The organism is Lentzea sp. NPDC060358 (assembly GCF_042725365.1).
Taxonomy (GTDB): domain Bacteria; phylum Actinomycetota; class Actinomycetes; order Mycobacteriales; family Pseudonocardiaceae; genus Lentzea.
In genome coordinates, this window is sequence record NZ_JBHXCW010000001.1 from 1 (window position 1) to 57671 (window position 57671).

A 57671-nucleotide genomic window follows, 5' to 3' on the forward strand; every position below is an offset into this window, starting at 1 on the left:
TTGCCGCGGTGACCGAACGCGGTTGTCCTGTCAGGGTTTGAGGACGACCTTTTCGCAGTCGTCCTCCTTGTTCTTGAACATCTCGAAGCCGCGTTCCGCGTCGTCGAGCCTGAGGGTGTGGGTGATGATCCGGGTCGGGTCGAGCTCCCCGCGTTCGATGCGCTCCAGGAGCGGCTTCATGTAGCGGTGGACGTGGCACTGGCCGGTGCGCAGGGTCAGCGAGCGGTTCATCCACGCGCCGGCCGGGAACTTGTCGACCAGTCCGCCGTAGACGCCGATGACCGAGACGACACCGCCGCTGCGGCACGACATGATCGCCTGGCGCAGCGCGTGCGGACGATCGGTCTCGGACTTGACGGCCTGCTTGACCCGGTCGTAGGCGGCGATGTGCGCGCTGCCGTGCGTGGCCTCCAGGCCGACCGCGTCGATGCACTTGTCGGGTCCACGTCCGCCGGTCAGCTCCAGGAGCCGGGACCGCACGTCGACCTCCTCGAAGTTCACGGGCGTGTGGCCGGCCTGCTCGGCCATCCGCAGCCGGTAGGGCTCCTTGTCGATGGCGATGACCTTCGCGGCACCGAGCACCCTGGCGCTGTCCATGGCGAACTGGCCGACCGGCCCGGCACCCCAGACCGCCACCACGTCGCTGGGCTGGATGTCGCACATGTCGGCGCCCATGAACCCGGTGGGCAGGATGTCGGACAGGAACAGCACCTGCTCGTCGGTCAGGTCCGACTCGATCTTCAAAGGCCCGACGTCCGCGAACGGCACGCGCGCGTACTGCGCCTGCCCGCCCGCGTACCCGCCGGTCAGGTGCGAGTAGCCGAAGATCCCCGCGGTGGGGTGGCCGAACATCTTCTCCGAGATCCCGGCGTTGGGGTTGGAGTTCTCGCAGCAGGAGTACAGCCCGGCCGCGCAGGCGGCACACGCGCCGCAGGCGATCGGGAACGGCACCACCACCCGGTCCCCGACGCGCAGCCGGTCCGCGGCGACGCCCGAGCCGACCTCGACGACCTCGCCCATGAACTCGTGCCCCAGGACGTCACCGTCCTGCATGGTCGGCACGTAGCCGTCGACCAGGTGCAGGTCCGAGCCGCAGATCGCGGTGGAGGTGATCCGGACGATGGCGTCGCGGTTGTTGAGGATCTTCGGGTCCGGTACGTCGCGGACCTCGACCTTGTTGCGGCCCGCCCAGGTGTTCGCCCTCATGCGTCCGGTCCCTTCTCGAACTCGGCGTCCGGCAGCGGTTGTGCCGGGCGCTGCGGGAACTCCTTGCGCGCCCGCTTGCCCCACGGGGCGCCGTCGGACCGGATGACCTCACCGGTCTCCAGCACCTGCTTGAGCCGGCGCAGGTCGTCGTCGAGCTGCTGGTGCGGCTCTTCACCGAAGTAGCGGGCAACGGCCTTGCCGATCGCGCCACCCGGGATCTCGTACACGAGTCCGACGTGGACCTCGGTGCTCTCCCCGTCCGGGGCCGGTACGAACCGGACCGTGCCGGCGTTGGGCACGTCGGCGTCCCCGGTCGACCGCCAGGCGATCTTCTCGGCGAGCACCTCGTCGGTGATCTCCGCGTCCCACTCGACGTTCTGGCCGAACGGGGCGTCGGCGACCCAGTGGCTCGTCCGATCACCGGTGGTGCGGATCTCCTCGAGATGTCCCATGAACGTCGGGAGGTTCTGCAGGTCGCGCCAGAACGCGAACACCTCCGCCACGGGTTTGCGCACTGTGGTCGTAGCAGTCAGTTCCATGGATTCTCCTTCCCGTGCCCCTGACCAACGGAGCCGGTAGTCCTGGTTCGGTCAAGCCGGGTCCGACCCCAACTACCCCTCGCAGTCGCGCCTAACCTCGCTGCTCGACCCGAAACGGTTTGCCAGCAAAGCGATTTCGCCGTGTAGACGTCCAGGCGGCGGGAACACCGCGTACATGGACATGTCGAAGTTGCAGGACGTAGCCACGGCTCCCGGCCCGTTCGCATCGGTCTACCTCGACGCCTCGCACGACACCGAGGACGCGGCCAAGGTCACCGAACTGCGCTGGCGGGGCCTCCGCGACCAGCTCGCGAACCAGGGCGCTCCCGAGGAGACGCTCGCCGCGCTGGACGAGGCCGTGTCCGCGGCCGATCCGCCCGCGGGCAAGGCCGGGCGCGTGCTGATCGCCTCAGGCGCACAAGTGCTGGTGGACCAGACACTGCCGGTGCCGCCACCCGCGGACGTCACGCGGTTCTCCTCCCTGCCGGACCTGCTGCCGCTCGCCTCCTACCTGCCACCACCGGTGCCGCACGTCGTCGTGGTCGCCGACTCGTCCGGTGCCGACCTGCACTCGTTCGACGGACGGGCGGACCTGGTGGAGACAGTGCGCGGCAAGCAGCACCCGCTGCACAAGATCCGCGGCGGGGGATGGGCGCACAGGCGGCTGCAGCAGCGCGTCGAAGACACCGTCAAGCACAACGTGAAGCAAGTGGCCGAAGAGGTCGAACGGCTCGTGCGCGAGGTACGCGCTGAACTGGTCGTGCTCGGTGGCGAAGTGCAAGCACGCAGCGCGGTGCACAGCGAGCTCGACCTCGACGACGATCTGGTCGTGGAAGTCGAAGGAGCGGGCTTGGCGGCGGGCACCGATGACGAACAGTTCGACAACGCCGTGCGTGCTCTCATCGCGCAGCACCAACAGCAACGCGACGCGGACGCGGTCGACCGGTTCCGCGCCGAGCGCGGCAGGGACGGCCTTGCGGTCGAGGGCCTCGCCGAGGTCACCGACGCGCTGCGACAGGCCAATGTGGACACGTTGGTGGTGAACACCGGCGTTCTCGCGGACCAGCTGGTGTGGACGAGTGATCGACCCGACCAGGTCGCTGTCGACGAGGCCGGTGTCCGTGAGGGTGCGGGCAGTCCGGCCGGGGTGGCGCGCAACCGCGCGGAGGACGCTTTGGCTCGGGCGGCGGCGGTGACCGGTGCGCAGGTGGTCGTCGGCGACGACATCGAGGTGTTGCAAGGTGTCGGCGCGATCCTGCGCCACCGCCCTTGACCGTGCTCGCTCCGGTTTCCGAACGAGTTCACGTCGCTGAAACCAACGCGACGCATCCGCTGACCTAGTGTCGGGTCATCCTCGACGAGATCGATCCATTCATCGGAACGGCTGCCACCTCACTGCCTGCGGCGCAGGGGCTGGCGGCGACCTGGTGGTGGCCGAAAGCGCAGGTCGGCAACACCCACCCCGGCGCGACGTCGCCGCTGGGCATGGTGTCCGCCTGCGCCTACTCCGGCGCCTACCCGACCGGGTACGGCCGCTACGCGAAGAACACCGAGGGACAGCCGGAGGAGCTGTTCGACCGGTTGCAGGCGTCCGGTTTCACGCACTTCCAGCAGTCCGGCACCGGCGCGATCCGCAAGTACTACAACTACGTGCGGGTGACGCCGATGGTGCAGCCGCTGGACGTCCTCGGCGAGTCCTGGCCGCTGCACGACGAGGCCGCTGAGGCCGGGTACTACGCGGCCACTCTCGACACGGGCATCCGATGTGAGGTCACCGTCGGTGCCAAGGTCGCCGTGCACCGGTACGTCTTCCCCGAGCACCGCAGCGCACGGGTCGTCGTCGACCTGTCCTGCGGCGGCCTGGCCATCGACCTCGGCCGCACGGTGCCGCTGCGGGCACACGTGGAAAGCCTGGGCAACGGCCGCGCCCAGGGGACGGTGGTCGTCGAGGGCGTGCCGTTGTCGGTGTACATCAGGGTCGACAGCCCGGGCTGGCGGCAGATGCTGTGGCACGACCGCCGGCTGATCGAGGGCGGTACGCGGCTCGACTTCGACCGCATCAGGCAGACCACGTTGCGCCCGTTCGGGTTGCTCTACATGGGTCCCACCACAGCGGGGCAGAGCGTCGAGATCCAGATCGGGTTCTCCCTGCGCGGCTGTGAGCAGGCCCGGGAGAACCTGTACCGCGAGTGCGGTGACCGGACGGCGTCGTTCGACGTCGTCCGCGCGCAGACCCGGGAACGCTGGCGCGACCACGTGGGACGGGTGGAGGTCGAGGGCGGGTCGCCGGCCCGGCGGCAGGTGTTCGCGACCGCGCTGTACCACTCGCTGATCAAGCCGTGCTTCGCCGACGACGAGAGCCCGTTCTGGCCGTCGTCGGGCCCGTTCGCGTTCGACATCTGCACGATGTGGGACATCTACAAGACCCAGCTGCCGCTGCTCGCCGCCCTCTGCCCGGACCGGGCCGTCGACCTGCTGGAGTCGTTGATCCGGGTCTGCGAGGAGGAGGGCAACTTCCCGATCGGGTACCGGATGGCGCGCGGCGCGGACAGGTTCTTCCGGCAGGCGAGCGCGCTGGTCCACACCGCGCTCGCCGACGCGCACGCCATCGGCCTCGGCGACCTCGACTGGACCTGGGCGCTCGTGCACATGTACGACGACCTGCGCCGGATGTACGGCGAGGAGTTCTACGAGCACGGCGTCGTGCACCCGATCTCGCACACGCTCGACCTCGCCTACGCCTGCCACTGCACCGCCGGCGTCGCCCGGTCCCTGAACGACGTCCAGCTCGCCGACGACCTCGACGCGCGCAGCCACCTGTGGGCCAACGCGTTCGACCCGGACACCGGCCTGCTGCTCGACTCGTCGTTCTACGAGGGCGGCAAGTGGAACTACTCGTTCCGGCTGCTGCACGACATGGCCGCGCGGATCGCGCTGGCCGGGGGGAACGAGGCGTTCGTCGGCATGCTCGACGCGTTCTTCGGCTGCGGCGCCGCACGGGTGACGCAGCCCGGCAGGCGGCCCGGCCCGGCGGAGATGGCGGCCGGGTACCTGCTGAACCGGTTCGAGGGGCTGAACAACGAGCCGGACATGGAAGCGCCGTGGTCCTACCACTACGCGGGCCGGCCCGACCGCACGGCCGAGATCGTGCACGCGGCGCTGACGTGGCAGTTCGGCACCGGTCGCGGCGGACTGCCGGGCAACGACGACTCGGGCGGGCTGAGCTCCTGGTACGTGTGGGCCTCGCTCGGCCTGTTCCCGGTCGCCGGGCAGAACCTGTTCCTCGTCAACGCGCCCGCGTTCAGCCGCGCCACCCTGCACCTCGGGGACCGCGACTTCGTCGTCGAGACGCGCGGGCACCGCGAGACGTCCATCAGTTCCGACGGGCTGGAGGAGAACCCGCCGCCGCAGTACGTGCAGTCCGCGCACCTGAACGGCAAGCCGCTGGACGCGGCGCACCTGCGGGCCTCCGACGTGCACGCCGGTGGCCGGCTGCTGCTCGAACTCGGCCCGCAGCCCTCGGACTGGGGACGCAAGATCCTGCCGCCATCAGTGTCCGACCCACTCGGAAAGGGGGCTCGCCCATGACCAGGCCACGCCGCCGTCTCGTCATCGTGGTCCGCGCCGACCCGGTCATCTGCGGCCACTCCGGAGAGGCCCGCAACCTGGCCGAGGTCGCGCTGACCCGCGGCTTCGACGACGTCCGCCTGCTGACCTGGCCCGTCCCGGTGCTGCAGGCGGCCGGCCTGCCGCTCAAGCCGCTGGACGGGATCCTTCCCTACAGCGAGGGCATCACCGTGGAGCGGCCCGAGCCGGTCGGCGACTACCGGGTGCCCGACGGCCGCTACCTGGCGGGGCTGACGGGACGCCTGGTCGAACTGCTCGCCGAGCCGGTCCCGACGACGTGCGTGTCGATGTACCTCGCTCCTCACGACGCCGTGGTCCGCGACGCCGTCGACGCGGCACGGGCGGCCGGCTACGCGCCCGATGTCCACACCATCGCGAAGGCGGTCGGCTCGGACGTCACCAACGTGATCCGCTCGTGCCTGCGCGAGGGCCGGTTCGGGGCCGCCGTGGTCCTGTTCACCCGGTTCCTCGCCAACGACGAGGTGATCGCGGTGTCGGAGTACACCAGGCAGGAGATCATCGCCTGTGCGGAGACCGTCGACGCGCACTGCGGCACCCGGTTCGCCCGCCAGTGCGTGCGCCGGATCTCGGTCAGCTACCCACCGGTCGACACCTCGGCGTACCTCGACCTCGATCCGGCGGTCGTGGAGGCCGCCCTGAGACGGCGCGGTCTGGAACGAGACGGTTATGTGCTGTTCCTGTCCCGGGTGACACGGGCCAAAGGCGTCTACGACCTGGTGGAGGCGTTCGGCCGGAGCCGGGCGCGGTCACGGCTGAAGCTCGTGATCGCCGGCAACGGCCCCGAACTGCCGCACCTGCGGGAGATCACCCAGGACGACGACCGCGTCCTCTTCCTCACCGACGTGGAGGACGAGGAGAAGCCGCTGCTGATGAACGGCTGCGCCGCGTACGCGCTGCCGACGAAGCCCGAACCGGACTTCGTCGAGACCTTCGGCATCGCGCTGACCGAGAAGATGCTCGCCGGTGGCGGGCCGGTGATCACGACCACCACCGGCGGAGTCGGCGAAGCAGTCGGCGGGACGGCCGTCCTCGTCGAGGCCGGCAACCCGATCCTCATCGCCGCCGCGATCGACCGGGTGGCGCTCGACATGTCGGCCGAGGAACGGGAGCTCATGGCGGACCGGGCACGTGAGCACGCCCTGTCCTTCGACCGCGTCCGGGTGTTCGACAGCCTCTTCGCCCCGTCCGGCTCAGCTGTCGCCCTCACGGGCTGAACCGCGCATCCCCTCCGCATGGTGCAGACGTGCGGAAGTGCGCGTGCAACCGGAGACCGGCCGCCGCAGCCTCTTCGTGAACCCCGGTTTCACCACTCACGTCAAGAACGTCTCCGAGGCCGAGAGCTGCGCCCTGCTCGACCTGTTCTTCGCCGCCATCGGACGCCAGGAGTACAGCGTCCGCCACCGCTGGGCGCCGGGTGACGTGGTGGTGTGGGACAACCGGAGCACCGCCCACCTCGCGGTCGACGACGACGGCGACCGGCACCGCGTCATGCACCGCATCACCCTCCGCGGTGATCAACCCGTGGGCTCGGCGGTCAGAACCCCTTCCGGGGTTGAGGATTCCGCGAGGGTCCAAAGCGGACTTGAGGCGGGCGTGGACGTCGAGCACGTCCGCGCCCGCCTCCCGCGCGAGCCAGTCGCGTTTGAGCAGGCCGACACCGTGTTCGCCGGTGACCGTGCCACCGAGTTCCAGCGCGAGGGCGAACAGGTCGTTCCCCGCCGCGCGAACGGCGTCCGGCAACCGCTCGGCCGCCTTGTCGTAGGCGATGATCGGGTGGAGGTTGCCGTCGCCGGCGTGGGCGAACGAGTAGATCTCCACCCCTCGCTCGCGTGCGATGCGGCCGACGCCCTCGAAGGCCTCGGCCAGCCGGGAGCGGGGAACGCAGATGTCCTCGATCAGGGCGCGTCCGAACCGCTCGATCGACGGTAGCGCCATGCGGCGGGCGAACAACAACTGCTCGGGATCGCCCTCCGTGGAGGCCCAGGTGGCTTCCTTGCCCAGGACGTCGACGATCGCGGTGATCTCGGCCTCGGCGGCCGGTCCGTCGGCCTGCGCGATCACGAGCGCCTGCCCGCGTGCGGCGTAGCCGGTGCCCTGGGCGCGGTCGATGACGTCCAGAGTGGCACCGTCGAGGAGTTCCAGCAGGCTCGGTTCGCGACGGGCCCGCGCGAGTTCGCTGCACGCGGCCGCTGCCGTCGCGACGCTGTCGTACGAGGCCACGGCGGTGAACGTCTGCGCGGGGAGCGGCCGCAGGCGCAGGGTCGCGCCCACCACGACGCCCAGGGTGCCCTCCGAGCCGACGAAGAGGGCGGTGAGGTCGAGACCGGCCACGCCCTTGACGGTCCGCCGTCCCGTGGAGATCAGCCTGCCGTCCGCAAGCACCACGTCGAGGCCCAGCACGGCCTCCCTGGTGACGCCGTACTTCACGCAGCGCATGCCGCCGGCGTTGGTCGCGATGTTGCCACCGATGGTGGAGATCGCGGCGCTGGCGGGGTCCGGGGCGTAGCGCAGTCCCACCTCCCCGGCGGCGCGGTCCAGGTCCGCGGTGATGACACCGGGTTCGACGACGGCGATCTCGTCGACCAGGTCGATCTCCACGATCCGGTCGAGCCCGCTGACGTCCAGCACGACGGTGCCCGCGCCGGCCACGGCCCCACCGGCCAGACCGGTTCCCGCGTCGCGGGGCACGACCGGGACGCGGTGCTCGTGCGCCAGCCGCAACGCCTGCCGCACTTCGTCCACAGTGGACGCACGTACGACCGCGACGGGAAGTCCCTCGGGTGCGGCGCCCGAACGGTCCACGGCCGCTTCCGCCAGGTGCTCGGGAACGGTCGAGACGCCGGCGACCGATGCGGTCAGCTCGTCGAGGAACGCCATCACACCACGATGTCCGGCAGGCCGGCGCCGAGCTTCAGGCTCTCCAGGAACAGCACGACGGTCGCGGCGACCGAGCGGTGCGACACGTCGTTGAACACGTCGTGGTGCGCGCCGACGACCGTCCGCAGACGTGCGGCGGGGAACGGCGCGAACGCGGCGGCCAGGGGAGTGACGGTGTCGTGGTCGCCGTGCAGGACCAGTGCCGGGACCGGCGGTTGCTCGGCGACCAGGTCCGCGGGCACTGGCTCGGCCAGCGCGCCGCGGGTGAAGCCCTCGTCCTCGGTCAGCACGCGCTGGTGGGTGGGACAGGCGGACCGGGCGTCCAGTTCGTCCTGCCACTCCGTGACCGGCGCGCTGTCCGGCAGCGCGAGCCCGGCCAGCACGACTCCGTCCGCGAGCGCGCCCAGCCGTGCTGCGACCGCGGCGCCGGTGTCGGAGCCCGCGAGCACCCTGGGCGCGGGCAGGTCCGCGTCGCCGAGCAGCGCCTCGACCTGCTTGCGGGTGGCCACGAGGTCGTCGAGGTCGGTCTCCACGACGCGCACCCGGTAGGCGTCGGAGGCGAGCCGGCGGCCGAAGCGCTGGTAGGTGCGCGCGGTCTCGCCGCGGCCGGTGAGCAGGATGACGGTGCCGCGCGCCGCGAGACCCGAGGGCTCGTCCCAAGCGCCGGTGCTGGTGGTGGTCACGCGATCACCTTGGCGGGACGCCCGGTCGCGGGTCCAAGAGCGTTTCTCGATGACTACCCATGCGGACTCGTGATGAATTTGCAAGACCCGCGCCGGCAACTTCTCACATGCCGGTCGGGGATCTCGGTTCGCGCCCGAGTCGGCTCTAATCGAGCCATGACGAATTCGCTCGACCTCGAACACCTGCGGACGCTGATCGCGATCGCCGAGTGCGGCGGGTTCAGCAAGGCCGCCGCGGTCCGGCACATCAGCCAGCCCGCGCTGAGCCAGCACGTCAGGCAGCTCGAACGCGGCCTCAAGCGCAAGCTGTTCGAGCGCGACGGCCGCAACATGCGCTTCACCCACGAGGGAGAACGCGTGCTGGCCGAGGCCCGCGCGATCATCGAGGTCCACGACGCGTCGTTGCGCAGGCTGGAGGCCGAACGCGACAGGACGATCGTGGTCGGCTCGACCGAGCACAGCGCGGAGCAGATCCTGCCGGAGATGATCCGGGCCCTGCAGGCCGCGTTCCCGGGCTGCGCCACGCGGTTCGAGATCGGCAGGTCCACGCAGCTCACCGACGCGGTGAACAAGGGCACGGTGGACTTCGCGTTCGTGCTCGACCCCAGCGGCCAGGGCGCCGGTCACCTCGTCGGCACGCTGCCCCTGGTCTGGTACGCCCCACGCGGCTGGTCACCGGAACCGACCTGTGACCTCGTCGCGTTCGAAGAGCCCTGCGGTCTGCGGGAACGCGCGCTGTCGGTGCTCGCGGCCGAGGGGCATCGGGTCGAGGTCGTCGGCCAGTCCACGACTCTCGAAGGCGTGCTCGCGGGAGTGCGGGCAGGTCTGGGTGTCGCGCTGCTGCCGAGCGCCGGTGGCCGTCCCTCCGGGCTGACCGTCCACACCGAACTGCCTGACGCCGGGACCACCCACCTGAGGATGGTCGCCCGGCGCGGCCTGTCCGCCGAGGTGGAGCGGACCGCGTTGGCGGCGGGCACGGACTTCTTCGCCCAGCGCCCGCACCTGCAACTGGTCCCGAAGGGCGCGTGAGCCGATAAGGCACGGCTATCGGTTCCGTTCGCGGACTTGTCTTGGACACCCGGTCCGACCCGGCCATACGGTCGGAACCGTGACCAGCGCACCCGTCTTCGACGCGAAGATCCCCCCGACGGCCTCGCCGAAGGTCGAGTTCATCAGCCTGTCGCACCTCAACCCGTCGACCGAGCTGAACCCGATCCCGACGCGCGGCATCGACCTGAAGTACTTCCGCCAGTACGTCCGCTCGCTCGAAGAGGGCGGCTACGACTACACGTTGCTGCCGTACGGCGCCGCGAGCGCCGACTCGTTCGTGGTGGCCTCGGCCGTCGGTCAGCTCACCGAGCGGATCAGGCCCATCGTCGCGTTGCGGCCCAACACGACCTTTCCGCTGGTGGGCGCTCAGAAGCTCGCCACCCTGGACCAGCTGACCGAGGGCCGGGCGGTGGTCCACCTGATCTCCGGCGGCAGTGACGCCGAACAGGCCCGGCAGGGTGACTACCTGCCCAAGGACCGCCGGTACGCGCGCACCTCGGAGTACATCGACCTGCTGCGCCGCGCGTGGACCGAGCCCGCACCGTTCAGCCACGACGGCGAGTTCTACAAGTTCGACGACTTCGGCCCCGGGTTCGCGCCGTACGGGTCGCCGATCCCGATCTCCCTCGGCGGCCAGTCCGACGAGGCCTTCCAGGTCGGTGGCGAGAAGGCCGACATCTTCAGCTTCTGGGGCGAACCCCTCGACGACCTGCGCGCCGAGATCGAGCGGGTGCACGCGATCGCCCGCGCCGCCGGCCGCACCACGCTGCCGCGCATCTGGGTGACGTTCCGGCCGATCATCGCGAAGACCGACGAGCTGGCGTGGCAGAAGGCCCACGAGTACGTGGCGAAGATCGCGGACACGTTCGGCCAGGCCGCGTATGGCAAGCAGCGCTTCGCCACGGCGGGAACACCGCAGAACGTCGGCTCGCAGCGGGCGTTGTCGTTCGCGGAGAAGAGCGAGCTCTACGACCGTGCACTGTGGACGCGCACGGCGGCCGTCACGAACGCGGCCGGCGCCTCGACGGCGTTGGTCGGCTCGCCGGAGACCGTCGCCGCCGCGATCCTCGACTACGTCGACCGGGGTGCGGACCTGGTGAGCATCCGCGGTTACGACACGCTCGCGGACGCCGTCGACTACGGCAAGCACGTGCTACCCCTGGTGCGTCAGGAGCTCGCGCACCGCGAGGCCACCGGCACCCGCGGCACCCTGCAGGCCGAACACCTCGGCGGGTACGGCGAGGACTACCGGCGGCACGCGGTCGCGGGGCAGGCATGACGAGCACCGCCTACGACCTCCCCGCGCCCACGGCGGACCTGGCCGCCGTCACCGCCGAGCTCGCCGAGACCGCGGCGGAGTACGACCGGAGCGGTGCGATCCCGGTGCGGGGCCTGGAGGTCGCGCACCGGGCCGGGTTGCTCACGGCCACGGTCGGCACGCGCTTCGGCGGGCCGGGAGCGGGTCCCCGCGAGACCGCGCGCATCCTCACGGCGCTCGGCGAGGGCGACCCGTCGGTGGCGTTGATCGCGGCGAACACGCTCATGGCGCACGCGGCCCAGGCGGCGAACTCCCACTGGCCGCAGGCGTTCTACGAGGACGTCCTGCGCCGTTCGGTGACGGGACCGGCACCGGTCAACGCCATCAGGGCCGAGCCAGACCTCGGCGCTCCGGCCCGCGGCGGCCTGCCCAAGACCACGATCACGCGGTCCGGGGCCGGCTGGGTCCTCAACGGCCACAAGGCGTACGCCACCGGCGCCTCCGCGCTGGCCTACCACCTGGTGTGGGTCGTCACCGACGATCCCCGACCGCGGGTGGGGCACGTGGTCGTCCCCGGCGACCTGCCCGGCATCACGTGGGTCGACACCTGGGACCACCTGGGGCTGCGCGCCTCCAACACCCACGACGTCATCTACGACGGCGTCGTGCTGCCGCTGGACGCGTTCGTCGAGATCCCGCGCGGTGCCGACGGCGTCTACCGCGACCCGGCGGCCGTCGCCGGACCAGGCAGCTTCGGCCATCCCGCGCTGTACATCGGCGTGGCGAGGGCGGCGCGGACCGCCTTCGCCGAGTTCACCCGGTCCCGCGTCCCGGCGGCGCTGGGCAGGCCGATCGCCACCACCGAACGGATCCAGGCCGTGGCCGGTGAGATCGATCTGCAGATCGCGCAGGCGGAGACGTTGCTGCAGGGCGCGTTGCTGCGGATCGAGCAGGGCGACGTGTCCGTGCACCCGCAGCTGTCGGTGATCAAAGTCGCCATCGCCCGGTCCGTGGTCGCGGCCGTGCAGACGGCGGTGGCGGCACTGGGCAACCCCGCGCTGTCGAGGCGGAACTCCCTGGAGCGGCACCTGCGCGACGTGCTGTGCGTGCGGGTCCACCCGCCCCAGGAGGACGCCGCGCTCATCGCCGCCGGTCAGCGCGTGCTCGGCGGGTCGTAGGCCCTCACCGGCGGCACCGGGCCGTCGTAACTCGTGACGGCGACCAGCACGTGCGCGCCGCTGGTCGCCTGGGTCAGCGGCGAGGTGGCGACGTCCCTGGTGAGGACGTTGACGTTGCCGTTGACGCAGTCGGCCACCTCCGGGGCGCTGGGGTCGAACCACGCCCCGGTGTGCATCTGCGCCACCCCGGGCAGCAGGACGTCGGTGACGAGCACGCCCGCCAGCAGAGAACCCTGGGCGCTGCGGACGAGCGCGACGTCCCCTGTGGACAGTCCGCGTGCCGCCGCGTCGGCGGGGTGCAGCCGCACCGGCTCCCGTCCCGCGATCTTGGTCGACTGGCTCGCGTCGCCCATGTCCAGCTGGCTGTGCAGCCGGTGCGTCGGCTGGTTGCACAGCAGGCGCAGGTCGAACTCCTCGGTCGGCTGCGAGGGTTCGAGCCATCGCGCGTGGCCTGCCACGGCGGAGACCAGCTCGATCCTGCCGCTCGGCGTGCCGAGGGGCGCTCCCGTCCGGAACGCGGCGAAGACGGGGTCGCGGTAGGGCTCCTGCGGCAGGTCGACCCCGCCGTCGCGCCAGAACCGGTCGAACGGCGGCGCGAAGGCGGGGCGCCACTGCTCGTAGATCCGCTCCAGCCACTGCCCCGAGTCCAAGCCCTCCGAGAAGTCCGCGCCGAGCCGGGACGCCAGCTCGGTGTAGATCCAGAACTCCTCCCGCGCCTCCCCGAGCGGCGCGGCCACTCGGGGCATCGACCGCAGCCTGCTGTCACCCGCCCCGGCCGCGATGTCGTCGCGCTCCAGCGTGGTGGCCACCGGCAGGACCACATCGGCGTGCCGCGCCGTCGGCGTCCAGTGCGTCTCGTGCACCACGAAAGTGTCCAAACGCGACAGAGCTTTCCGCAGCCGCCGCAGGTCCTGGTGGTGGTGGAACGGGTTCCCGCCGGCCCAGTAGGCCAGCTCGACCTCGGGCAGAACGACCTGCCCGCCGTTGTACGGGATCTCCGAACCGGGATGCAGCAGCATGTCGCTGATCCGGGCACACGGGATGAAGTCCGGCACCGGGTTGACCCCCTGGGGAAACGTCGGCAACGGCGGTCCGGCCACACCCACGCCGTAGTCGCCCATCGACCCGAACCCGTGCGCGAAACCACCGCCCGGCAACCCGAGCTGGCCCAGGAAGGCCGCCAGCGTGAGGGCGGCGAACACCGGCTGCTCACCGTTCCCCCCGCGCTGCAACGCGTAGACGACGTTGATCAACGTTCGTCCCGACGCCATCCGGTGGGCGAGCGCGCGGATCCGGTGCGCGGGCGCCCTGCTGATCGACGACGCCCACTCGGGCGTCTTGGGCACACCATCGGTGGAACCGAGGACGTACCGCCGGACCTCGTCGGCGCCGGTGGTGTGCCGGGCGAGGAACTCCTCGTCCGCGAGCCCGTCGGCCACCAGGACGTGGATCAGCGCGAGCAGCACGGCGGTGTCGGTTCCCGGCATCACCCTGATCCACTCGGCGTCGAGGTCGGCGAACGCGTCGTCGCGTTGCGCGGACAGCGACACGACCGACGTGGTGCGCCCGACCTCCCGGGCGCGCTCGGACGCGGTGTGCCGCGCGTGCCCGCCCGGCACGACCCACGTGTTGGACCGGCGCACCCCGCCGAAGGTGACCAGCAGGTCCGTGTGCTCGGCGATGTCGGCCCACGACAACGGCCGGTACCGCAGGTCCAGAGCAGCCTGCGCGCCGACGAGGTGGGGGAGCAGCACCGCGCTCGCGCCCCGGCTGTAGTCGTTGACCGACCGCGTGTAGCCGCCGATCGAGTTGAGGAACCGGTGCAGCTGGCTCTGCGCGTGGTGCAGCCTTCCCGCGCTGCCCCAGCCGTACGAGCCTCCGAAGATCGCCTGGTTGCCGGTCCGCGACCGCACCCCGGTCGAGCTCGGCGGACACCAGGTCCAGGGCGTGGTCCCAGCCGACCTCGACGAAGTCGCCGTCCCGCGGGCCCGGGCCTGGCCCGTGCTCGAGCCAGCCCTGTCGCACGCTCGGCCGCAGCACCCGCGAAGGGTGCCGGTTCCCGCTCACGACGTTGCCGATCGCCGGTGCGGCCTCGGCCTCGGCGGACGTCGCGGACACGACCTCCCCGCCCGACACCTCGACGCGGTACGTTCCCTAGTGCGCGCTGGTCTCCACGCCACGACGGTAATCGCGATCGGGCGGTGTCAGAGATAAGACTCCGTGATGGGAAACGATCCCCTTTTCGTCTTGGACCCCTTGACTCGCGCGCTTTTACCGTCGTCGCATGAAACCCACCCGCGCGTTCCGGACCATCGTCGGCCTCGTCACCGTGCTGGCCCTCACCGCGTGCGGGGCCGGTGCCACCGCCGGAGGTGGTGCCGCGAAACAGGGCGGCGGCATCACGTTCCTGATCGACTCGCTCGGCGACACCTGGATTCCCAACAACAGCGCCATCTCCAGCTTCCAGGGTCACATCTGGGGCCACGTCACCGACAAGCTCGTCTACGTCGACGAGAACGGCAAGGTCAGCCCGTGGATCGCGGAGAAGTGGGAGCAGAACCCCACCGCGACCGAGTTCACGTTGCACCTCAAGACCGGCGTGACGTTCTCCGACAAGACGCCGCTCGACGCCGCCGCGGTGGTGGCGAACCTCGACATCTGGTCCAAGGGCGACCCGGCGCGCGGCATCAACCCGATCGGCCTGTTCCCCAAGACCTACGAACGTTCCGAGGCGCTCGACCCGCAGACCGTGAAGGTGTTCTTCAAGGCGCCGACGCTCGGGTTCGTCCCGACCCTGGGCTATCACGGCTCGATCCTGATCTCGCCGAAGACCATCGCGCTGCCCGCGGCACAGCAGGCCGACCTGTCCAACGACATCGGCAGCGGCCCGTTCGTCGTCCAGTCCTGGAAGGAAGGCGACAGCGTCGTGCTGAAGAAGCGCGACGACTACGACTGGGCACCGCCCGCGCTCGGCAAGCAGGGACCGGCGACGCTCGACACGATCACCTACAAGCTCGTCGCGGAGCCGTCGGTGCGCACCTCGGCCGTCCAGTCCGGGCAGGCCGACGTCGCCTACAACCCGTCGCCGCAGGAGCTGAAGTCCTTCAAGGACCAGGGTTTCACCACCGCCACCCCGCGCTACCTCGGGTTCGTCAACGGTTACGCGGTCAACACCAAGGTCGCCCCGTTCGACGATCTGAAGGTCCGCCAGGCGTTCCAGCACGGCATCGACCGCGCCGAGATCATCTCGACCGTCTACACCGAGGACTGGCTGCCCGCGAAGTCGTTGTTCCAGAGCAACGTCCCCGGCGCGACCGACCGCAGCGCGGACTTCGCGTTCGACGCGGCCAAGTCGAACAGGCTCCTCGACGAGGCGGGCTGGGTCAAGGGCACCGACGGCGTGCGCGCCAAGGACGGCAAGCAGCTCGCGCTGACGCTCTACTCCAACCCCTACCTGGCGGCGTCGAAGTCGATCGACGAACTGGTGGCCCAGCAGCTCGGCGAGCTCGGCTTCAAAGTCGGCATCCAGTCCTTCGACGTCGTCACCTACGGCGAGCGCATCAAGCTCAACAGCCCGACCGTGCCCGCCTACGAGATCACCCGCAGCTTCATCGACGCGGGCACCGTGGCCGGCGTGCTGACCGACGCCAACAAGGGTGAGAACTGGTTCGGCCTCGGCCAGAGCGACCAGAAGCTCGTCGAGCTCGCGACCGGCGTCGCGCGGGCGGAGAGCGTCGAGGCGTGGGCGAAGGTGCTCGACGAACTGCAGGGCTACGTGTTGCAGCAGGGTTACTACGTGCCGCTGACGCAGATCGTGCAGCGGATCTACCTGCAGTCGCCGAAGCTCACCGGCGTGATGTACAACGGCATCGCGTACGCCAACTACTACACCGCCTCGCTCACGTCATGACCCGCGGCTACGGCATCTACGCCCTGCGCCGCGTCGTCCAAGCCGCCGTCGTGATCCTGCTGGCCTACGTGTTCACCTTCGTCGTGATCAGCGTGCTGCCCGGCGACCCGGTGACGAACACGCTGCGCAACCCGCAGAACGGGTTCACCGAGGAGGAGATCACCCGGATCGTCTCCTATTACGGCCTCGACCGCCCGGTGTACGTGCAGCTGTGGGAGTCGTTGTCACGCTTCGTGACCGGCGACCTCGGCATCTCGCTGCGGTCGGGTCTGCCGGTCTCGCGGCTGGTCGGCGAGGTGCTCCCGTCGACGGTCGTGCTGGCGTTGTCGGCGCTCGCCGTCGCGGTGCTGCTGGCGTTCGCGGTGGCGTTCGGCACGCGGTACCTGCCGGCGCGCTACGGCCAGGGCCTGCTGCGGGCGTTCCCGTCGCTGTTCCTGTCCGTTCCCAACTACGTGATCGGCCTGCTGCTGATCAACGTCTTCGCGTTCCAGCTCGGGCTGTTCCGCGTGATCGACGCCGAGGCCGCGTTGCCGACGTTCTTCGCGGCGGTCGCGCTCGGCATCCCGGTCTCCGCGCGGGTCGCGGAGGTGCTCATCGCGAACCTCGACCACGAGGCCGGGCAGGAGTACGCGGCGGTCGCCCGGTCGCGCGGACTCGGCCAGACCCGGCTGTTCTTCCGCCACCTGCTCAAACCGTCGTCGTTGCCCGTGGTCACGGTGATCGCGCTGACCGTCGGTGAACTGCTCGGCGGCGCGGTGATCACCGAGAAGATCTTCGGACGCACCGGCATCGGCAGCCTCGTCGAGCGGTCCGTGACCACGCAGGACCTCCCGGTGCTGCAGGCGGTCGTGGCGCTGGCCGCCGTCGTGTTCGTCGTCGTGAACCTGCTGGCGGACCTCGTCTACCCGTTGCTCGACCCCCGCGTGCGGACGCGGGACAAGGAGGCGGCGACGTCATGACGTTCACCCTCGCCAAACCCACGACCAGGGTTCCGCTGACCGCCGCGCTGTCGTTCGGCGTCGTCGGGGTCGTGCTGCTGTGGTCGCTGGTACCGGGCCTGTTCACCAGCCAGAACCCCGCGGTGGGCGTGCCGGCCGACAAGTTCCAGGCGCCGGGCTTCGCGCACTGGTTCGGCACCGACCACCTCGGCCGCGACCTGTTCGCCCGCGTCGTGCACGGCACCGCGTCGTCGGTGAGCAGCGCGTTGATCGCGGTCGGCATCGCCGTCGTCGTCGGCGGGCTCGTGGGACTGGTCGCGGGCTTCGCCGGCGGCTGGACCGACACCGTGCTGGCCCGGCTCGTCGACGTGCTGCTCGCGATCCCGGAGTTCCTGCTGGCGGTGATCGTGGTGAGCGCCCTCGGGTTCGAGACGACCAACGCCGCCATCGCCACCGGCGTCTCCGCGGTCGGCGTCTTCGCCAGGGTCATGCGCGCGGAGGTGATCAAGACCCGGCGCGCGGTGTTCGTGGAGGCCGCGTACCTCCAGGGCGGCGCGTGGTGGCACGTCCTGGTGCGGCACGTGCTGCCGAACGCCTCGCGCTCGTTGCTGTCGCTCGCGGTGCTGCAGTTCGGCTACTCGATCCTGATCATCGCCGGGCTCGCGTTCCTCGGCTACGGCGACCCGCCGCCCGCCTCCGACTGGGGCCTGCTGATCTCGGTCGGCAAGGACTACCCGCTGTCCCCGTGGCTGGTCTACGCGCCGGCCCTCGTCATGATCACCACAGTCCTCTCCGTGAACAGGATCAGCCGATGGCTACGCAGGACCGACTGACCCTGCGCGTGGACGACCTCACCGTCGCATATGGACACAACGAGGTCGTCTCGCACGTGAGCTTCGACGTGCGGCGCGGAGAAAGCCTCGCCCTGATCGGGGAGTCCGGGTCCGGCAAGTCGACGATCGCACGATCGGTGCTGCGGCTGCTGCCCCGGAACGGCCGGGCGAGCGGTGTCGTCGAGTTCGACGGCCGGGACGTGCTGTCGATGCCGGAGCGGCGGTTCCGGGCGCTGCGCGGGCGTTCCATCGGGTTCGTACCGCAGGACCCGGGCCATGCGCTCAACCCGGTGCGCACCATCGGTTCGCAGGCGCAGGAGGCGGCCGCGCTGCTCGGGCCGGCGTCGAAGGCCGAGCGGACGGCGCTGGTCCTCGACACGTTCGCCCAGGTCGGACTGGACGATCCGCGCCGCGTCCACGACTCCTACCCGCACCAGCTGTCCGGCGGCATGCTCCAGCGCGTGCTGATCGGGCTCACCGTGCTCCCGCGTCCTGCCCTGATCGTCGCCGACGAGCCGACGTCGGCCCTGGACGTCACCATCCAGAAGCGCATCCTCGACCTGCTGTCCGCGCTGCGGCAGGACCTCGACATCAGCCTGTTGCTCATCACCCACGACCTCGCCGTCGCCGCCGAACGGGCGGACTCGCTCGTGGTGCTCAAGGACGGCGTGGTCCAGGAGTCCGGCGACACCGCGACGGTGTTCGCCGCGCCCTCGTCGGCGTACGCCCGCCGGTTGCACGCGGATGTCCCGGCTCTCAACCCCGACCGCTACGAGCACCTGCGCACCATCCCGGACACCCGTGAACCCAAGATCCAGGTCAGCGGCGTCACGAAGTCCTTCGCGGTCGAGGGTGCCCGGCTGACCGCGGTGGACGACGTGTCGTTCACCGTCGGCGCGGGGGAGACCCACGCCTTGGTCGGGGAGTCCGGCTCCGGCAAGACGACCACCATCCGCCTGCTGCTGGGCCTCGAGTCCCCGGACAGCGGGAGCATCACGGTGGCCGGCGAGCAGGTGACCGGCCGGTCGCTCGGCGAGCTCCGCGCGGTCCGGCGCGACCTGCAGCTGGTGTACCAGAACCCGTTCACGTCGCTCGATCCCACGTGGACGGTCGGCAGGCTGGTCGGTGAGTCGCTCGACCGCTACCGGCTGGGGACGCGGCAGGAGCGCGCCGACCGGGTGCGCGAGGCGCTCGACGCCGTCGGGCTGAGCCCGGACCTGGTGTCGCGCAGGCCGTCCGCGTTGTCGGGCGGGCAACGGCAGCGGGTCGCGATCGCGCGCTCGCTCGTGCTGCGGCCCGGTGTGATCGTGCTGGACGAGCCGACCTCGGCGCTGGACGTCACGGTGCAGGCCGGGATCGTCGAGGTGCTGCTGTCGCTGCAGGCCGAGCTGGGGCTGACGTACGTGTTCGTCTCGCACGACCTGGCGCTCGTCCGGCAGCTCGCGCACTCGGTCTCGGTGATGCACCGCGGCCGGATCGTGGAGAGCGGCCCCGTGAAGACCGTCTTCGACTCGCCGCGCGAGGACTACACCCGTGCGTTGGTCGAGTCTGTTCCCGTCGGTGCTGGAGGACTTCGATGACGCTGACCCGCCTGGGCTTCAACACCCGCGTGTCGTTCGACGACGACCACGGTCCCGGACGCGGGCTGCGCGACGGGATCGCGCTGTTCCGGGCCGCCGAGGCGCTGGGCTACCAGTCCGGCTGGGTCTACCAGCGGCACTTCGACCACTACCTGTCGTCGCCGCTGCCGTTCCTCGCCGCCGTGGGCCAGCACACCCACCGCATCCGGCTCGGCACCGCTGTGCTGCCGATGCGCTACCAGGACCCGATCCTGCTGGCGGAGGCCGCCGGGACCGCCGACCTGCTCGTGGACGGCCGCCTGGAGCTCGCCGTCGCCACCGGTGCCAACGCGGCGTTCGACGCGGTTTTCGGGGCCGTGGGAACGGATGCGCGCACGGAGGCCCAACGCAGACAGGAGCGGTTCCTCGCCGCGGTCGGCGGCGAGACGCTGCACGTCGTGGACGGGCCGGCACAGGGAGCCCCGCCCGGTACCGAGCTGAGGGTGACGCCGCACAGCCCTGGGCTGCTGTCGCGTGTCCGGCAGGGCGCGGCGAGCCTGTCTTCGGCGGTGCGGGCCGCGGAGCTCGGCATCGGCCTGATCACCGGGACCGTGCTGCACGACCTGGCCGAGGGGGAGACGTTCGGCGAGTACCAGGCGCGCATCATCGGCGCGTACCGCTCGGCGTGGTGGGAGAAGCACGGCACGACACCGCCGCCCGTGGCCGTCGCCGCGTCGATCCTGCCCGGCCCGACCGCGGAGCTGCGCGAGAAGTACGCCGCCTACGACCTGCAACGCCGCACCGAGGGCATGGCCGCGTCCCGGCCGAAGGGGGCACTCACCCCGGTGATCACCGCCGACCTCGCGGCCGGACTGCGGATCAGCCCCGTCTTCCACGGCACACCCGACGACGTCGTGGCGGCGGTGCTCGCCGACCCGGGACTGGCCGCGGCGGACGAGGTCGTGCTCTTCCTGCCGCCCGCGTTCGGGCTCGCGGAGAACGTCCGCCTGCTCACCGACCTCGCCACCACCGCGGCGCCCGCACTGGGCTGGGCGCCGGCGGCCTGACGGTCACCCTCCGGTCTCGACCGGCCGTGCCGGGTCGGACGACCACGCCGACCACGAACCGGGATACAGCGCCGCGTCCACCCCGGCGACCGCGAGCGCGGCGATCTCGTGCGCCGCGGTGACACCGGAACCGCAGTACACACCGACGTCGGAGCCTGCCAGGTCCGCGAACCGGGCCCGCAGCTCGTCGGTCGGCAGGAAGGCGCCGTCGCGCAGGTTGCCCGCCGTGGGAGCGGACCTGGCGCCGGGGATGTGCCCGGCACGCGGGTCGACGGGCTCCACCTCTCCCCGGTACCGCTCCGCCGCGCGGGCGTCGAGCAGCACACCCTTGTCCGTCAGCGCGGCGGCCTCGTCGGCGGTGAGCGTCGGCAGGTGGCCGCCGGTCAGCTCGACGTCACCGGGTCGCACCTCCTCGTCCCCTGTGGACACTGGGAAGCCGCTGTCGCGCCAAGACCTGAGTGCACCGTCCAGGATCCGCACGTCCTTCAGGCCGGCCCAGCGCAGCAGCCACCAGGCCCGAGCGGCGGACGTGCCGCCGTTGTCGTCGTACACGACCACCGGTCGGTCCGCGGTGACGCCCCAGCGGCGTGCGGCGGCCTGGAGGTCCGCGACGTCGGGCAGGGGATGCCGCCCCGCGGTGCCGCCGAGAGGCGCGGCGAGCTCGACCTCCAAGTCGACGTAGACCGCGCCGGGAACGTGCCCGGCCCGGTAGTGGTCGTGCCCCGCGGGATCGCCCAGCGCCCAGCGGACGTCGAGCACCAGCGGCGGCCCGCTCCCGTCCAGCAGCTCGTGCAGCTCGGCCGGCGTGACCAGCACGGCACGGCGCCGCAGGTCCGGCACCGTCGCGAGCAGGTCCGCGTCGTCGAGACCGCCAGAGCCGACCCCGTCCGCGACCGCGCGCTGCACGCGTTGCGCGAAAGCGGCGTTGTACGGGGCGGACCGCCCGGACAGCCTGGCCTGCAACACGATCTCGCCGTTGAGGTAGTCGGTCTCGGGCGCGCCACCGCGGTGCAGGCTCTGCCAGGTCGACCCGCCCTGCCGTTCGTGGCCCGGAATCGGGTGGACGACCACGGTCTCGGTGACCCGGCCCGGCGTGAGGCCGCGGACGCCGAGCACCAGTTCGGCCTCCTGCCGGGTGATCCGCGCGGCGGCGTCGCGCAACGCGCTCGGCGGGTAGAGCGCGCCCAGCGCGTTGGCGGTGTTGGAGATGAGCTTCGCGGCCTTCCACGGCCGGACGTCCTCGACCACCTCGACGTGGAACCGCGCCGCGGTCAGGTCCTCGGCGATCACCGTCAGCCTCGGGTGGTTCCCGCTCGGGTAGGCGCCGAGCCAGAACGCGCCCACGACCGGGTCCGCCGGGGACACGACCTCGCCGGGGACCAGGTGGCTCGCCGGAACCCAGACCACCGCGCCGAACACGGTGGCGAACCGCCGCAGCGCGACCCGTTCGTTCTCCAACCCGTTCTGCAGCACGACCACCGGCAGCTCCGACGCCGCCGTGCCCGTGCCGACCGGCCGCCACGCCCAGGCCCGGACGACCTCCTCGGTGTCCTGCGACTTGGTGGCGAGCACCAGCACGTCGTCTTCGTGCAGCTCGACCTCGTCCGGCCCGCTCACCACCGGCACCCGCACCACGTCGGTGCCGCGCGGCGTCACGTAACGCAAACCTTGCTCGCGCAACGCTTGTAGGTTCGCCCCACGCGCGACCAGGAGCACCCGACGCCCGGTGGTGTGCAGTTCGGCGGCGAGGGTGGCGCCGACCGCGCCACCTCCGATGATCACGTACCTGGTCATGGCACTCCCATGTGGACAGACGGAGGCGTCGTGCGGGAAAAGCCTTGTCCTGTCACGGTGAGCAGGCAAGACCGACCAGATGCTGAGACCCGCGCGCCGTCAGCTCAAGACGATCGTGCCGAACGCCTCGCCGGTACACGGCGCGTGTCCTCGGAGGCCATTGTCGCGACGCTGAAAGTCGCAAACGACGAAGACTTCTGCAACGTCGCCATGAACGGTGCCGTGATTCCGTGTCACGAGGCTGGTTGTGCGTCGTGCGCGGCTTCCTGCCCGTTCATCGGTTGTCGTAGTCGGCGCGAGCAGCGGTTATGTCCGGCAGGTTCGTGATGCTCCACTCGAGCAGGGGCGCGGTCGCCTCCCGCAGGGTCCGGCCCATGGTGGTCAGTTCGTAGCTGACGTGCGGTGGCATGACTTCGAGGACCGTGCGCGTCAGGATTCCGTCGCGTTCGAGGTCGCGCAACGTCACGGTGAGCATGCGCTGGCTGATGCCGTCGACGGCTCGCTTCAGTTCGGTGAACCGACGCGGCCCGTCCTTGAGCATGCGCACGATCAGCAGCGCCCACTTGTCCCCGACGATCCCGAGGACTTCGCGGGCCTGGCACGGGTCCTGCATGGTTACCTCCTGAGAACCGGGGCACCGAAAAGTGCCGTATTGCCCGGTGCGCGTCGTGCGGATCACGATGTTCTCGGTTACCAAAGGGTACCGAGGCACGAGGAGGAACCGCACGACCATGGCTACATTTCTGCTGGTACACGGCGCCTGGCACAGCGGGCAGGCCTGGGACCGCGTGGTTCCGCTGCTGGAGTCGGCCGGACACCGGGTGCTCGCGCCGTCGCTGACCGGCTACGGCGACAAGGCACACCTGCTGAGCCCGGAGGTCGGGCTCGTCACCCACGTCGACGACATCGCCGGCCTGATCGACGACGAGCGTCTCGACGACGTCGTGCTCGTCGGCCACAGCTATGCCGGGATGGTCATCTCGGGGGTCGCCCAGAGAGTCCCGAAGCGGATCGCGCATCTGGTGTTCCTCGACGCGATGGTCCCCGAGGACGGCGAGTCCGCGGTCGACGTACTCCCAGTCACCAAGCGGCTCCTCGATGTCGCCGTGGACGGCTGGCGGGTTCCGCCGATGCCGGAGCAGCCGCCGCCACTCGGCTTGTTCGGCGTCACCGATCCCCAGGACGTCGCCTGGTTGCGCTCGATGCTGTCGGACCACCCGGCGCGATGCCTTCAGGAGCCGGTCCGCCTGGACGACCCTGCCGCCCGCGCGATCCCGCGCACGCACCTCCACTGCGTCGAAGGTCAGCCGGCAGGCATCACCCGGCGACCTGTCCCGGAAGGCGAGCGGGTACGGGAACTGCCGACCGGCCACGACTGCATGATCACCATGCCCGTCGAGCTCACCGGGCTGCTGATCGAGACGGCCCAGAGGCCGTGATGATCGCCACGTGCTCGGCCTTGGAGAGGGCCGAGCCGTCCGGTTGTCGCCGGATTTGCCCAGGAGACGGCGCAGTGCGCGTCCAAATCGGTGGCCGGCGGCTCCTGCTGGTCCATCGACGGCCCTGGGTATGATGTCCGCAGCGGTCCGGCAGGCGTCTACACACCATCTTGGCGGTCAGCCGACGACGTGCGTCGTGAACAGCACCAGCCCCACCGCGAGGAATCCGATCGCCGCAAGGATGCTGCGGATACTCAGGTACGAGCTGTCCAGGGCGGCGCTGTAGAGCAACGGCGGTGGCACCAGCACCAGCCGTGCCGGCCAGTTCAGCCGGCGGGCGACGGACGTGACGACGAGCGCCCGAGGGGCGCTACCGCCTCATCATCGACGTTTCGCAGGTGACCTACTGCGACTCCAGCGGCCTCAGCGCACTGGTGCGCAGCCGGGCAAGAGCTGGCGGGATGACGGGCTCGCTGCGCCTGACGTCTCCTAGTCCGTCCGTTCGGCGACTCTGGGACATCACCGGTCTCACGCGCATGTTCGAGCGCTGAACGGCGCCGCCGTCCTGCCCGCCGGGTCAGTCTCGATTCGGAAACGCGAAGCTGTCCCCGCGCTCCACCACTTGGACGTCGAGCCCGGTCCTGCGCCGCGACACCTCCGCGGTGAAGTCGGACAGCGGTGACTTCATTACGCCGTACTCCTCGTAGTGCACCGGCACGGTGACGCGCGGGTCCAGCAACTCCATCAGGTCCGCCCCCTGCTCGCCGTCCATGGTGAGCAGGACGCCGAGCACCTTGGTGCCGCCGAGGTGCATGACCGCGAGGTCGATGCCGTCGAAACGTTCGCGGATGGCCCGCAGTTCCGGGTGCACGAGTGTGTCGCCGCTGAGGTAGATCCGGAACGGGAGGACGCCCGCCGCCTCTCGGTATTCGAGCATCGTGCCCATGACGGGAGGCAGCAGGCGTCCCAGCGGTCCCAGAGCATGCCTGCCGGGCAACGAGGTGATCGTCAGCTTGGCCGCGCCGCTGGACATCGTGGTCGTCTGCCAGGTGCGCAACGGCGTCGCTTCGCGGAACCCGCGGCGCGACAGGCGTTTCGCCGCGTGCGGGGTGGTGAGCACGGGCAGGTCGTGCGGGAGCTGCCGGCTCGCCACGCGGTCGAAGTGGTCGCCGTGGAAGTGGGAGAGCAGCACGGCGTCCAGCTCGGGCAGGTCGGCGATCTCGACGGCCGGATCGGTGAGCCGGCGCGACACGATGCCCTGACCGATGTGCGTCCACTGACCTTTGTGGAGGAAGTTGGGATCGGTCAGGAGCGTGAACGGCCCGAGCCTGAGCACAGTGGTGGCGTTGCCCACGAAGTGCAGCGAGCCGCGCATGCCGGTTCAGCCCCTGTCCGGGTCGTCTGCGGCCGAGTAGTCGGAGATGCCGACGTTGCCGGTCGGGTTCGGTTCGGGATGCGCGGAGCCGGATCCGCTCCGCCCCGGAACGGTGTCGGCGTCGTCCGCGTCGGCCTCCGCCAAGGACGTGCGGCTCGCGTCGTCGTAGTCCTGCTCCTGTTGCTGCTTTTCGTTGTTCATGCCGGTCGACTACCCCAGTTCCACGCAGATGAACGTGTCCACGCGGGCATCAGGGATGGAAACGGAACGGACGCAGTCGTCCTCTTTCTTCTTGAACGACTAGTAGCCGCGTGCGCCCGTCCCGGTCGTGAACCACTTCGCCCAGGCCGGCACCGCGACGTGCTCACCTACGAGCGGCGGGTCAGCTTCCGCACCAGCGTGACCGCGATCGCGACGGCCAGCACCCACGGTCCGGCCACGATGACCGGGTCCAGGACCTGGTGCTTGACGTCGGACCGCTTCTGGCCGATGCGGGAGGAGAAGCCGTGTCGGGAGAACTCGCTCAGCACCCCCGTCTCGGTGACGGGATTGTCCGGCCGGGCGGTCAGGAACGAGCGCAGGTGGCTCTCCCACGCGTCCACCCGGTCTGCGGCCAGCAGCAGGAGCCAGTGCGCCGCCCGCCCCTCGCTGAACTTCCGGTAGGCGAGCCGGCGGATCACTCCGGACACCCCTTTGGGCGGGCACGAGGTGCCGAAAACGGGAGGGAGGAACTTGTGCTCGATCGAACGTTCCCGCGGCCACTTCTCCGGTTGGCGGTCCGGGAAGTCCCAGTGCGCGCCGGTCCGGTCCTCCTGCCACCGCAGCTTCGGCACCGACGGGCGGTCCTTCGAATCCAGGTCCGCGCCCCAGCCCGGGATCCTGGCTCGCAGCTGGTCGGTGGACTCGGCCAGTGGCGGCTTGTCCGACGTGTAGGTCATGGCGGTCGTCTCCTTCAGGCGGCGTTGGGCACGATCAGCGGCTTGATGCAGCCGTCCAGCTTGGCCGAGAACATGTGGTAGCCCTCGGCGATGTGTTCCAGCGGAATGTGGTGGGTGACCACGTCGCTGGGCTTGAGGTAGCCGTTGCGGATGTGCTCGAACAGCCGCGGCCACTGCCGCTTCACATGGCACTGGTTCATCCGCAGCGTCAGGCCCTTGTTCATGGCGTCGCCGAACTTCACCGCGCTGAACATCGGGCCGTAGGCGCCCACCACCGAAATCGTGCCGCCCTTGCGGACCGAGTCGATGGCCCAGTTGAGCGCCACCGGGGAACCGCCCTGGAGCTTCAGCTTGGCCGCGGTGACGTGTTGCGTGAAGTTGCCGTCCGCCTCCGCGCCCACGGCGTCGATCGCGACGTCCGCGCCGAGGAAATCAGTGGTCTTCTTCATGTGCACCACGACGTCGTCGCACTCGGTGAAGTTCACAGTCTCGGCGTGGGCGAACGCGCGAGCCTTGGCCAGGCGGTACTCGAGGTGGTCCACGACGATGACGCGACCGGCGCCCATCAGCCAGGCCGCCTTCGCCGCGAACAGGCCGACGGGCCCGGCGCCGAAGACCACCACCACGTCACCCTCGACGATGTCGCCGAGCTGCGCCCCGAAATAACCGGTGGACAGCGCGTCCGTGAGCAGGACGGCATCCTCGTCGTCCATCCACTCCGGAATGACGGTCGGCCCCACGTCGGCGAACGGCACCCGGACGTATTCCGCCTGGGCGCCGTCGTAACCGCCGCACGTGTGGGAGTAGCCGTAGATACCGCCAACGGCCGTGGCATTGGGATTGACGTTATGACAGTTGGCGTACAGGCCACGTGCGCAGAACCAGCACGTACCGCAGAAGATGTTGAACGGCACCATGACGCGGTCGCCGGGCGCGAGATTGCGCACCGAAGACCCGACCTCCTCGACCACGCCGATGAACTCGTGCCCGAACGTCATGCCCACACGCGTGTCGGGCATCATGCCGTGGTAGAGATGCAGGTCGGAGCCGCAGATCGCCGCCATCGTGACCCGCACGATCGCGTCGTTCGGGTGCTCGACGACAGGCTGGGCTTTCTCCTCCACGCGGACTTTGTAGGGACCTCGATAGACCATCGCACGCATGGCGTCTCCTTCAGACCGTCACTTCGGTGGTCACCGACCGACGCAACGGGGGGCCACCGCGAAACCGGCAGGTACCCGCTGTTCCGGTGAATAACCTGCCGCGCGCAGGCGAACACCGGTCGCGGTCGGTGGTGGAGACCCTCCGGCGTGACCCACTCCCGCACCGGAGTCGTCGGAAACGATGAGGACGAGGTGCCGGTCCTCATCGCCTCGATCAGTGGCCACCAAGCGGTGCGAAATGATCCGCAAGCAGGTCGAGAGGTGACCGCGGACGTCACGGTCACCTCTAGTCGCGGGCCTCGTCAACGAGTACGAACCTGCCGCAGCCTGAACCGTCCCCGGTCTCGTGCCGTCCGCTGTCGCTCGGGATGCGATGGGCTCAGCCGGCGCGTGGAACGTCACGGGCATCGTGGTGCCGTCCTGCTCGACGATCCGCACCGCAGGTTCGGGGAAATCGGTGGACACGGTGATCTCCACTGGCCGCCACACCATGTGCCGCAGCACCAAGGGATACCGCGCGTCGTCGTCGTCGACGACGACGATCGCCACGTCGTCCTTCGTGTCGTACGCGGCGTAGTTGAACGGCAGCCGCTCGACCTCGGGCTGATCGCCGATCGCCCGGTCGAGCACCTCGATCGTCACCATCTTGCCCTTGACCTGCGCGGTGACCTCGTCCAACGCGCCTTTCCAGTCATCTGCCGCCAGGATCACCCACCCCGCTTCGTGTCGGCTGATTCCACAGCCTCATACCTCCCGGCACCTGTTGTCTTCGACCTCGGAGGTCAGGCCGGCGGCCAGGAGTTCACCCCACCACGGCGGGTCCGACTCGACACGAGGTCGCCCTGACGCCTGTTCACCCGTCCACCTCGTGTTCCGCGAGATGGGTGCGGTGCTTGCGCGCCGCACGCGCCTGAACCGCGCGTGCGGATTCGGGCCAGCCCTCAGCGGGCTCGATCCGCACCGACCGGATGACCTCGTTCTCGTTCTCGTAGTCAGCCAGCGGCAGACCGCGCAACGCACGCAGCACGTCCTCGTCGGTTGCCTTGTTCTCGGCGTGCTCGACCAGCTGCTCATTCGCGAATATTGCCATCCGCCTTGAATTGCGTGGACGTATTTTTCGGCACGTACAGGGCCTTGCTGGCGTCTGCAGGCGGCTCGACCCTGTAGGTCTTCTGTATGCATATTGGCAGTGAGGCTGATGTTTCCATCAAACACGCGGCCGATTTGGCTAATTTTATGTCCGAGGTCGGAGTTGGCCCCTGCGCCCATGTGCTCTACCAGCAATTTTCGCTGAATCCTTATGACTTACAGACCCGCAGTCTATGTGTCAGGCAGTGTGGCGGGCGTGCCGCAGTTCGCGGTTCAAGGGGGGACTTGAACCCCCACGTGTGGCAAGCGTGCGCAGTTCGTGTGTTCATGCGCTATTGGATAGCTTGAACCCAGTATAGAGGGCCAGTCTACACTAATCAATCTTTCGGGCTGGTCTGTATCGGCTGGAGCAAGAACTTTCGCGGTGACCTGTTAGACAGCGTGCTGATCTGGAACCAGGCCCATCTGTGCCAGGCGCTGCACGAGAACGAGTGGCACTACAGCGAGCGCCGAGCCCGCCGATAGCTCGCTGGCGCACCACTCCCTGCGGGGCTGGCCCCATCCTGGCGAACCCGCTCAAGATCCAACGCCACGTCATAGACCGACATGATCTTCTCGGCTGAGTCATCCACAAGTGTCGCCATGCACCTACCTGCATGGACGTAGTTTTCGGCACGCACAAGCTCACGGAAACGCAAATCGCGTCGACGGCTGACACCGTCAAGCCTCAGCAGAGGCACCGAACCTGAAGTGGGTCCCAGGCGCCGTGTCAGCATGTCACCACGGATCTGTAACGGTCGTCTCCGCGAGGTCGACTAACTGCAGGGAGGGTTGGATATGGTGCATTGGGTCGCCGCGCAGAGTGTGTCGTTTACAGATGCTGCATCGCTGCTTGCTCCGCCTATAGGATCAAAGTACGGACTCAACATACGCGAAGTCAATTTGAATCTTCTCCTGCATTTTCCGCGAGCAGCCTCGGACTCTGGGATCATCGAAATGAGTTGGGCGAAAAAAGATGCAGAGCGCATAGCTGAAAAGATGCAACTAAAAAGATTGACAGCGCAACACCTGCTCTCTCTGTGTCCCAAGCCTCAGTCTGGTCTGAAGAACCTTGACGTCTGCCAGACTGGCGGGTCTACGGCCAAGCTAATATCGGAAAACCTGCACTACATCGGTGTCCATCGGTCAAACTCTGAACACTGGGTCCTGCGTGATCCGTTATCAGGAGCTATCTACACGTATTGCTGCGTCTCTCCGGTTGGATTTGACGGAAAGCGTCAGTCGATAGAAAGCAAGCTTGGGTGTCAAGCTGGTGAGATAGCGATGATTTCGCGAGTCTACTCATTTTTGCCTGGCATAACAAATTCGATCTCCTATCTGCTATCGCGGGTTGCAAGGAAGTCGTCATTGATTGCCAAGTCCAGATGGATGATTACGACAGTGGATCCAAATCTGGGATTCACGGGCGCTTCCTACGCTTCCTGTAACTGGAAATTCCTGCACTGCCTTCCTTCGCAGCCGTATGCTTATGTCGCTGGAGATTTTGTTACGCACGCCCAGTTGGCGTTAAAGTTTGGTACGTCCGACTATGATGCCCTTAAGGCGCTCCTAGGAACACGGTTCGAGCTGAGTCAATGCCCTCTTCAGGGCCAGCTCCTATTCGGGCGCACTGTGCGACGCGGGAAGGGGAGAGAGTAATGCTTCTAATGTTCATAACTGACGCGCGCCCACGGTATGCCCAGAATCTACATAGCACGTCAGCGCTTCCGCGTGGAGCATGCAATAGATATAGGTACGACAAGGATTATATCGCGCCGAAAACTTGGCTTCAATGGCGCGGCAATGGACTTGTTGGCAGGTCGATACTAATTTCTTATCATCAGGGTAATGACGGTGTGCTGAATTCCGCAGTTGCCGTGCCGGTCCGATTTGGAAAGGTGATCTCGTCTCAGGCGGTAGGTCGCTATGGTGTTATAGACGTTTCGGTCGAAGGATTTGGGGGCGGGCAAGTACCTCCTCAACTTGCGGAGTCTGCGGCGAATCCAGTTTTGGCGCTGGATGGACCGAGATCAGGGCATTTCGTGCTAGAGGTGCCTGACGTTCAAGCGCCTGACCGCGGCGATGATATGAACGATTGGCAAGAAACTGTAACATCACTTGCGTCCTTGGATGCATTCAGAGATGCATCTTTTATCTACTTAGAGCAAATCTGCTACCTGAATGACAATGCTCCAATTTCGCCAACCCTTGCGGGTCAGTATATAGTGCGATCGAATAGTTCGATTGAGGTTGTGCTGCATGCGATCGCCGCGCCAAGGTCCATACCTGCCCATAAGTATCGCTTACAGGTAGACGAGTCTTTACTTCGAGTGGCGCAGCCAGCTGATCTCCAGTTCGGCCACAAATTTAGCACCGAGCGCATTATTATTGAATGCAAGGGGCGTAGACGTAATGAGCTGTCGTACATACAGCTAGTGCCAGATGGAGATACTATCGGCCCACAATTGAGACTTTCTATCGGATTTCGGCAAACCGTCACGCATCGTGCGCTCGACTTTGGTTTTCCTGGCATGGCGGCGGCTCTGGCCGCATCAGCCGGCCTTGTTCCTCCAGGTGCTCCACTATGGATCCGAATACTAATGGTTACGGTTGGTAGTGCTGGTATTGCGATCTCGACGGCGAGGCGTCGCCCGTAGCTGCATAGCGTTGGGCGCTCGGGCTACTCAGACACCATGTGGTGCTGGGAAACGGAGCTGGCCGTGCGGATCTGCTGGAACGCCGGATGTTCTGATAGCTGGGATTGCCGGTATCCATCATGGCGCAGATCCATGGCGAGTTGGTTCGGGTTGGTCATCGTCTGGTGCCTCGACGGTCTGGGAGATCTCGAACCGCGCTGGCATCGATCCGGCGCCGCGGCGATATGGTCCGACCTGGCGCGAGTTTCTGACCGCGTAGGCCGAGGGGATCATCGCGGCGGACTTCTTCCACGTCGACACCGTGCTCGGCGCACGTCTGTACGTGCTGGCGTTTCTTGAACACGGCACCAGGCGCTTGCGCATCACCGGTGTCACCGCGCATCCGACGCGGGAGTGGACGGTGCAGCAGGCGAGGAACCTGGCCGGAGAGCTCGGAGTGCGCATGGCGTCTCTCCGCTTCCTGCTGCGTGACCGCGACGGTAAGTATGGCGACGCGTTCGACGCCGTATTTGAGGCAGAGGAACTGCGAGTGATTGCGATTGCGCCGCAAGCTCCGCGGATGAACGCGCATTGCGAACGGATCATCGGCAGCATTCGCCGTGAGATTCTCGACCACGTTCTCATTCTGGGAGAGTGCCATGCGCGTCAGGTACTTGCGGCATACCAGAAGCACTACAACAGGCACAGGCCTCGCCAGGCCCGTGACCAGCTACCGCCAGACGTTCACGAGTATCCGGCAGCGGCGCATGATCTTGACGGCGCTGGCCGTCGACCTATCCGCACGCGGATCCTTGGTGGGGTGATCAACGAGTACCGATACCGCTTGAGCTGCAGCGATGACTTTCCGAGCGGTACACGATCGAGAAAAGGACGTCGTCGGTTCTGGTGGGGGAGCGGAAGGAGGCCGCGGCGTGGGTGACGTTGTTTCGGCCGTCCTCCGGGCCGAGTTTCGTCTCGGGCTGACCTGATCTACGTGGTGGCCGTGGGCCCGACCGCGACCGCTCACCCTGCGCGGGCGGTGTCGGTGATCCCGGCCTGGAGCGTCGACGGCCGCTCACCAGGCCTCAGCTACCCCGACAAACATCGAGCTTGATCGCGCGTTGCGGCTCGAGGAGGCGTCGTGCTTGGTTCGCTGACTACCTTGTCGAGCGGAACAGTGTCAGTGCTGAGGGAATCTGGTGATGAGGCGCTCGACCATCTCCTGCGCGACGGCAGTAGCGGAGCGGGTCAGGTCCCCGATCGTCAGCGACTCCTCGGCCTCGATGCGGATGTTCTTCGTGTTCGACATCGACATCGAGGCCGAATTGCTGGTCAGGTCACTCCGGTGTCCGATGCGAACCGAGTTCGTCGGTTCGATGCCGATGGCGGGTGCGAACTGGTCCGGCAGTGCGTCGTCAAGCTCGAGCAGCAGGTGAAGCATGGTGGCGATGTCCGCTGCGGCGTCGTCTCGGATGAGCACGTTGCCGATGGTCGCTTTTGGCAGTGTCCGCCAAGCCGAGCGTTGTCCGTTGCGCACGACGGCGAGGCTGGCGCCGCTTCCGGTGCGCGGGTCGTAGTGGCTGACCTGTGCGATGTCCTCGGTCAGGCGATTCTGCACTCCCTCGGTGTCCGGGGCCAAGCCGTGCTGTCGTATCGCGGAGGGAAGGCGGTCGCCGAGCGTGCGCAGGCGGCTTGAGGGGATGCGGGCAGCGTCGGTGACGGGAGCCAGGTGAAGCTCCACCGTTGCCGACCAATCGGGTAGCCATTGGTTGCCCACGGCCATGATTTCCGTACGCCACATGACCGGAACGGGCGTCGGCAGCACTCGCCACTCTGGTTCGGTAGATGCGGTCTCGTGAACGGCGGGGGCGGGGTGTGGTGGCAACTTCGGCAGCTCGCCGAGCGGTGGACGCGATACGCGGGGTTGGCTTGTGATGAGGCGGAGCAGGGTGTCGATGCCGTCCAGGGTTAGGTCTTCGACGCGGTAGTGGCTCAGTGCGTAGGGGCCGACGAAGTCCGGGAGCTCGTCGATGGTGCCGCCGGGGAGGACGACCGGCAGGATCTTCTTGGTCCACTTCGGCCGGTCGCGCTGGAGGAGGTCTCGGATGACGGTCATCTCCGCCTGGACACCGCGGTTCTGGTCGGCAGGCGCGGTCCCGTCGCCGACAGCCTTCATTCGCGGCGAGGCAACGATGATGACGAAGTCGGACTCCGTGACAAGGCGGTGCGCCCACTCGTTCCAGTCCTGCCGGGTTTCCTCCGCGTACTGGTCGATCTCCGCATCGACGCCGTAGGACCGGAGCAGGTCGGCGAGGCTGCGGACGGCATTCTTGTGTGCCGGCGAGTCCTGGGCGTACGCGATGAAGACCTTGGGGTGGTGTCCGGGAACGGCGCTCACGCCCGAAGGTTACGTGGCGTCGACGGTTCTCTTGCGCAACGACGCAGGGAAACTCGACGGGTCGGTCCGGGACGCGGCATTGCGGCGGTTGATCTGGACAACCGACCTGGTCGACCTCGCCGACCGACACCTGGTGATCGAGGCGGTGGCGGAGGACGAGTCGGCCAAGCTCGAAGTCTTCCGCCGGGTGAACGAGGTCGTCATCTCCGACGAGGCCATCTTGGCCACCAACACCTCGTCGATCCCGGTGATGAAGCTGGCGATGACCACGTGGCGCCCGGCGAACTTGGTGGGAGTGCACTTCTTCAACCCTGTAACGGTCCTGGATCTCGTTGAACTGGTGCCGTCACTGGTCACCAGCGCCGAGCCCGCGCAGCGCACCAAGGAGTTCACGGAGAAGCGCCTGGCGAAGCGGGTGGTCCGAGTACAGGACCGCGCGGGTTTCGTGGTCAACGCCCTGCTGGTCCCCTACGTGCTCGACGCGATCCGCATGGTCGAGTCCGGCTTCGCCTGTGGGGTGCCAGAACTCTGCAGCCACACGCTGACCTGCGGTGATCAGTTCTGTCATCCTGCGGGCATGATCGTGGGCGTGGCGCTGCGCTGCGACTGCTGTATCTCGTCTTTGTTCGGCTCGGTTCTCGCGGAAGCCGGCATTGATGTTGTGAAGATCCGGCCGAGGTGTTCGCGGGCCAACTGCCACGCGGAACGGTTTGTCGGCACTGTAAGGCGAGAGCTCACCGACCGGCTGCTGTTCGTCAACCAGCGGCACCTGACGTCAGTGCAGTACCCGCTACGTATCCCACTACAACCCGATCACCCGACCGGAGACCCAGGCTGTAGATCCGGATGTCGTCGTCGGCGAGTGCTTGGCGGCCTGATTAACAAGTACGAACCTGCAGCGGCTTGATCCGCAGGTCAGGCCCGTTGAGCCATGTTGTGGCACCCCACAGGGACGAGGTAACGCAGTTATTCGCGCAGGCGCCGGACCGCCCGACCTGGTCGTGAACAGTCAGCGCCGCCGGCCTGCTCCGGCGCTGAGCCGGTGTGCCGCGGAGGCCTTGACGATTCCGAGTGCCATCGTCGCGAACACGATGTCGTGCAACGGCTTCTGCGTCATCCAGTACAGCTGGCCCAGCAGCCCGTCCACGGTGAACGTGACCTTCTGCCGGTACCGCGTCTGCTCGTCCTCACGGTCGACGCGCATGTCCAGCTCGGTGTGGCCGGGCATCTTCATGTCCGCCCTCAGCACGAGGTGCCGGGCCTCGTAGTCGCGGTGCACGACGGTCCAGAAGTCGATCACGTCGCCTGCGCCGACCTCGGGTGCCCGGTAGAGACCGATTCCGCCAAGCAGGTGGTCGAGCGCGCCGCAGACCGTCCACACGAGAGGAACGGTGTGCCAGCCGTCCTTGCCGCCCAACGAGTTCACCGTGCGCCACACGTCCTGCGGTGACGCGTCGGTCAGCACCGTTCGTTCTTCGCTGTACACCTCGCCGTCGGTGTCCTCGGAGTGCGAGGTGGTCGCGGCGCGGATGGCGTTCTCGATGCTCGTCACGCCACCGGACGGAGAGGGCAGCACCTTGGTGGCGGGCCTGCCGGTGGCCGTGAGGTCGTGGTCCAGCGAATCGAACAGCGGTTCCGCGACCGCCGCCGACACGGGCGTCACCAGGCCGGCGACCTGCGCGGCGAGCTTGTGCGACCACAACGGTGCCGGCACCGGCAGGCGGACCGGCAGCCGCAGCACGTGCGCGCATCGCTGCACCAGTTCGAGGTAGGTGATCAGCTCCGGGCCGACCAGGTCGAACACGCCGTCGACCGGTTCCGCGAGGTTCGCCGCGGCCACCAGGAAGTGCACGACGTCGCCGACCGCGATCGGCCGGCTGGCGTTGTGCATCCACGACGGCATCGGCACCCACGGTGTGAGCCGCGCGGTCGACCGCAGCAGCTCGAAGCTCGTCGAACCGGCACCGATGATCATCGAGGCCTGCAGCACGAGCGCGGGCACCGTTCCCGCCGCCAGCACGTCGCCGACCTCGGCGCGCGAGGCGAAGTGGGAGGAGGGGGAGTCGGGACGAGGCCCGCCGACGTAGACGACCTGCCGCACTCCCGCGTCCGCGGACGCAGACTCCAGCACGGCGGCTGCCCTCGCGGTCGACGGCGGCGAAATCGGGGCGGTCCAGCGAGTGTACGAGGAAGTACGCGACGTAGACGCCTGCCAATGCCTTGCGCACGGCCTGGGGATCGGTGGCGTTACCGACGTGTGCCAGTGCGCTGGTGGGGAACCTGGCCGTGTCGGTGTGGTCGCGCACCAGCACGATGACCTCGTGGCCGTGGGCGAGGAGTTCGGGCACCAGCCGCGATCCGAGATGCCCGGTCGCGCCCATCACCAGGCACGTCATTCGACGTCCGGTCCGGGCAGCAGGTCTTCGTCGCGGTGGGTCACAGGTGTGACTGCCCACTTTCGGGCGAGCGCAATCGTCCGTTCACGAACGAGGGACGGCGCGATTGCCGGAACCAGCCCAGCCCTGCTTGACCGTCCACGTCGCGCCCGGCATGCTAGCGCCGAGCTGGGCCGTCACCGACTGGGCGGAGATCGTCAGCCTCTACGACGTGATGCTCCGGTTGTGGCCGTCCCCGGTGGTCGCGCTCAACCGCGCCGTCGCGGTCGGCCTGCGCGACGGCCCCCAGGCCGGACTCGACGCGCTGACGCCGTTGCCGACCGATCCGGCCCTGGCCACCTACGGCTACCTCAGCGCCGCCCGTGCCGACTTCCTGCGCCGGCTGGAGAACTGGCCGCAGGCCGCGACGGCGTACGAGGAAGCGCTGACCCTGACCGGCAACGAGGCCGAACGCGCCTTTCTCGCCGGACGGCTGGCCGAGGTCGCGCGCCACCTGTGACCGCGGTGACTTGAGACCAAGTGTCGTGGTCCTCGTCCCACAGGCCGCGTGTCTGGTGTGGTGCGCCGGTTCTCCTGATCGGGCCGGACTGACCTCGCTGAGAGGCACGCAGCGGGTGCTGGAGCTGACTGCAGTCGGTGGTAACGCTGTAGTGGATTTCGGCTCCGACCACCTGCGGCGGCTTAGCCATGCTCACGAGTCCAGAACTGCCGCCGGGCCCGGACGTTGTTCGACGGGAACGTGGACCGGTCGCTGCTCGACTCGGTCATGCCCCCGGTGCTCGACGCGCGGATCATGGACGACGGGCAGGCCAACGTAGGGGACAGGTTCACGAGTTCGCTGGTTGGTAGACGCGCTACGACGGCCTGTGCCACGTCGGCGCGACCAAACCATTGTGGCGCCGGCGATGCTGGACTTGCAGGTTGAACTGACAGTCGACCCGCGCACCCCTCCTGACAGCACTGTCGTGGACGGTGACGCCGTGAACCTGACGTACGCCAACCCGTAAGGAATGAGCCGGCGTCACCGTTAGCTCCGGTCCATCATGGACACCCGATGGCCGCTCGACCATCCGGGTGAGGTTATGTTCTTATCTTGGCTAACGATCTGTTTTGGTCCCACACTTCTTGTTGAGGTACCGAGCACACGGCAAATCGCAGTGGGTATGCACGGCCGCCGGGTATCTCCGCCATCCTCCTCAACGCCGCGCGGGTTGGGGAGGCCGACACCCACCCGTCATGAATGCGTCGGCGGAGGCAGCTGATGAAGGACGAAGAACACGTGCTGGACGATGAGCCCGAACCTAAGCGTGGAGAGGAGCGAAACCAGCCTGTAAGGAGTTCCCCGTTGAGGCATGTCGCCGTCTTGTTCGCACTCCTTGTCCAGGTCGCCACACTGGTCGGTGAGATCAGCGATCTGTACAGGTGACGGAGAGGTGGCATGCGTACCCCGATCGTGTCAGCTGTTGAGCTCCGGTGGATTCCGGGGGAGAGAGAATACCTGCGTGAAATGAACCCGCGGGTAGCAAGCTAACGCGGATTGTTTGTTCAAGTGGGCATGGATAACTTGCCGCCAAATTGGAGGCCAATCACGCAACTGTGGTGATACGCGGCCGCAGCCGTTGACGACGCGGCAAGTGTTCAGCGGGGCCTGGGTTGCGACGAGCATTCGGGCGATGATGGTGCCGCCCCACACTGCGGTTGCCCGCGCGCGGGCAGTGGACGGTGTTCCCTACCGCGATTGCCGGAAGGTGTTGTCGGCTGAAGGTCCGCCCGGTGGGCAGTCGGATCACGACGCCCTTCCGGGCGGTTCGGCGGACCGAAGCCTGGCAGCTAGTGCGGCGCCTGGACCTGGTTGTACCTAGGTAGATCGCGTGGCGAATGGGAATTCCACTCTGCATGGCCTTCACAGGTCTGCGGTACAACGAACATGTGGAGGAGCATGTGCAGAACGAGGTGAGCGGCGATGTTCACGGCACGGTGGTGCAGGTACGTGACATCTACCTGTATCCGCCTGTCCCGACCGCGCTTGCCGGGCTGCCACTGGTCGCCACTGAGTTCACCGGTCGGTCCGCTGATCTCAGCGTTGTCGCTGAGGCGCTGAGCAGTCCTCAGCCCGTTGTGGTGTCGACCGGTCTCGCGGGGGTCGGCAAGACGACGCTCGTCGTCAAGGCCGCTCACAACGCGGTTGCCGAAGGTCGGTTTCCCGGTGGTGTGTTGTTCATAGACCTTCAGGGCTACTCGACTGGTACCCGCGTCGAACCGCTTACGGCACTCTCCGTCTTTCTTGGCGCGCTCGGTGTGCTGCAGGTGCCTGCGTCGCAACAGGAACGGGAGATGGCCTACCGCTCGCGGCTGGCCGGTCACAGGCCGATGTTGATCGTGCTGGACAACGCGTCAACGGCGGACCAGGTCCGGCCGTTGCTCCCGCCGGGAGGACAGCATCGCGTGCTGGTGACGAGCCGTCACACCTTGGGCGACCTGCACGGCGCCCGCAGGATCACGATTGACGTGTTGTCGGCCGCCGACTCGGTCGCGATGCTGGAGAACCTGCTGCGGGCCGCTGACCCGATGGACACGCGGCTGGCGTCAGCGTCGGAGACCGCGTGCGAGATCGCGGACTTGTGCGGACGGCTGCCGCTGGCGCTCGGCATCGTTGCGGCGTTGCTCTCGGACGATCCAGGCTTGCAGCCGGGAGAAGTCGTCGCGTTGCTTCGAGAAACCCGACTCAACGAGTTGCGTTACGACGAGAACCTCGCAGTGCGATCCGCGTTCGATCTCTCGCACAACCGGCTTCCGCCTGCCGAACAGCGGCTGTTCCGGTTGCTGTCTCTCAACCCGGGCAGGCAGATCAGCACCGACGCCGCCGCGGCTCTTGCTGGACAACCGCTTCCGGCCACCAGAAGGCTGCTGGCCGGTCTACGTCGCGCGCACATGATCGAGAACGGGGATCCGCACGGCTGGTTCCGGTTCCACGACCTGTTGCGGCTGTACGCGGCGGAACGCGTCGACAGCGAATCGGACGAGGAGCGTGGGGGCGCACTCGCCCGCCTGGTCTGCCACTACGTCACCGCGGCTGAGCTGTCCGCGCAGCAGCGACCGGTCAAGGAGACCCGCGGGCAGGCCCAACGGTGGTTGCAGACTGAACGCCCCAACCTGGTCGGCGCCGTCGGACTCGCTCACCGGTTGGGCCGCTGCAACGACGTACTTCGGCTCGCGTTCGCGATGGGTACGTTTCTCTTCTATCGCCGCCGCAACGGTGAGGAGGGGCTCGCGGCGTTCGACCTGGCCCTCGACGCGGCGGTCCAGTTGGGTGACCGTGACAGCGAGGCCAAGGCGTTGCGCGGGCTCGGCCGGATCTACCGGGAGATGAACCACTACACCGCGGCGCGCGTGCGGTTTGACGCGGCTGTGGTGCTGAGCCGGGAGTTGGGTGACTCCAGCGGAGAAGGCAGGGCGTTGCACAACCTTGCCGCGCTTGCGAAACAACAGAACAACTTCCGGTCGGCATGGAAGCAGTACCGCCGGGCGCTCGCTGTCTACCGCGACGCTGGCGAGCGTGTCGGCGAGGCGCAGGTCTACTTCAACATGGGCGCGCTGGCCAAGGCGCAGGAGGAATCGGTTCTCGCGTCCGCTCACTTCCTGACCTGCGCCGAGATCTCCGCGGAGATCGGGAGGCACGAGCTGGAGGGCAGGGCGCACAAGCGGATCGCGTTGATCGCCCTGGACGCGGACGACCGCGAGACCGCGTTGAAGCACCTCGATCTCGCCCGTGCTACCTATCTCAATGGCGGGGAGGAACGCCGCGCTCAGCTGCTTCGTCCGCTGTTCCGGAAGGCTCAGCGACGTAGAAGTCCACGCGAACCAAGGTGATCTCTGGCCGGGCCCTCGCGGTTGTGTGCCTCAGTGAGACTCCGGTCGTGTGCAAGCAGTTGCTCGAGCACTCGACCGAACGCTCACCAGTGCGGTGCCGGCACGTACAGGCACGACACGAGGCTTTGGCATTGACTGCAGCTGTTCCAGCGGCCTCCGTTCATGTCGTGGCATCTAGCACAGCGTTGGTGCGTACTGGCCTCTCCAGTAACCGATACAGCCTCGTCCGGCGGACCGAGCAGGCACGCGTCGTCTGGGGGATGAACTCGTGACACCAGTGTTGGCAGAGCGTCGAATCATCGTTGTGGTAGACGTCGCGGAGTTCACCCGTCCGGATCGAACCGTGTCCGACCAGCTCACTGTGCAAAACGGCCTCTACGACGTGTTGAGGAGTGCGTTCAGCGGCATTGGTGCTGATACAGACACGTTCGAGATGGAGGATCGCGGTGACGGCGCGTTGATCTTGATCCCCGCTGACTTTCCCAAGCGACAACTGGTCGAGGTACTCCCGGATCGGCTGGTCGAGGAACTCCACCGGTACAACGCGACGAAACACGGGGCGGCCAAGATCAAGCTGCGACTGGCCTTGCACGAGGGAGAGATCCCTCGAGCTCTTGAGTGTGCTGCCTCCGGGCTGCCAGGTACAGAGCGAACAGGCCCCCGCCACCGACGGCGACACCTGAGACCACCTTGACAACATCGAGCTGTGCAGTGGCCAGATCCTTGCCGGCAAGACCAGCTTTGCCCACCCACCACCAAAGCGCCGCGAACACTGCGCCGCTAACCAGCAAGACAAGGCTGGCGACGACCGGAACCGTCCACTGCGGCAACGGCTTTCGCCTGTGCAGCACGCCCGACTCATCCATCATGTCGGTCTTGTCGTCTGCGGACATGCGGGCGCTACACCCCCTTCGACGGTCATGGGGTCGTCGGATGGTCCCCGTCGAAGACCTTGGCCGCTCTGAGCCTGCGAACAGTCTCGGGATTCAACACCAAGGCGGTCGAGTCGCTGGGCAGGACTACGCTGCCTGGTGCATATCCCTTGAACGTGGTGCTGCGTGGTGACTTCGAGGTTGGCCACTGGCCCGCGGGTTGGGGAACGAGCGCAGGGTTGGCGCGGCGTGTTGTCCAGGCCTGCTCGCAAGCCATGAATGTACCCAAGATCGCGACGTTCACCGATCCGACAACGCCGGCCAGCGTTGTTTGGGAGTCTTCGGTGAGCAGCAACGACGAGACCCCTCGAGCTGACCGGAATCCCAGTGTCTCCGCGAAGTCGGGTTGCCGGGGAAGTGGCTTTGCCACCTTGTCAGCGGCGACCACAAGGTTCATCTTGAGGCGTGATGCGCGGTGAACGCGGTCGTTGCGGCTGAACTGTGTCCACTCAAGCCACCCGTCCGGCCCTGCGTGCCGCAACGAAGATCTGGTGGCGCGGAGGAGAGCTCCCTGCACGTCGTCGGGATCGAGGCTGCTCGCCGTGATCTTCAGTTTTCCTCTCACGTCGGGCCCGGGATAATCGGGTCCGTCTGCGAACGGCTGCAGGTAGCCGAGATCGGCGCGGAGGATGCTGGCCTCGAACCCTCCAACTCCAACGACGACCCCGGCCAAGGCATCCAGGATTGATCCACAGGCGCGAAGGACTCCTGTTTCGTGAGCATGGACCTGAGCGTCTCGGCGCGACGAGACTTCGTTGAAGAACCCGTTAAGCGAGCTTGCCTCTTTGAGATGCTGTAGTAGCGCGGCGTCGGCTTCGCCGCGGATCTCGTCGTGGTCTGCCAGGTGCACGGCCGCAGACTGAAGGTTGTCTGCGACCGCGACGGTCAGGCCGTACAGGTAGTCCGCGATGCCGGTGATCACCACGTCGCTGAGGTTGTAGTTGTGCCACCACAGAAAACCGCCCAGGTCGACGTCGAAGTCCGCCTCCAGGAGCCGTTGCAGGGACGCGGTGGCGTCAAGGGCTTCGCGTACAGGCCGCTCGAATCTCACATTCTCCCTCCCATACCACCAGGCCCTGGTTCTCAGGCGCCGGCTGCTATCTTGTGCTCCCATATCACCACGATGCCGTGGGATTGGGCACGTGCATTTACGTGAAGCAACGCTTCTGGGCGGTCTCGGGCGCTCTTCCCATCACATGTCGAAGGCGGGCGCTTCACGAAGCCCGTCCCGCGGTCGGCTTGTGGGACGGGGCCGACGCTGCAAGCCAAGACCGCCACCAGCTACGACGTACGCATGGGACACGGGACATGCACGGTCGGCGTTGTCCCGCCGTGGCGGCTGGCGCGGTGGCCAGAGGCAAGTATCCGGGATCCGCTAGGGGACGGGACAGCTTCGGCAGCTGCACCTCGGAGGAGCGGGGGGCACGACGTTGGCCTGGTTAGGAGCCTGGAGGGCGGGCGTACGGATGTCGCTAACGCTGAGTGCGCAACGGGGAGCGCGAAGGCATGTAACGGCTGCTGGCCGGGTGCGAACTAAGAGGCAACGAGCTGCGGGGTTGCGCCGTGTCTGACGAAGCCCTATTGGTCGTCTTGTCCGGTCAACTGCCGCAGGAAGGACAGCGCCTCCTCATCCTCGGCGGTGCAGTCGACAGTACGGCCCTCCAAATACATGGACGCGAAGGAGGAGCATTCGAAATTGGTCGTGTTCGGCTGGAACCGTTTGATCAGCTTCACGATGATTGCGGGCCTAATCTGGTCAGCCGCGCTTTTAACGACCGCGTGGAGAACGTCGAGAAGGTTGTCGTTGATCGTCGGTTCGGTCGTCCGTGCTTCAGCCAGGTATTCGAAGGCGTCGATGGGAAGGTATCCGGAGTGAAGTATGTCTAGATGAGGCGCTGAGGCCTTCTCCAGAGATTCGGCGAAGCTCCGGAACGCGTCATCGATCCGACTGTCGTCCGAGTTCATCGTGGCCCACACGAGCACGAGCGATGGCAGCGCCCCGTGGCCAGTCGCCGAGAAGATGTCCGGCAGCAGTTGAACGGGGAACGCGCCGCGACCGATCAGGTCGGGGTGGGCGCACACCATGGAGATCAAGTCAGATGGATGTGCTCCGACGCTTTGATAGTCCTCCGGCGTGTGCGGAGCGAGGAGCCCGAGCCCGCGCTCCACGATGCGACGGGGGAGCCTCGTCGCTTCTCGTGCAAGCGCTGCCGCCAGGACTCCACCCGTACGGCGACTCAGCGAGACGTTCGGGCTCAGCGAGGCGAGAACGTCGTCGATGATCTCGATGTCGTAGGGAAACGCACGTCCTGTGCCGCAGGATCCGGAGGCGTCACTGAGCCAATGGCACAAGCTTTCCACGAGTGCCTGTTCCTCGGGATCCGCCGTGATGCCGGCGTCGACGAACGCCCCGCCGGCACGCAACGTCCCTTCGATGACGGGGTCGCCGAGCAGTCGCGCCTCCAGGACCGATGCGTTGTGGCTGACGTTCTGGGGGATGACGTGCAAGGTATCGGTTGTGAGCGTTATGGCGTCGAGGAGCTCGCCCCAGCCCTCGTGATCCAAGCCCGACTTCCACAGGTTGACCGTGGAACGCCAAGCCCTCAGTGGCATGGTGTCGCGTTGAGTGAGCGGACCTTCGAGCGGTGTCTTGAACCCAGGGCTTAGGAGTACTCGCAAGGTGACGAGATTGGCCGAGTAGTTAGCTATGCGGGTGACGACAGTGGCGTTCGCGGGCCTGTAGGTGGGGTGCGGGTCGAGCAAAGCCCTGTCGTGGAAGGATTGGATGAGGTCGTCGAGCGTTGCCAGCACGCCTTCCCGCTCGTCGGCGTTCAGCGCCTTGAACAAGCCCTGTGCGAACTCGATGATCGGCGTGCGTTTGACGAACGCCTGGTGCGAAGTGAGGGCGAACAGCCCGGAGGCGTCCGGCACCACTACCTCGCCGAACGGGTTGGCGGCTTGGACGACGCGTGTGGCGGCCATTTGGACGAGCAGCTTGATCGTGACCTCGGCAATTAAGTACTCGCCAAAGGTCGCGTGCAGGAACTCGTAAGTGCGCAGGGCGCCGTCGTTGAGCGTCGGCGAGTGGATGAAGAAGAAGTTCTCCACCGTGCGGTCCGCGTCGTCGATCAGAGTGTCGAAGGTGGTGCTCGGTCGAGTGGCGCGCGTCGGTGCGAAGATCGCTAGATCCTGGTTGAGCTGCGGTGCGGTCACGTACTGGTGGCCGCGGTTGAACATCGCGAACGCGGCGATGCCCAGCCGCCACGAGTTCTCGACCGTGAGTTTCCTGACGATGTCCGGGGCGAGGGGTTCGGAGCTCTTCTGGCTGACCTGCCGCACCACGAACAGGTTGATCAGGCGGCGATACAGTTCGGCGTTCGACAGGCTCGGGTCGTCCAGCGACGCCTGACTCGGGTCGGCCGCGTAGATAGCGAGCATGAGGAGCAGCAGGGGCTGCCGCGCCAGCTCCAGGTGCTGATCAAGCGCTTCCACGGTGGTCGGGCGGAAGTTCGGAGTGGCCCGGTTCGTGGCGTTCCATGTGTCCAGCCAGCGCTCAATCCGGTCGTCGTCGAACTCCTCCAGCTTCACGATCGGCACGCCGTGCGGGATGCGTGCCCGGTCCGCGACGAGCATCCGGGAGGTGACCAGCACGGCAACCGAGCGGCCGAGGTCCGCCTGATGCTGCTGGAACTCCTGCACCTGCTGGAGGTAGGTCGACTGGTGCACGCCGCTCGCCTGGATCAGCTCGTCGAACCCGTCCAGCAGGATCACCGGCAGGCTGTTCTCGCAGCTGTCGGCGAGCTCGTGCCAGTCGACGCCCTTGCCGAGCACGGGGAGCAGCGCCGTCTCGATCTGGTTCTGCAGGCGGTCTTCCGCGCGAACCTTGCGAAGTTGAACGGTGACCACGGTGAACTGACTGGCCGGTAGCCGGGCCGCGAGGACGTCCATCAGCAGCGACTTGCCCGCACCAGGGTTGCCGAGAATCAGAAGAGGATGCTCGGTGCTCTCAACCCCAGCCAGATGTGCTGCGAGGAACGTGTCCAAGTCATCACGGGCAACTGTTCTCTCCGTCCACCACTTCCTGGAGGACGCGACCGTGGCACCGTCGTAGACCGCGAGTCGGTAGCCGGGAGCGATGAAGCCCTCCTCGACCGTCGGGAACACGGCTGCGACTGAGGACGGATCGATGTTGGATCCGATGATCGGCCTCTTGAGCACCGCCTCGGCGACATTGCGCAGCTTCTTGCGGTACCGCTGACCTACCCCGGCCTGTCCGGCTGAGATCTGGGCCATCAGCTGCGAAAACAGTTCGAGTGACTCGGTGCGGACGGCCGCCAGGTCCCGCGCGAGCCCGGCGTTGTTCTCTTCGATCTTCACGCGTGTCGCGGCGTGTTCCCCGAGCAACGCCCAGATCTGGAACTCGGGGATGGCAGAGGCGATCCCGAGGTAGTGGTGGTAGTAGATCTCGGCGGCTTCCGCGCTCACCGCATTCAAAAACTCGACGGTGTTGATGCGCGTCGGCTGTCCGGTCAACTTGCCGAGGAACCTGCACACGTCGCCGACGGCCTTGGCGATGAAGGAACTCAGTCGTTCCCGGAGGTTCTCATGGAAGCCGCAGGTGGCGCTCGGCAGCGATACGTCCATCGACGTGAGAGCTGGCAGGGCAGAGATTTCTTTCGAGTTCTCCGGCGGTTCCGTGTACAGGATGCGGAACTTCTCGCTGTCGGTGATCGCGAGCTTGTCGAAGTCCTCACCGATTTCTGCGCGAAAAGCGCCGAACACCGACGTCACTACGATGATCGTGTGCGCAGCGGCGATCAGCTCGTGACGGCGGGTTCCCGAGAGACCGGTGAGCTTGTCGGTGATGCCGTCGAGAATCTTGCGGAGGCCGGAGGTGGCCTCATTCTTCGGGTCGACCAGGCTGAGCACGTCGGGCTCGATCGCCCCGCCCACCAGGATGCCGACGCCGAGGAACGTGTCGGCCTTGTCCAGCCACGGCCTGTCGTACTTGCCGAGCACGCGGAGTGCGCCTTCGTACGAGAACAGGGCCGGGCGCGACATCCGTTACCTCCGCAGGGGACTGCAAGATCTACTGCTCTCAGTATGACGCTAGTGCACCCAAACGACTTGAACCGCTCGGTGCCGCCGTTCCCCGCAGGGGTGCCGACGACTCCTCACCGGTCGTTGAAGGCCACCGGCAGCACCTCCGGACCGGCAATCATCGCCCCCGGCGGCGCCCACGTGATCTCGCCCGTCTGCTGGGGCGGGCGAACCCTGTGCGTGCCGAGAAATACACCGATTTCAAGATCTTCACCATGAGGCCGCCGTCGACCGGCAGCCGCCGCCGAAACGCCCCCTGAACTGCAGATCCCGGAACTACGGCTCCAGTCCTTTCGATTTCCTCGTACAACACGAACACCGGCTGCGGCCTCCCCAACTCGGTCGCTGCCTCGAGCTCCAACTCCGTGTAGGACGAAGATGGCCTGCCCACGACCATCGGTCCACAGTGCAGGGCCAGGGGTTAATGCTGGAGGGCACTCACTGGTTCGACATTGACGGACTGCGCTGTTCGGGTGGACGTGCGCCGGGTCTCGTCACGAGCCTGGGGCGTTGCGGTCTCGGCTTTGACCTGAGGAGCAGATGATGGCCGCGCTGACAAACGTCGATTTATTAGCTGTTGTGGCAGACCGCCGAAAAGTGCCGACGCCGGTGCCCGAGGCAGGTGTGCGGTTCGCGTTCTATGGCCGGATGTCGACGAGCGAGTTTCAGGATCCGCAGACCTCCCGAGCGTGGCAGCGTGCGGTGTCGGACGAGTTGATCGAGGGCGTCGGCTCGGTGGTGGAGGAGTTCTTCGACGTGGGGAGGTCGCGTCGCTGGTCGTGGTCGGACCGTCCCGAGGCGTCGGCGTTGCTCGCGGCGGCGGCCCGGTCGGACCGTGTGTTCGATGCGGTGGTGATCGGGGAGTACGAGCGGGCGTTTTACGGAGGCCAGTTCCGCGATGTGGTCTCGCGGTTGAACGAACTGGGTGTCGCGGTGTGGTTACCCAAGGCCGGCGGTCCGGTCGAGTTGGACAGCCCGGTCCATCAAGCGCTCATGGTGTTGCTCGGTGTTCAGGCTCAGCGCGAGGTGGCCCGCGCCCGGCAGCGCGTGCTCGTGGCGATGCGGGCGCAGGCCAGTCAGCAGGGCCGGTTCCTGGGCGGTCGTCCGCCCTACGGTTACCGCCTGGTCGACGGTGGCCCGCATCCGAATGCGAGGCATAGCGGGTGGGGTCGGCGGTTGCAGGTGCTGGCGTCGGATCCTGTGACCGCGCCGTGGGTGCGGTGGATGTTCCGGGAACGTGCGGGTGGTCGTGCGCTCGCGTCGATCGCCCGCGACCTCAACGACCGTGGTGTGTCGTGTCCGTCGAGTGCGGATCCAGGACGCAACTCGCATAGGACGGGCGGGCGGTGGATGGTGACTGCGGTCGCGGCGATTCTGGAGAACCCGCGCTACACGGGCAGGCAGGTGTGGAATCGGCACGGCACGCAGGGGAGGGGCGCTGGAGGCCGGCGGGGTGGTCGTGCCGCAGGCCCGGTGACCCGCAACCCGGTCACGGCGTGGGAGGTCTCGGAGAAGCTCTCGCACGAGCCGCTGGTCGACGATGAGACCTTCGTGGCCGTTCAGCGGATCAGGGCACCGAGGCAGGCCAGGGACGGCGGGGTGCGCGGATACGCGTTGGCTGGCCTGGTCGTGTGTGGGGTGTGTGACCGGAGGATGGACGCTCATTGGGTGCACGGCAGGCCTGCCTACCGGTGCCGGCACGGCTTCAACAGCGCGTCGACCCGGCCTCCGGATGCGCCGGCCAACACCTACGTCCGCGAGGACGTCGTGCTTAAGGCGCTCCCAAGACTGATCACTGAGCGCGGGCACAATCCGGAGTCCAATCTGAAAGCGCAACTCCACGATCTACAGCTAGAAATTACCTGCGTAAGGTCTGGCCTGAGACTAAGGCCCTGTCTGAGCAGTCGAAATCCCGCGCGAATTCACCGACCAACGCAAGCGGCGCTAGCGTTCGATTGGGGATCGAGGACGCCAAAGGTGCCCTTATAAAGCAATTACCCCACAGGGAAATTGCTCCCGTGGGGTAATTCCGTGTCCGAGACTTGAGTTCCAATACGTAGCAAGCTTGCGCAGTTCGTGTGTCCATGCGCTATTGGATAGCTTGAATCCAGTATAGAGGGCCAGTCGGCACTAATCAATCTTTCGGGCTGATCTGTATCGACTGGAGCAAAATTTTGCAGCGACCTGTTCGACTGCGCGCCGATCTGAAATCAGGCTCATCTGAGCCGCGCGCTGCGCGAGTACGTGTGGCACTGCGGCGAACACCCAGCCCACCGATCGCTTGCGGGCGCGCGCCACTCCCTGCAGGGCCGGCCTCATCCTGGCGGACCCGCTCATCTACCGCCTCATCATAGATCGACATGATCTTCTCGGCTGAGTCATCCGCGAGCGCTGTCTGGCCATCGAGGAACGGCGGTGATCGAGCACCACCCGGGAGAGCGACATCTACCGATGACCAAGGTCTCAGGCCTCGTGGTCGGGGTTCACCCGTAGTTCCTGTGCGAGGAAGAAGAGGTCGACATCTGCTCGATCCGCCGCGTCGGCGCAGCGGCTTGCGTCCTTGATGGGCTCGTCGTAGAGGATGACGATGGCTGGTCGAGCCGGCTCGGCCGACCTGTTGCTGGTTGCGGCGAAGAGGAGGTCCTTGAACGAACGTTCAGGGCCCCAGCAGACGTAGCGATGATCGGTACCGTCGGTCGCGAGGCAGTGATACGGCCTTAACCCCTGGGAGCCAGGCTTTACATACCAACCGGTGCCACAAGCTGCGGCAATCACCTCGTGCGGTGTCTGGTGTCGGACTGGGACCAGCTGCGGGTAACGGCCCAGCCCTTTCATCGCGTGGTCGTACTGTCGGGCGACGTCCGTGAGCCAGGTGTACGTGGACGAAGGACTGATGTGGCTGCGCAGCACGCCTCCGATTGCGGGATCGCCCAGCATGTCAGCCAGGTGCCGGCTCCGGTCCTGATCGTCGAGGCTGTCCAGGTGACGGGCGGTGGCCGAGGCGAAGATGGTCGTGATCAGCTCTAGCGCGACATCAGCGGGAAGGACGTCGCCGCGAGCGTTGTCGACACGTTCGATGTCCTCCGCCGAATGGGGATTGACGCGGACGTTCGTGAGCGCCTCCGCTCTCCTGACCAATTCGGAGGGTGTGAGCATCAACAGCCGGCATCCGACTCGGCGGCGGTACTCCACCGCGAGTTCCGGCCGCGGGCCTCGTAGTTCGTTCTTGTTCCTGCACCACCAGTCTTCCTTGACGTCGCTGGTCACCATGAGTGCGTCACATCCGCGGCGCTCTGCCTCACGGAGCAGCTGTTCCCAGACGAGGTAGTCGCCTGCACGCAGTTCGTCGTCGGTCTTGTCCGCGTCGAGGAAGCCAGGCGGCTCCTGAGCCACTATGCGGCGTTGTGCCTCGGTGACAGCGGCGGCGTGGTCCTCGGAGGACAGTGCAGCGCCGACTCGGTTCGCGAGGGCCGAGGCCAAGGTGTCGAGGATCGAGTCGGAGTTCGTGTCGCGAGCGTGTTCGGCCGCGTCCGCGGCGGCTTGTTCGCTGATCGTCTGACGGACAGACTGGAACGCGGCTTCGAGCGTGTCCAGCAGCTGAGCCTTGCGTGCGTCATTCAACGCGATCTTCTTGCTCCATGAGGACACTGCGTTCTCGGCCGATCTGCTCGCCTTGTCCAGCAGGTCGAGCGATTCCTTCGGGCCGTCGCTGATGCGGTCAAGGGTCGGTTCGCGGTTGCGCCAGAACTCCCGCATTACCTGATGGGGGATCCACAGGCTCTCGCCGAGATCCTTCATGACGGCGATGATGTCGCGGCGGGTGGTGCTGTTGAACCGGTAGAGGTTCAGCAGCACGTTGGCGTCGAAGACCACCAGGCCCGAGGTGAGTACGCGGCGGTAGTCCTCGTCGGTCGGTGTGCGGTAGTCCTCGAAGCCTTCGAAGATCCCGCCGGTCGTCGGCGAGTCGGCTGGGTGCACCAAAAACCTCCCGGAAGCTGGTCGCAGGCATGGTAGACGCGTTAGAAGCCTGACTCGCGATGTGGAATATTTCGTGTCAAAGTCCTGTGGCGTAACGGTTCTGGTAGTTGTTGACGATGCACTTCCCGTCAGCAGCTGACCGAGGGGGCACGGTTGCGGGAGCCGCGCAGGTGGTGGCAGGAAGTCGAGGCGAGCGACTGGTCCGCGTTCGCTCAGCCTGTCGACCTTGTCCGCGAGCGTTGCACCGCGGCGCTGGCGGCCCTGGAGGAACTCTCCACACGAGGCCCGATGGCGACTCTCGGTGAGATCGCCGCGCAGGCGAAGGAGGTCGGCTATCACGACCCGCTGCCGGAGAGCGACCTGAGGTCAGTACTGGACAGCCTGGCGAAGTGGGGGTTCGCGGAGCCGTTCCGCGACTACGCGGCGCCGGTGCGGAGCCTGCGTGGGGTGATCGTCCGGCAGGAGGCCTGGGCGCTGACCCGCAAGGGCAGAGGTGTCGTGGCGGCCGTCCGGCTCGCGGTCGTGGACGCGCGGCGAGCGCTGCAGTTGCCGAGTCGGCTGCTAGACGGCGTCGAGAGCACCGTCCGGGCGTTGTTGCACCACGTCGCGAACGACTGCGGAAGGCTGCCGGCCGACCTCAACGACGTCCGGACGCGAGTCGACGAGCTTCGGCGGGTGACGGCCGACTTCTACGCCGCGCTCGCTCAGATGGTTCAGTCCGACGTCACGGACGACGACGTCTTCGGGGCGAACCGCGACAGGGTGATCGAGGCGCTGCGGCAGTTCCCCCGTGAGTACGGTAGGGCGCTGCGACGGGTCGAGACCGCTCTCGACGACCTGTGGGCGGTCGGTTTTCACGCAGTGGTGGAGGCCGCGGTCGAGCACGCCGGACTGATCGACTTCGCCGACCAGCAGCACTGGATCGAGGAGCGGGTTCGCTGGCTCGACGATCTGGGCGCGTGGTTCCAGCCGGACGGCACCGTGCACCAGTTGATCGAGTCGGCGACGGGCGCCGTGCACACGCTGCTCGTCGCGATTGATCGCCGGTACGCGGCTCGCCGCAGAGGTTCGGACCTCGGGCATGATTTCCGTGTGTTGGCCAGGAGCCTGCACGGTCAGGTGAGCGACTGCGAAGCGCGACGTGTGTACGCGGCGGCGTTCGGCGACTGGCCCGCGTGGCACGCGGTGACCCGGGAGACCGAGGAGGACGTGCTGCACGGCACGGCGGCTGGCAGCCGTGCGCGTCACCAGGTCGAGGTGACGTTGCGCGAACACGAGCGTCATGGAAATCCAAGCGGCCGGCCGCGCAAGGTTCTGGACACCAGCGAGGAGCGCAAGTCGGCGGTCATTGACGCCGTGTCACAGGTAGCGCAGCGTCGTCGGCTGACCGCTCTGCTCGTGACGGACGGAGAGGTGGCCCTCGACCACTTCACCGGCCTCTCCGCTGACGCGGCGTCAGTGCTGTTGCGGGCGATCGAGGTGGCTCTTACGCGGCTCGACCCGGTGACCGGGTGCGGGCAGGCGTACGCGGATGGTGCGAGTCTCGAGATCCTGGTTCGCCTCGGCGCACCGGGCAAGGTGGTTCGGCTGAGGCTCGCCGGCGACGGTGTGCTGGCGGCGCCGGACCTGCGCGTGTGGGTCAGACCCGCCGGGGACGTGGCCTCCGGTGACCGGAGTGAAGGCGGGATCGCGTGAACTCTCCACGGGGGTTGGTCCCGGAACTCAGAGACCCGGCGCGCAGGCTGATCGCCACCGGCCGCATCCGGGCCGAACAGGACCTTGAGTTCTACCGGGCGGCGGTGCAGGGACGCCGTGAGCTGGCGGAGTTCTTCCAGACGGAACTGGGCTGGGTAGTGGAGGTAGACGAGTCTGCGGAACTGGTCAGGCTCCACAAGCGCCGCAGCGACGTGCCCGCCGATCGGGGACCGGTGCTGCCTCGGGACGGACGGACGGCGGCACTGGCGCCGAGGGACGTGCTGGTTCTCGTCGTGCTCGTCTGCGAACAGCTTTGGCGTCGGCCGAGGATGAGCCTGCGTGAGCTGATGCAGAGCATCGCCCAGGTGTGCGCGGCCGAAGCACCCGCGGGTCAGCTCCCCACATTTCGCATCGTGGCCTCGGACGGCACCGGGAAGGCGGAGGCGAGAACGAGCCGCGGCAACCTCGTTGACGCCCTCAAGCTCCTGGTCGCGGAGGGGTCGATCACCGTGGACGCGGATCTCGAACGGGTGCTCGGCGAGGACGAGACGGACATGGTGGTGAGCGCGTCACGGGAACGACTGGCGCAGAAGTTCTCCTCGCTGTCGCCGGCGCTGCTGGATCTCGAGAACCTGCCCTTCGAGCGGCATGCCGAGGCGTTGTGCTCGGAAGCACTCGTCGACGACAACGAGGACGAACCGACGCTGGACGCCCGGAGATTCTTCGCGTTGCGCCGCCTGGTCGATGATCCTGCGACCGACCCGTTCGACGGTCGTACCGCGACTCCCTACCTGACAACGCCCGCCGGTCGTGACCGCGCCTTGGAGGTTACCACCGCACTCGGGTTCACCACGACCGCACGCCGCGACTGGTGGGAGACGACCGATCCCAGCGGTGTCGGCACGGCGATCGACTTCCCCAACGGCAGGCGCAACGAACGACAGGCGGCGCTCGCCCTGCTCGACGCGGTGAAACGACGCGCGGAACCGCTGCGCGAACTGCAGTTGTCCGAAATGGTCGCGTTGTTCGAGGACGTGCGGGCGCTCCAGCCACGGTGGGCAGCCGCCTACGAGGATCGCCTGCCGGCGCTTGCCAGGGCCGCGGCGGCGGAGCTCGTCGCGGTCGCGTTGCTCACCCCGGTTACCCGGGACACTTGGCGGCCCACCGCCGGAATCCACTTCTGGCGGGTGGCAGTACGCCGCGGCGCGACGAACACCGAGGAGGGTGGCGATCGATGACCACCACGGACCATCCCGCCTCCAGGCTGACGGCAGTACGCGAAGAACCCGCGGTCGGCGAGCCGGGCACCGCCGGTCGCTGGCAACCGACCCGCGCCGGCGCGGTCAACTCCTGGGCTTGGGCCGACGAACTGCTGGTGTTCGCCGACGGCTGGATGACGCTGACCGGACCAAACGGATCCGGCAAGTCCCTGACCGCGTCCATGTTGGTCACCCTGCTCGTGGACGGCGACACCTCCCAGACCGCGCTCTCGGTGTCCGGGAAGGCCGCGGGAACGCTCACCAGCAGGCACACCGACCGCAACGACCGCGAGGACCGCACCGGCACGTGGTGGCTCGAGTACGGGATGCAGGACGAGACCGGCGGTGAGACGAGCTACCTGACCACCGGGCTGTGGTTGCGCGCGGTGGGCGGGAACCTCCACCGCGCGTTCTTCCTCGCACCCGGCCGAGTCGGACACGAACTCGTGCTGACACACGACGGCAATCCTGTCGGCATCGACGAACTCGCCGCCCAACTCGCCGCGATCGACGGCGAACTGTTCACCTCGGTCCCGGCGCTGCGATCCAAAGCTTCTTCCCACCTCGCCGCAATCAGCGACGAGTCCGGCTATCGCACCGCTGTGCGCACCCAGCTCTTCGCGCCGCTCGACGAGGTGCAGTTCGACGCACTTGTCGGGGTTCTGCGCAGCCTGCGAAGCCTGCGCACGGCGGAGGCGATTCCGCCGGCCCAGATGCGCGCGGTCCTCACCGAAGCGCTGCCAGCGCTCGATCCCGACCGGCTGACCGTGATCGGCGAAGCCATGGAACGCATCTCCGAGCTGGAGACCCAGCTCGCGGACATGCGGTACGAAGCCAAACAGCTCACCGGCACCGACAACCGCTACCAGCGCTACGTCTCGGCCCTGGTTGAGCTGGAGGCCGCACAACTCACCGCCGCCGTCACCGAGTTCGACGCCCAGACACGACGCACCCGCGATGCGACCGGCAAACTGGAAGCCGCGCAACACACGCAGGCCGATACCGCCGAGCAGCTCGACGAACTCAACGCCCGGATCTCGACACTCGAGGGCCGCCGCGAGGCCGCCGACGCTGCGTTGCGCGACCACGCCGGAGCCGAGCTACCGCTGCTTGAACGCCGGGCAGAGGAACTGAAAGCGGAAGCGGCCCGCGCTCAAAGCCGTGCCGAGGAGGCAGAGAAGGACGCTGCGGCGTCGTCAGGACAAGCCACCGAAGCGACCGAGAACGCGCAAGAAGGCTCGGCCCACCTCCTGCGGCTGACCGAGGAGCTTCGCGCGGTGTCCCGCGAGGTCGGTGCGGACGCGGCTCTGGAGTACCTCGCCGAAGCCACCTCGACGCTGACGTCCTCCGGTGGGACGCAGCAGCTGACCGCAGCCGGCCTCGATCAGGCTTGCGGCACCCCGCTGGCCTGGGTGGCCATGCGAACGGACCAGGTGACGCGAGTCGACGAGTCTTTGAGGGTGCACGCGGATGCGCAGCGCCATGAGCAGTCGTGTGCCGAAGAGCTGCGCCGGTGCGAACGCAGCGAAGACGAGATCCGTCAACGAGCAGAACGTTCGACCGCGAGCCGCCAGGATGCCGAAGGACACCTCGTCCAGGCCATCGCCGAGTGGGGGACTCGATCAGCCCATCTCGGTGCCGTGCCGGGAGAACTCGTCGACTCCGCGGATTCGGAAGGAGAACGCCTGCCGCTGCAGCGCATCGGCGCCTGGGTCTCCGCCGCCGCCGACGCGGCACGCTCACGAATCGACGTGTCTGGCCGGCACCGAGCGGCGGACACCGCAGCGGCACTGCGAGACCAGGCTCAGCAGACGCTGATGGCGGCACGGGGTGAAGAGGACGAAGTCGCATCCGCGCTGGAAGAGATCGCCGCAGCTCTTGAGTTCACACGCGACCGAGCACGGTCCGAAGAAGAAGCCGACGAGATCAGGCGCGCGGAGGCCACTCGCTCCTGCGAACAGGAAACCTCGGTTGCCAGAACTGCACTTGCTCAAGCTGAGGAGGCCGCCGCTGACGCTCGCCGCACGGCGGACCAAACGGCTGTCGGCTGGGTGCAGGACCTCCAGCAGTGGCGCGGCTCCACGCGGTTCCTCATTGGTGTACCGCTCCCGCCGCCGGAGCCCGACGTCGATCCGTTCGCGGTCCGCCTCGCAGTGGAACAGACGCACAACGAGGTCAGCGGGCATCTCGCCCTATCTGTGAACGCTGCCAGGGGAGCGTCCGAGCGCGCTTGGACAAGGGTCGAGGAAGTCGAGTCACAGTTGCGCGCCGCTCGTCGCGCTGCGCCCACACCCACAGCGCCGCCCTGGCGGACCCGCGACGACGACGAGTGTGCGCCGTTGTGGGCGCTGGTGGACTTCGCGGACAACCTGTCGACGGACGAGGCCGACCGGTTGGAGGGCGCCTTACTGGTCTCGGGTCTGCTCGACGCGCTCGTGACCGCGGATGGTGTGGCACGGACCGGCGATCTGGTCATCACGGCGACCCTCCCCGCGCCGGGACGCAGCCTCGCCGATCTCCTCCGGCCGGAGGAGGACTCATCCGTTCCCGGGCACCGGGTCGAGGCACTGCTGCGGTCGATAGCCGCTGATCAGGTCCTTGAACACGGCCACATCGGTACAGGTGCCCTCACTGCGGCAGCGCCCGACGGGTACCGGGCCGAGTTCATCGGCCGCACCACTCGCGAACGCGTACGTCTGCAACTCGTCGCCGCCCTGGAGATCGAGCTGGGCGAGGCCTCCGCCGTGCTCCGCGCTGCGGAGGGCGAGGTCGACAGGTGCGAGTCGGAAGTCCTCCAGGCGGCAACGGAACGAGATGCCCTTCCTTCGTTCTCGGCACTGCTTGCTGCTCGTGAGGACGCGCTACGGCTTCGAGACGAAGCGCGCGCGGTGCAGCTCCTCACGACGCGGCGAATCGCGGACGCGGAACAGGAACGAGCCCGCGAGTTCGCCGTACTGGATTCCGCGGCGCTCACCCGCGCATCGGTCATCGACGCCGCCACGCAACGGCTCCGTCACGCGGAAAGAAGCGTCGAACGAGCCGCTCGCAAGAGCGCGGACGCGACGCGCGTCGCGGACGAGAGGCAGGAGCGGGCCGAAGAGGCCGGCCGTGAGCTGGCCGCAGCGAGACGAGCACAGCAGGAGGCCGACGACGAACGTCTGGAGTTCCCGGACTTCGCCAACGTCACCATTGCCACTGCCGACGAGGATCGTCACACGGAGGACCTGCGCCGAGCCAGCGCGGCCGTGCTCACCGCGGCCGATAACCACCGCGTCGCTGGCGAGGAAGTGCGGCAGGCACTGCGCGAACTCAACCAGGCCGCCACGTTGCCCGGCGGCGGCCTCCTGCCGACCGCGTTCGGCCAGCTCAAGGACCACGGGGAGACCGTCGTGCGGCTGGGTCACCAGGTCGCGCTCTGGCGTCAGGCCGCCGAACGCGCGGCCGAGCTCGTCCGGCAGGCGCGCACCGTCGTCAGCACGGCCGCTCACCGTGCTGACGCGGCCAGGAGAGCGAAGGACGAAGCCGACCAGGCGAGGCTCATCGCCATCCGGGAAGCCGCGACCCTGGCCGAGACCCGGCAGTTGCACGGCGCCGCCTACGAGGACCTGCGCACGGCAAGGGAAGAGATCGGAACCACGCTGAGTCGCACCAAGGACGCGGTCCTCGTGATGAGTGGGCGACACCAGCAAGCAGGCGAGACCGCCGCCGCGGCCCGCGCCACCCTCGACGGCATCGCACCTCAGCGGGAGGCCGCCGAACGGCGGCGAGACGACTGCGTCCGACAGCTCGGCAGGCTCGTCGACGAACGCCTCGCCACCGCGCCGGAGGACCTCCGCGACGACATGGGCAGGCCCGCCCACCTCACGGCGGCTCTCAACTGGGCCAGGAGGTTGCTGCAGCACCACGCCGGTGGCACCGACCGGCTGGAAACGCTGCGCCAGGCGCGGGCACGTGCACTGTCACTGCTCGAGACCAGTGCCCGTTCCACCAGCACCGCGCTCGCCCGCTTCGACCGCCAGGTCGTGATGGAGACCATCGAGGGAACGGATTGGCGCCGTGCCGTCGTCGCGGATCCTGGCGCCGGTCGAGGCGAGGACCTGCACGTCGCCGTCGAGAAGCTGGAGGCGACGGCCCAACAGCTTGAAGAGGATCTGCGCGACGACGTGAAGCGCACGCTGAAGACGAGCCTGTTCACCCAGCTCCGGCGGGACATCGTGGTGCGCAGGGAAGCCGCACGCGAGTTGGTGCGCCAGATTCGCGACACCCTGAGCGGAGTGCGCACCGGCGTGGCCGACGTGGGAGTCCAAGTCGACTGGGTCGTCCGCGAGGACGAGGACGCTCAGCGCATGGTCGAGCTGATCGCCCTTCCTCAGTCGGACGAGGTCTTCGAGGACATGTACACCGTGCTGCGCAACCGGATGAACGAGAAGTCCGGTGACTCCTGGAAGGACCGCGTCGCGCACACCTTCGACTACCGCTCCTGGCACGAGTGGAAGATCTCCGTCACCCACGCGTCCTTCACAGGGCCGAACAAGGAGCGGTTCCGCGAGGTCAGCGCGCGCTCCAACCCCTTGGAGACCTTGTCCACCGGTGAGCGCAGACTTGCCACCATGCTGCCGCTGCTGGCCGCCGCGTGGTCGATGTACTCGGGACCGGACTACCGCGGACCCCGGTGGATATCGATCGACGAGATCGACGCGGCGTTCGACGAGCCGAACCTCCGGCAGGTGCTCGCGCTCCTGCGGTCGTGGGAGTTCGATGTGCTGGCGACCGCTCCCTTCATCACACCCATGATCAAGAAAGAGACGGGACGCGTCGTACTGC

General features: G+C 67.7%; 42 protein-coding genes and 3 pseudogenes (1 of these 45 running past the window's edge). 23 read left to right on the plus strand and 22 right to left on the minus strand.

Going from position 1 to position 57671, the window contains the following annotated elements; all coding sequences use genetic code 11:
- Positions 1-30: 30 nt before the first annotated feature.
- Together ACFWGZ_RS00005 and ACFWGZ_RS00010 are read right to left on the minus strand one after the other, a co-directional pair.
- Positions 31-1206 carry a zinc-dependent alcohol dehydrogenase gene (locus ACFWGZ_RS00005; protein ID WP_382449195.1) on the minus strand — a complete coding sequence of 392 codons (1176 nt, stop codon included), beginning with the start codon at positions 1204-1206 and terminating at the stop codon, positions 31-33.
- The gene (locus ACFWGZ_RS00010; protein WP_382449196.1) at positions 1203-1745 is read right to left on the minus strand and encodes an SRPBCC family protein; all 543 of its coding nucleotides are present in this window, start codon (positions 1743-1745) and stop codon (positions 1203-1205) included. Before ACFWGZ_RS00010 ends, ACFWGZ_RS00005 begins: the two co-directional genes overlap by 4 nt.
- 181 nt (positions 1746-1926) lie before the next feature.
- Between ACFWGZ_RS00010 and ACFWGZ_RS00015 the strand changes: the two genes are divergently transcribed.
- The 4 genes and pseudogenes from ACFWGZ_RS00015 to ACFWGZ_RS00030 all read left to right on the plus strand — a co-directional run.
- The gene (locus tag ACFWGZ_RS00015; RefSeq protein WP_382449197.1) at positions 1927-3018 is read left to right on the plus strand and encodes a Vms1/Ankzf1 family peptidyl-tRNA hydrolase; all 1092 of its coding nucleotides are present in this window, start codon (positions 1927-1929) and stop codon (positions 3016-3018) included.
- 101 nt (positions 3019-3119) lie between these two features.
- Positions 3120-5333 carry a glycoside hydrolase domain-containing protein gene (locus ACFWGZ_RS00020; RefSeq protein ID WP_382449307.1) on the plus strand — a complete coding sequence of 738 codons (2214 nt, stop codon included), beginning with the start codon at positions 3120-3122 and terminating at the stop codon, positions 5331-5333.
- Positions 5330-6607, plus strand: coding sequence for a glycosyltransferase (locus tag ACFWGZ_RS00025; RefSeq protein ID WP_382449198.1), 1278 nt, complete (start codon positions 5330-5332; stop codon positions 6605-6607). Before ACFWGZ_RS00020 ends, ACFWGZ_RS00025 begins: the two co-directional genes overlap by 4 nt.
- A 76-nt stretch (positions 6608-6683) precedes the next feature.
- A pseudogene (locus ACFWGZ_RS00030) lies at positions 6684-6836 on the plus strand (TauD/TfdA dioxygenase family protein); the annotation flags it as partial.
- A gap of 114 nt (positions 6837-6950) precedes the next feature.
- Here the strand turns inward: ACFWGZ_RS00030 and ACFWGZ_RS00035 are convergent.
- Both ACFWGZ_RS00035 and ACFWGZ_RS00040 read right to left on the minus strand, forming a co-directional pair.
- Positions 6951-8270, minus strand: a pseudogene (locus ACFWGZ_RS00035) (FAD-binding oxidoreductase); the annotation flags it as partial.
- Positions 8270-8953 carry an alpha/beta hydrolase gene (locus ACFWGZ_RS00040; protein WP_382449199.1) on the minus strand — a complete coding sequence of 228 codons (684 nt, stop codon included), beginning with the start codon at positions 8951-8953 and terminating at the stop codon, positions 8270-8272. The gene ACFWGZ_RS00040 and the pseudogene ACFWGZ_RS00035, both read right to left, overlap by 1 nt.
- A 156-nt stretch (positions 8954-9109) precedes the next feature.
- On the opposite strand from ACFWGZ_RS00040, the gene ACFWGZ_RS00045 reads away from it, so the two are divergent.
- The 3 genes from ACFWGZ_RS00045 to ACFWGZ_RS00055 all read left to right on the plus strand — a co-directional run bounded on the left by ACFWGZ_RS00045 (position 9110) and on the right by ACFWGZ_RS00055 (position 12439).
- Entirely contained in the window at positions 9110-9982 is an 873-nt protein-coding gene (locus tag ACFWGZ_RS00045) for a LysR family transcriptional regulator (protein ID WP_382449200.1), read from the plus strand.
- Positions 9983-10061: 79 nt separating this feature from the next.
- A complete protein-coding gene (locus ACFWGZ_RS00050) occupies positions 10062-11282 on the plus strand; it encodes an LLM class flavin-dependent oxidoreductase (RefSeq protein WP_382449201.1) in 1221 nt (406 codons plus the stop codon).
- Positions 11279-12439: an acyl-CoA dehydrogenase family protein gene (locus ACFWGZ_RS00055; protein ID WP_382449202.1), complete on the plus strand. Its 1161-nt coding sequence runs from the start codon at positions 11279-11281 to the stop codon at positions 12437-12439. Before ACFWGZ_RS00050 ends, ACFWGZ_RS00055 begins: the two co-directional genes overlap by 4 nt.
- On the opposite strand, the gene ACFWGZ_RS00060 is transcribed toward ACFWGZ_RS00055, so the two are convergent.
- On the minus strand, positions 12415-14352 hold the full coding sequence (locus tag ACFWGZ_RS00060; protein ID WP_382449203.1) for a molybdopterin-dependent oxidoreductase: 1938 nt from the start codon (positions 14350-14352) through the stop codon (positions 12415-12417). The genes ACFWGZ_RS00055 and ACFWGZ_RS00060 overlap by 25 nt on opposite strands.
- Before the next feature lie 371 nt (positions 14353-14723).
- Here ACFWGZ_RS00060 and ACFWGZ_RS00065 point away from each other — a divergent pair, with 371 nt between their 5' ends.
- Genes ACFWGZ_RS00065 through ACFWGZ_RS00085 form a run of 5 tightly spaced genes read left to right on the plus strand, consistent with a single transcriptional unit; the run spans position 14724 to position 20746 of the window.
- Positions 14724-16349 (plus strand): ABC transporter substrate-binding protein, encoded by a 1626-nt coding sequence (locus ACFWGZ_RS00065; RefSeq protein WP_382449204.1) that lies wholly within the window; start codon positions 14724-14726, stop codon positions 16347-16349.
- Entirely contained in the window at positions 16346-17308 is a 963-nt protein-coding gene (locus ACFWGZ_RS00070) for an ABC transporter permease (RefSeq protein WP_382449205.1), read from the plus strand. The genes ACFWGZ_RS00065 and ACFWGZ_RS00070 overlap by 4 nt, the downstream gene beginning before the upstream one ends.
- On the plus strand, positions 17305-18120 hold the full coding sequence (locus ACFWGZ_RS00075; RefSeq protein WP_382449206.1) for an ABC transporter permease: 816 nt from the start codon (positions 17305-17307) through the stop codon (positions 18118-18120). The genes ACFWGZ_RS00070 and ACFWGZ_RS00075 overlap by 4 nt, the downstream gene beginning before the upstream one ends.
- Positions 18099-19700, plus strand: a complete 1602-nt coding sequence (locus ACFWGZ_RS00080; RefSeq protein ID WP_382449207.1) for a dipeptide ABC transporter ATP-binding protein — start codon at positions 18099-18101, stop codon at positions 19698-19700. Before ACFWGZ_RS00075 ends, ACFWGZ_RS00080 begins: the two co-directional genes overlap by 22 nt.
- Positions 19697-20746, plus strand: a complete 1050-nt coding sequence (locus ACFWGZ_RS00085; RefSeq protein WP_382449208.1) for an LLM class flavin-dependent oxidoreductase — start codon at positions 19697-19699, stop codon at positions 20744-20746. Before ACFWGZ_RS00080 ends, ACFWGZ_RS00085 begins: the two co-directional genes overlap by 4 nt.
- 3 nt (positions 20747-20749) lie before the next feature.
- On the opposite strand, the gene ACFWGZ_RS00090 is transcribed toward ACFWGZ_RS00085, so the two are convergent.
- Both ACFWGZ_RS00090 and ACFWGZ_RS00095 read right to left on the minus strand, forming a co-directional pair.
- The gene (locus tag ACFWGZ_RS00090; protein WP_382449209.1) at positions 20750-22540 is read right to left on the minus strand and encodes a rhodanese-like domain-containing protein; all 1791 of its coding nucleotides are present in this window, start codon (positions 22538-22540) and stop codon (positions 20750-20752) included.
- A gap of 274 nt (positions 22541-22814) precedes the next feature.
- Positions 22815-23153 carry a winged helix-turn-helix transcriptional regulator gene (locus tag ACFWGZ_RS00095; RefSeq protein ID WP_382449210.1) on the minus strand — a complete coding sequence of 113 codons (339 nt, stop codon included), beginning with the start codon at positions 23151-23153 and terminating at the stop codon, positions 22815-22817.
- Positions 23154-23271: 118 nt separating this feature from the next.
- Here ACFWGZ_RS00095 and ACFWGZ_RS00100 point away from each other — a divergent pair, with 118 nt between their 5' ends.
- Positions 23272-23979 carry an alpha/beta fold hydrolase gene (locus tag ACFWGZ_RS00100; RefSeq protein WP_382449308.1) on the plus strand — a complete coding sequence of 236 codons (708 nt, stop codon included), beginning with the start codon at positions 23272-23274 and terminating at the stop codon, positions 23977-23979.
- Between the two features lie 177 nt (positions 23980-24156).
- Here the strand turns inward: ACFWGZ_RS00100 and ACFWGZ_RS00105 are convergent, their stop codons facing one another.
- Entirely contained in the window at positions 24157-24288 is a 132-nt protein-coding gene (locus tag ACFWGZ_RS00105) for a hypothetical protein (protein ID WP_382449211.1), read from the minus strand.
- Positions 24289-24362: 74 nt separating this feature from the next.
- Here ACFWGZ_RS00105 and ACFWGZ_RS00110 point away from each other — a divergent pair, with 74 nt between their 5' ends.
- Positions 24363-24530 (plus strand): STAS domain-containing protein, encoded by a 168-nt coding sequence (locus ACFWGZ_RS00110; RefSeq protein ID WP_382449309.1) that lies wholly within the window; start codon positions 24363-24365, stop codon positions 24528-24530.
- Between the two features lie 26 nt (positions 24531-24556).
- Here ACFWGZ_RS00110 and ACFWGZ_RS00115 read toward each other — a convergent pair whose 3' ends face one another.
- The 6 genes from ACFWGZ_RS00115 to ACFWGZ_RS00140 form a co-directional block, all read right to left on the minus strand.
- Positions 24557-25354 (minus strand): MBL fold metallo-hydrolase, encoded by a 798-nt coding sequence (locus ACFWGZ_RS00115; protein ID WP_382449212.1) that lies wholly within the window; start codon positions 25352-25354, stop codon positions 24557-24559.
- A gap of 6 nt (positions 25355-25360) precedes the next feature.
- The gene (locus ACFWGZ_RS00120) at positions 25361-25555 is read right to left on the minus strand and encodes a hypothetical protein (RefSeq protein ID WP_382449213.1); all 195 of its coding nucleotides are present in this window, start codon (positions 25553-25555) and stop codon (positions 25361-25363) included.
- Positions 25556-25722: 167 nt separating this feature from the next.
- Entirely contained in the window at positions 25723-26292 is a 570-nt protein-coding gene (locus ACFWGZ_RS00125; RefSeq protein WP_382449214.1) for a hypothetical protein, read from the minus strand.
- A 14-nt stretch (positions 26293-26306) separates the two neighbouring features.
- On the minus strand, positions 26307-27455 hold the full coding sequence (locus ACFWGZ_RS00130; RefSeq protein WP_382449215.1) for a zinc-dependent alcohol dehydrogenase: 1149 nt from the start codon (positions 27453-27455) through the stop codon (positions 26307-26309).
- A gap of 30 nt (positions 27456-27485) precedes the next feature.
- A complete protein-coding gene (locus ACFWGZ_RS00135; RefSeq protein ID WP_382449216.1) occupies positions 27486-28166 on the minus strand; it encodes a DUF5335 family protein in 681 nt (226 codons plus the stop codon).
- Between the two features lie 142 nt (positions 28167-28308).
- The gene (locus ACFWGZ_RS00140; RefSeq protein WP_382449217.1) at positions 28309-28545 is read right to left on the minus strand and encodes a DUF2795 domain-containing protein; all 237 of its coding nucleotides are present in this window, start codon (positions 28543-28545) and stop codon (positions 28309-28311) included.
- Positions 28546-30481: 1936 nt separating this feature from the next.
- On the opposite strand from ACFWGZ_RS00140, the gene ACFWGZ_RS00145 reads away from it, so the two are divergent.
- Complete coding sequence (locus ACFWGZ_RS00145; RefSeq protein ID WP_382449218.1) at positions 30482-31240, plus strand: hypothetical protein; 759 nt, start codon at positions 30482-30484, stop codon at positions 31238-31240.
- 301 nt (positions 31241-31541) lie between these two features.
- The gene (locus tag ACFWGZ_RS00150) at positions 31542-32159 is read left to right on the plus strand and encodes an integrase core domain-containing protein (protein WP_382449219.1); all 618 of its coding nucleotides are present in this window, start codon (positions 31542-31544) and stop codon (positions 32157-32159) included.
- A 240-nt stretch (positions 32160-32399) separates the two neighbouring features.
- Here ACFWGZ_RS00150 and ACFWGZ_RS00155 read toward each other — a convergent pair whose 3' ends face one another.
- Positions 32400-33617: an SEFIR domain-containing protein gene (locus ACFWGZ_RS00155; protein ID WP_382449220.1), complete on the minus strand. Its 1218-nt coding sequence runs from the start codon at positions 33615-33617 to the stop codon at positions 32400-32402.
- Between the two features lie 13 nt (positions 33618-33630).
- Here ACFWGZ_RS00155 and ACFWGZ_RS00160 point away from each other — a divergent pair, with 13 nt between their 5' ends.
- Complete coding sequence (locus ACFWGZ_RS00160) at positions 33631-34524, plus strand: 3-hydroxyacyl-CoA dehydrogenase NAD-binding domain-containing protein (RefSeq protein ID WP_382449221.1); 894 nt, start codon at positions 33631-33633, stop codon at positions 34522-34524.
- A 102-nt stretch (positions 34525-34626) separates the two neighbouring features.
- Here ACFWGZ_RS00160 and ACFWGZ_RS00165 read toward each other — a convergent pair whose 3' ends face one another.
- Complete coding sequence (locus ACFWGZ_RS00165; RefSeq protein WP_382449222.1) at positions 34627-35748, minus strand: DUF2867 domain-containing protein; 1122 nt, start codon at positions 35746-35748, stop codon at positions 34627-34629.
- A 61-nt stretch (positions 35749-35809) separates the two neighbouring features.
- A pseudogene (locus tag ACFWGZ_RS00170) lies at positions 35810-36013 on the minus strand (SDR family oxidoreductase); the annotation flags it as partial.
- A 130-nt stretch (positions 36014-36143) separates the two neighbouring features.
- Here ACFWGZ_RS00170 and ACFWGZ_RS00175 point away from each other — a divergent pair.
- On the plus strand, positions 36144-36512 hold the full coding sequence (locus ACFWGZ_RS00175; RefSeq protein ID WP_382449223.1) for a hypothetical protein: 369 nt from the start codon (positions 36144-36146) through the stop codon (positions 36510-36512).
- Positions 36513-37942: 1430 nt separating this feature from the next.
- Entirely contained in the window at positions 37943-39883 is a 1941-nt protein-coding gene (locus ACFWGZ_RS00180; protein WP_382449224.1) for an ATP-binding protein, read from the plus strand.
- 160 nt (positions 39884-40043) lie between these two features.
- Here ACFWGZ_RS00180 and ACFWGZ_RS00185 read toward each other — a convergent pair whose 3' ends face one another.
- The 4 genes from ACFWGZ_RS00185 to ACFWGZ_RS00200 all read right to left on the minus strand — a co-directional run bounded on the left by ACFWGZ_RS00185 (position 40044) and on the right by ACFWGZ_RS00200 (position 45876).
- The gene (locus ACFWGZ_RS00185; protein WP_382449225.1) at positions 40044-40418 is read right to left on the minus strand and encodes a hypothetical protein; all 375 of its coding nucleotides are present in this window, start codon (positions 40416-40418) and stop codon (positions 40044-40046) included.
- 34 nt (positions 40419-40452) lie between these two features.
- Positions 40453-40776 (minus strand): hypothetical protein, encoded by a 324-nt coding sequence (locus ACFWGZ_RS00190; protein WP_382449226.1) that lies wholly within the window; start codon positions 40774-40776, stop codon positions 40453-40455.
- Positions 40777-40801: 25 nt separating this feature from the next.
- Positions 40802-41866 carry a hypothetical protein gene (locus tag ACFWGZ_RS00195; RefSeq protein WP_382449227.1) on the minus strand — a complete coding sequence of 355 codons (1065 nt, stop codon included), beginning with the start codon at positions 41864-41866 and terminating at the stop codon, positions 40802-40804.
- Positions 41867-42393: 527 nt separating this feature from the next.
- Positions 42394-45876, minus strand: a complete 3483-nt coding sequence (locus ACFWGZ_RS00200; RefSeq protein ID WP_382449228.1) for an NACHT domain-containing protein — start codon at positions 45874-45876, stop codon at positions 42394-42396.
- Between the two features lie 582 nt (positions 45877-46458).
- On the opposite strand from ACFWGZ_RS00200, the gene ACFWGZ_RS00205 reads away from it, so the two are divergent.
- Positions 46459-47904: a recombinase family protein gene (locus tag ACFWGZ_RS00205; RefSeq protein ID WP_382449229.1), complete on the plus strand. Its 1446-nt coding sequence runs from the start codon at positions 46459-46461 to the stop codon at positions 47902-47904.
- 474 nt (positions 47905-48378) lie between these two features.
- Here ACFWGZ_RS00205 and ACFWGZ_RS00210 read toward each other — a convergent pair whose 3' ends face one another.
- A complete protein-coding gene (locus ACFWGZ_RS00210) occupies positions 48379-49893 on the minus strand; it encodes a PIN-like domain-containing protein (protein ID WP_382449230.1) in 1515 nt (504 codons plus the stop codon).
- A gap of 288 nt (positions 49894-50181) precedes the next feature.
- On the opposite strand from ACFWGZ_RS00210, the gene ACFWGZ_RS00215 reads away from it, so the two are divergent.
- The 3 genes in view from ACFWGZ_RS00215 to ACFWGZ_RS00225 are tightly spaced (at most 14 nt apart) and all read left to right on the plus strand, a layout consistent with a single transcriptional unit that may run on beyond the window.
- Entirely contained in the window at positions 50182-51588 is a 1407-nt protein-coding gene (locus ACFWGZ_RS00215) for a DUF2397 family protein (protein ID WP_382449231.1), read from the plus strand.
- Between the two features lie 14 nt (positions 51589-51602).
- Positions 51603-52826 (plus strand): DUF2398 family protein, encoded by a 1224-nt coding sequence (locus ACFWGZ_RS00220; protein WP_382449232.1) that lies wholly within the window; start codon positions 51603-51605, stop codon positions 52824-52826.
- Positions 52823-57671, plus strand: the 5' portion of a protein-coding gene (locus tag ACFWGZ_RS00225; RefSeq protein ID WP_382449233.1) for an SbcC/MukB-like Walker B domain-containing protein. It continues 113 nt past the right edge of the window; the window shows 4849 of its 4962 coding nt (coding positions 1-4849); it begins with the start codon at positions 52823-52825; its stop codon lies beyond the right edge, outside the window. The genes ACFWGZ_RS00220 and ACFWGZ_RS00225 overlap by 4 nt, the downstream gene beginning before the upstream one ends.

Coding starts and splice junctions, on each gene's coding strand:
- ACFWGZ_RS00115 (WP_382449212.1), bottom strand. CDS start 25,354: ATGCGCGGCTCGCTGCACTTCGTGGGCAACGCCACCACTGTGCTCAGG.
- ACFWGZ_RS00095 (WP_382449210.1), bottom strand. CDS start 23,153: ATGCAGGACCCGTGCCAGGCCCGCGAAGTCCTCGGGATCGTCGGGGAC.
- ACFWGZ_RS00190 (WP_382449226.1), bottom strand. CDS start 40,776: ATGTCCGCAGACGACAAGACCGACATGATGGATGAGTCGGGCGTGCTG.
- ACFWGZ_RS00070 (WP_382449205.1), top strand. CDS start 16,346: ATGACCCGCGGCTACGGCATCTACGCCCTGCGCCGCGTCGTCCAAGCC.
- ACFWGZ_RS00075 (WP_382449206.1), top strand. CDS start 17,305: ATGACGTTCACCCTCGCCAAACCCACGACCAGGGTTCCGCTGACCGCC.
- ACFWGZ_RS00205 (WP_382449229.1), top strand. CDS start 46,459: ATGGCCGCGCTGACAAACGTCGATTTATTAGCTGTTGTGGCAGACCGC.
- ACFWGZ_RS00090 (WP_382449209.1), bottom strand. CDS start 22,540: ATGACCAGGTACGTGATCATCGGAGGTGGCGCGGTCGGCGCCACCCTC.
- ACFWGZ_RS00140 (WP_382449217.1), bottom strand. CDS start 28,545: ATGGCAATATTCGCGAATGAGCAGCTGGTCGAGCACGCCGAGAACAAG.
- ACFWGZ_RS00120 (WP_382449213.1), bottom strand. CDS start 25,555: ATGAACAACGAAAAGCAGCAACAGGAGCAGGACTACGACGACGCGAGC.
- ACFWGZ_RS00215 (WP_382449231.1), top strand. CDS start 50,182: ATGGCGACTCTCGGTGAGATCGCCGCGCAGGCGAAGGAGGTCGGCTAT.
- ACFWGZ_RS00005 (WP_382449195.1), bottom strand. CDS start 1,206: ATGAGGGCGAACACCTGGGCGGGCCGCAACAAGGTCGAGGTCCGCGAC.
- ACFWGZ_RS00015 (WP_382449197.1), top strand. CDS start 1,927: ATGTCGAAGTTGCAGGACGTAGCCACGGCTCCCGGCCCGTTCGCATCG.
- ACFWGZ_RS00130 (WP_382449215.1), bottom strand. CDS start 27,455: ATGCGTGCGATGGTCTATCGAGGTCCCTACAAAGTCCGCGTGGAGGAG.
- ACFWGZ_RS00200 (WP_382449228.1), bottom strand. CDS start 45,876: ATGTCGCGCCCGGCCCTGTTCTCGTACGAAGGCGCACTCCGCGTGCTC.
- ACFWGZ_RS00080 (WP_382449207.1), top strand. CDS start 18,099: ATGGCTACGCAGGACCGACTGACCCTGCGCGTGGACGACCTCACCGTC.
- ACFWGZ_RS00010 (WP_382449196.1), bottom strand. CDS start 1,745: ATGGAACTGACTGCTACGACCACAGTGCGCAAACCCGTGGCGGAGGTG.
- ACFWGZ_RS00025 (WP_382449198.1), top strand. CDS start 5,330: ATGACCAGGCCACGCCGCCGTCTCGTCATCGTGGTCCGCGCCGACCCG.
- ACFWGZ_RS00055 (WP_382449202.1), top strand. CDS start 11,279: ATGACGAGCACCGCCTACGACCTCCCCGCGCCCACGGCGGACCTGGCC.
- ACFWGZ_RS00045 (WP_382449200.1), top strand. CDS start 9,110: ATGACGAATTCGCTCGACCTCGAACACCTGCGGACGCTGATCGCGATC.
- ACFWGZ_RS00125 (WP_382449214.1), bottom strand. CDS start 26,292: ATGACCTACACGTCGGACAAGCCGCCACTGGCCGAGTCCACCGACCAG.
- ACFWGZ_RS00100 (WP_382449308.1), top strand. CDS start 23,272: ATGGCTACATTTCTGCTGGTACACGGCGCCTGGCACAGCGGGCAGGCC.
- ACFWGZ_RS00085 (WP_382449208.1), top strand. CDS start 19,697: ATGACGCTGACCCGCCTGGGCTTCAACACCCGCGTGTCGTTCGACGAC.
- ACFWGZ_RS00065 (WP_382449204.1), top strand. CDS start 14,724: ATGAAACCCACCCGCGCGTTCCGGACCATCGTCGGCCTCGTCACCGTG.